General features: G+C 41.9%; 41 protein-coding genes and 1 tRNA gene. 19 read left to right on the top strand and 23 right to left on the bottom strand.

Features of this window, described 5'->3' with window-relative positions:
- Positions 1–98: 98 nt before the first annotated feature.
- The 4 genes from N780_RS18185 to N780_RS18170 all read right to left on the bottom strand — a co-directional run bounded on the left by N780_RS18185 (position 99) and on the right by N780_RS18170 (position 3,137).
- The gene (locus N780_RS18185) at positions 99–878 is read right to left on the bottom strand and encodes an SDR family NAD(P)-dependent oxidoreductase (protein WP_036787461.1); all 780 of its coding nucleotides are present in this window, start codon (positions 876–878) and stop codon (positions 99–101) included.
- Positions 879–1,237: 359 nt separating this feature from the next.
- Complete coding sequence (locus N780_RS18180; RefSeq protein WP_036787458.1) at positions 1,238–2,014, bottom strand: ABC transporter permease; 777 nt, start codon at positions 2,012–2,014, stop codon at positions 1,238–1,240.
- Positions 2,014–2,922, bottom strand: coding sequence for an ABC transporter ATP-binding protein (locus N780_RS18175; RefSeq protein WP_036787455.1), 909 nt, complete (start codon positions 2,920–2,922; stop codon positions 2,014–2,016). Before N780_RS18175 ends, N780_RS18180 begins: the two co-directional genes overlap by 1 nt.
- Positions 2,919–3,137: a PLD nuclease N-terminal domain-containing protein gene (locus N780_RS18170; RefSeq protein WP_036787475.1), complete on the bottom strand. Its 219-nt coding sequence runs from the start codon at positions 3,135–3,137 to the stop codon at positions 2,919–2,921. The genes N780_RS18175 and N780_RS18170 overlap by 4 nt, the downstream gene beginning before the upstream one ends.
- Positions 3,138–3,283: 146 nt before the next feature.
- Here N780_RS18170 and N780_RS18165 point away from each other — a divergent pair.
- The 3 genes from N780_RS18165 (at position 3,284) to hpaB (ending at position 6,703) form a co-directional block, all read left to right on the top strand.
- Positions 3,284–3,356 (top strand) — tRNA-Ala (locus N780_RS18165).
- 398 nt (positions 3,357–3,754) lie between these two features.
- Positions 3,755–5,116 (top strand): sodium/glutamate symporter, encoded by a 1,362-nt coding sequence (locus N780_RS18160; RefSeq protein ID WP_036787452.1) that lies wholly within the window; start codon positions 3,755–3,757, stop codon positions 5,114–5,116.
- 111 nt (positions 5,117–5,227) lie between these two features.
- The gene (hpaB, locus tag N780_RS18155; protein WP_332307823.1) at positions 5,228–6,703 is read left to right on the top strand and encodes a 4-hydroxyphenylacetate 3-monooxygenase, oxygenase component; all 1,476 of its coding nucleotides are present in this window, start codon (positions 5,228–5,230) and stop codon (positions 6,701–6,703) included.
- Between the two features lie 77 nt (positions 6,704–6,780).
- Here hpaB and N780_RS19355 read toward each other — a convergent pair whose 3' ends face one another.
- The 8 genes from N780_RS19355 to N780_RS18115 all read right to left on the bottom strand — a co-directional run bounded on the left by N780_RS19355 (position 6,781) and on the right by N780_RS18115 (position 16,911).
- Positions 6,781–9,111, bottom strand: a complete 2,331-nt coding sequence (locus tag N780_RS19355) for a sensor domain-containing phosphodiesterase (protein WP_052115163.1) — start codon at positions 9,109–9,111, stop codon at positions 6,781–6,783.
- Between the two features lie 1,181 nt (positions 9,112–10,292).
- Entirely contained in the window at positions 10,293–10,415 is a 123-nt protein-coding gene (locus tag N780_RS19995; RefSeq protein ID WP_156969235.1) for a YfhE family protein, read from the bottom strand.
- Between the two features lie 103 nt (positions 10,416–10,518).
- Complete coding sequence (locus tag N780_RS18140) at positions 10,519–11,070, bottom strand: GNAT family N-acetyltransferase (protein ID WP_036787446.1); 552 nt, start codon at positions 11,068–11,070, stop codon at positions 10,519–10,521.
- 334 nt (positions 11,071–11,404) lie between these two features.
- On the bottom strand, positions 11,405–12,037 hold the full coding sequence (locus N780_RS18135) for a class F sortase (RefSeq protein ID WP_198135887.1): 633 nt from the start codon (positions 12,035–12,037) through the stop codon (positions 11,405–11,407).
- 10 nt (positions 12,038–12,047) lie between these two features.
- Positions 12,048–12,845: a DUF4397 domain-containing protein gene (locus N780_RS18130; RefSeq protein ID WP_036787440.1), complete on the bottom strand. Its 798-nt coding sequence runs from the start codon at positions 12,843–12,845 to the stop codon at positions 12,048–12,050.
- A gap of 176 nt (positions 12,846–13,021) precedes the next feature.
- On the bottom strand, positions 13,022–14,440 hold the full coding sequence (locus N780_RS18125) for an MBL fold metallo-hydrolase (protein ID WP_036787436.1): 1,419 nt from the start codon (positions 14,438–14,440) through the stop codon (positions 13,022–13,024).
- Positions 14,441–14,871: 431 nt separating this feature from the next.
- Positions 14,872–15,984: an amidohydrolase gene (locus tag N780_RS18120; protein WP_036787433.1), complete on the bottom strand. Its 1,113-nt coding sequence runs from the start codon at positions 15,982–15,984 to the stop codon at positions 14,872–14,874.
- A 21-nt stretch (positions 15,985–16,005) separates the two neighbouring features.
- Entirely contained in the window at positions 16,006–16,911 is a 906-nt protein-coding gene (locus N780_RS18115; protein ID WP_036787430.1) for a TIGR01777 family oxidoreductase, read from the bottom strand.
- A gap of 119 nt (positions 16,912–17,030) precedes the next feature.
- On the opposite strand from N780_RS18115, the gene recX reads away from it, so the two are divergent.
- The gene (gene recX / locus N780_RS18110) at positions 17,031–17,846 is read left to right on the top strand and encodes a recombination regulator RecX (protein WP_036787427.1); all 816 of its coding nucleotides are present in this window, start codon (positions 17,031–17,033) and stop codon (positions 17,844–17,846) included.
- A gap of 262 nt (positions 17,847–18,108) precedes the next feature.
- Here recX and N780_RS18105 read toward each other — a convergent pair whose 3' ends face one another.
- Positions 18,109–18,768 (bottom strand): SDR family NAD(P)-dependent oxidoreductase, encoded by a 660-nt coding sequence (locus tag N780_RS18105; RefSeq protein ID WP_036787424.1) that lies wholly within the window; start codon positions 18,766–18,768, stop codon positions 18,109–18,111.
- An 82-nt stretch (positions 18,769–18,850) separates the two neighbouring features.
- On the opposite strand from N780_RS18105, the gene N780_RS18100 reads away from it, so the two are divergent.
- Positions 18,851–19,201, top strand: a complete 351-nt coding sequence (locus N780_RS18100) for a YfhH family protein (protein ID WP_036787422.1) — start codon at positions 18,851–18,853, stop codon at positions 19,199–19,201.
- A 58-nt stretch (positions 19,202–19,259) separates the two neighbouring features.
- Here the strand turns inward: N780_RS18100 and N780_RS18095 are convergent, their stop codons facing one another.
- Positions 19,260–20,057, bottom strand: coding sequence for a Cof-type HAD-IIB family hydrolase (locus N780_RS18095; RefSeq protein WP_036787419.1), 798 nt, complete (start codon positions 20,055–20,057; stop codon positions 19,260–19,262).
- 157 nt (positions 20,058–20,214) lie between these two features.
- Between N780_RS18095 and glcT the strand changes: the two genes are divergently transcribed.
- The 3 genes from glcT to N780_RS18080 all read left to right on the top strand — a co-directional run bounded on the left by glcT (position 20,215) and on the right by N780_RS18080 (position 23,566).
- Positions 20,215–21,054, top strand: coding sequence for a glucose PTS transporter transcription antiterminator GlcT (gene glcT / locus N780_RS18090; protein WP_036787417.1), 840 nt, complete (start codon positions 20,215–20,217; stop codon positions 21,052–21,054).
- A gap of 199 nt (positions 21,055–21,253) precedes the next feature.
- A complete protein-coding gene (gene ptsG, locus N780_RS18085; RefSeq protein ID WP_036787414.1) occupies positions 21,254–23,281 on the top strand; it encodes a glucose-specific PTS transporter subunit IIBC in 2,028 nt (675 codons plus the stop codon).
- An 18-nt stretch (positions 23,282–23,299) separates the two neighbouring features.
- Positions 23,300–23,566, top strand: coding sequence for a phosphocarrier protein HPr (locus N780_RS18080; RefSeq protein ID WP_036787411.1), 267 nt, complete (start codon positions 23,300–23,302; stop codon positions 23,564–23,566).
- 218 nt (positions 23,567–23,784) lie between these two features.
- Here N780_RS18080 and N780_RS19635 read toward each other — a convergent pair whose 3' ends face one another.
- Both N780_RS19635 and sspK read right to left on the bottom strand, forming a co-directional pair.
- The gene (locus tag N780_RS19635; RefSeq protein ID WP_084599750.1) at positions 23,785–23,958 is read right to left on the bottom strand and encodes a YpzG family protein; all 174 of its coding nucleotides are present in this window, start codon (positions 23,956–23,958) and stop codon (positions 23,785–23,787) included.
- 12 nt (positions 23,959–23,970) lie between these two features.
- Complete coding sequence (gene sspK, locus N780_RS18075; protein WP_036787409.1) at positions 23,971–24,129, bottom strand: small acid-soluble spore protein K; 159 nt, start codon at positions 24,127–24,129, stop codon at positions 23,971–23,973.
- Between the two features lie 140 nt (positions 24,130–24,269).
- Here sspK and N780_RS18070 point away from each other — a divergent pair, with 140 nt between their 5' ends.
- Positions 24,270–24,536, top strand: a complete 267-nt coding sequence (locus N780_RS18070; protein ID WP_036787406.1) for a YfhJ family protein — start codon at positions 24,270–24,272, stop codon at positions 24,534–24,536.
- A 78-nt stretch (positions 24,537–24,614) separates the two neighbouring features.
- Here N780_RS18070 and N780_RS18065 read toward each other — a convergent pair whose 3' ends face one another.
- A complete protein-coding gene (locus tag N780_RS18065) occupies positions 24,615–25,595 on the bottom strand; it encodes a metal-dependent hydrolase (protein WP_036787403.1) in 981 nt (326 codons plus the stop codon).
- 92 nt (positions 25,596–25,687) lie between these two features.
- Between N780_RS18065 and mutY the strand changes: the two genes are divergently transcribed.
- On the top strand, positions 25,688–26,740 hold the full coding sequence (gene mutY, locus N780_RS18060) for an A/G-specific adenine glycosylase (RefSeq protein ID WP_036787467.1): 1,053 nt from the start codon (positions 25,688–25,690) through the stop codon (positions 26,738–26,740).
- 409 nt (positions 26,741–27,149) lie between these two features.
- Here mutY and yfhS read toward each other — a convergent pair whose 3' ends face one another.
- On the bottom strand, positions 27,150–27,374 hold the full coding sequence (gene yfhS / locus N780_RS18055) for a mother cell protein YfhS (protein ID WP_036787400.1): 225 nt from the start codon (positions 27,372–27,374) through the stop codon (positions 27,150–27,152).
- Between the two features lie 151 nt (positions 27,375–27,525).
- Here yfhS and N780_RS18050 point away from each other — a divergent pair, with 151 nt between their 5' ends.
- The 3 genes from N780_RS18050 (at position 27,526) to N780_RS18040 (ending at position 30,494) form a co-directional block, all read left to right on the top strand.
- Complete coding sequence (locus N780_RS18050; RefSeq protein ID WP_036787397.1) at positions 27,526–27,723, top strand: gamma-type small acid-soluble spore protein; 198 nt, start codon at positions 27,526–27,528, stop codon at positions 27,721–27,723.
- Positions 27,724–28,020: 297 nt separating this feature from the next.
- Positions 28,021–28,551: a nucleoside tri-diphosphate phosphatase gene (ntdP, locus tag N780_RS18045; protein WP_036787395.1), complete on the top strand. Its 531-nt coding sequence runs from the start codon at positions 28,021–28,023 to the stop codon at positions 28,549–28,551.
- Positions 28,552–28,715: 164 nt separating this feature from the next.
- Positions 28,716–30,494 carry an ABC transporter ATP-binding protein gene (locus N780_RS18040; RefSeq protein WP_036787393.1) on the top strand — a complete coding sequence of 593 codons (1,779 nt, stop codon included), beginning with the start codon at positions 28,716–28,718 and terminating at the stop codon, positions 30,492–30,494.
- A 386-nt stretch (positions 30,495–30,880) separates the two neighbouring features.
- Here the strand turns inward: N780_RS18040 and N780_RS18035 are convergent, their stop codons facing one another.
- The 3 genes from N780_RS18035 to N780_RS18025 all read right to left on the bottom strand — a co-directional run bounded on the left by N780_RS18035 (position 30,881) and on the right by N780_RS18025 (position 38,355).
- Positions 30,881–31,954 (bottom strand): FUSC family protein, encoded by a 1,074-nt coding sequence (locus N780_RS18035; RefSeq protein ID WP_036787392.1) that lies wholly within the window; start codon positions 31,952–31,954, stop codon positions 30,881–30,883.
- Between the two features lie 192 nt (positions 31,955–32,146).
- Positions 32,147–36,673: a glutamate synthase-related protein gene (locus tag N780_RS18030; RefSeq protein WP_052115161.1), complete on the bottom strand. Its 4,527-nt coding sequence runs from the start codon at positions 36,671–36,673 to the stop codon at positions 32,147–32,149.
- 371 nt (positions 36,674–37,044) lie between these two features.
- Positions 37,045–38,355, bottom strand: coding sequence for a glutamate-1-semialdehyde 2,1-aminomutase (locus tag N780_RS18025; protein ID WP_052115160.1), 1,311 nt, complete (start codon positions 38,353–38,355; stop codon positions 37,045–37,047).
- Between the two features lie 194 nt (positions 38,356–38,549).
- Here N780_RS18025 and N780_RS18020 point away from each other — a divergent pair, with 194 nt between their 5' ends.
- Entirely contained in the window at positions 38,550–38,966 is a 417-nt protein-coding gene (locus tag N780_RS18020) for a potassium channel family protein (protein ID WP_036787387.1), read from the top strand.
- A gap of 53 nt (positions 38,967–39,019) precedes the next feature.
- The gene (gene bcp / locus N780_RS18015) at positions 39,020–39,490 is read left to right on the top strand and encodes a thioredoxin-dependent thiol peroxidase (RefSeq protein ID WP_036787385.1); all 471 of its coding nucleotides are present in this window, start codon (positions 39,020–39,022) and stop codon (positions 39,488–39,490) included.
- A gap of 96 nt (positions 39,491–39,586) precedes the next feature.
- Here bcp and abc-f read toward each other — a convergent pair whose 3' ends face one another.
- Complete coding sequence (gene abc-f / locus N780_RS18010) at positions 39,587–41,179, bottom strand: ribosomal protection-like ABC-F family protein (protein WP_036787383.1); 1,593 nt, start codon at positions 41,177–41,179, stop codon at positions 39,587–39,589.
- Between the two features lie 615 nt (positions 41,180–41,794).
- Here abc-f and N780_RS18005 point away from each other — a divergent pair.
- From N780_RS18005 to perR, 3 genes are all read left to right on the top strand, one after another.
- Entirely contained in the window at positions 41,795–42,745 is a 951-nt protein-coding gene (locus N780_RS18005) for a D-2-hydroxyacid dehydrogenase (protein WP_036787380.1), read from the top strand.
- A 2-nt stretch (positions 42,746–42,747) separates the two neighbouring features.
- Positions 42,748–43,305: a cob(I)yrinic acid a,c-diamide adenosyltransferase gene (locus tag N780_RS18000; RefSeq protein WP_036787377.1), complete on the top strand. Its 558-nt coding sequence runs from the start codon at positions 42,748–42,750 to the stop codon at positions 43,303–43,305.
- A 125-nt stretch (positions 43,306–43,430) separates the two neighbouring features.
- Complete coding sequence (gene perR / locus N780_RS17995; RefSeq protein ID WP_084599748.1) at positions 43,431–43,868, top strand: peroxide-responsive transcriptional repressor PerR; 438 nt, start codon at positions 43,431–43,433, stop codon at positions 43,866–43,868.
- 97 nt (positions 43,869–43,965) lie between these two features.
- Here the strand turns inward: perR and N780_RS17990 are convergent, their stop codons facing one another.
- Positions 43,966–44,340 (bottom strand): YgzB family protein, encoded by a 375-nt coding sequence (locus N780_RS17990; protein WP_036787372.1) that lies wholly within the window; start codon positions 44,338–44,340, stop codon positions 43,966–43,968.
- A gap of 128 nt (positions 44,341–44,468) precedes the next feature.
- Here N780_RS17990 and N780_RS17985 point away from each other — a divergent pair, with 128 nt between their 5' ends.
- A complete protein-coding gene (locus tag N780_RS17985; protein WP_036787369.1) occupies positions 44,469–45,344 on the top strand; it encodes a nucleotidyltransferase-like protein in 876 nt (291 codons plus the stop codon).
- Positions 45,345–45,689 lie beyond the last annotated feature (345 nt).

The raw sequence follows: 45,689 nt of genomic DNA, 5'->3' as shown, positions 1-45,689 counted from the left end.
GTATCAAAAGAGGAAGCTGAGCGGTATGCATCGGTACTAGAGGAGGAGTTTGGGTGGACGGTTTATGTAATTGATGCATAAAAATAGTGCCAACTCCTTTAGGAATTGGCACTATTCATGTTCTGTGCAATGCGAGCAGCGACAGAACGAGGCACAAATTTAGCAGCAAGGGCACTCACGCGGTTTACACGGCCAGGTACAATAACGCGCTGCTTCTTCATATATCCTTCAAAACCCGCTTTAGCAACCATCTGTGGAGACATCGTGCTCGAAGTTAGCTTAGAATTTTCTGCTTTTGCCGTTTTAAAGAAGTTCGTTTCCGTTGCACCAGGACATAGCGTCGTGACATGAACATTCGAGCCTTTTAACTCTTCAGCCATGGCTTCTGAGAAGGAAAGAACGTAAGATTTAGAAGCGTAATAAACAGCCATTTTCGGACCGGGTTGGAATGCAGCAGTACTGGCTACGTTTAAGATTCCAGCGGACAAGCCTTGTTTTGCTGCCTTTTTCAATGAAGGCAGGAAGTAATGTGTAAGTTCAGTCAGCGCTGTAATATTTACTTGAAGCATATCCTGTTGTTCTTGAAGGGAAAGTTCATCAAAATACCCATTTAGTCCAAACCCAGCGTTGTTGACGAGCGCACTGACTTGAAGATCCTTGTCCACAACATATTGGTACAGTTCCTTTGAAGCTCCGGGTTGAGAGAGGTCTTTAGGTATGATCGTAACCTCTATGTGATTCAATTCGTCTTTCAGCTTCTGAAGTTTCTCTTCGTTTCGGGCAGTTATAATCAAGTTATAGCCGTTTGCTGCGTATAGTTTTGCGAATTCGTATCCTAAACCACTAGATGCTCCTGTAATAAGGGCAGTTGGATTCATAGCAAAAAGAACCTCCTACAATGTTTGTTAGTTCGTATGTTTAAGTATTTAAACCATACATAAATTTATACTTAAAGTCAACTTAGATTGTTTAAGCACGGAAGCGTCCAAAAACAAGAAAAATAATAACGGCAAGAACGATGATAATGGAAGATACTATAGCAAACATGGACAATCTCCTTTTTCTTATAATGTACCCGTTTCTGTTGAGTTCTAAATCCAGAGAAGGAGATTTGTGCATTAAATGGAATGAAAGAACCGTTCCGCATACAACATAAAGGGAGGCTCTACATGAGCCTCCCTTTCTTTATTATCATCTGGTTGAGTTCATTTAAAGAGAAACGGTTCTTACGCTTTTACTATGCAGCGAGTTCCTTTTTCCGGAATACCAAAACGGAGCTTATTAACATTACAATAATAAGTAAAAGAGTGATGATGATAGTAAGCAATAGGTCTCCATTAGTTGTGCCGTTTATGACATATGTGCGTATATACGTATTGATTTGAGATGGATACCAGTCAATAAACCTTGAGACAAGTCCGTTAAGGCTGTTAATAAGAATGATAAGGGCTATTGATAGAAATCCCACAAGCCCAGGTGTTTTAAAGAATACGTTCATAAAAATCGATATGGTAAGGACAAACGTCATCCATACACTATAAAGGAAAAAAGAACCGAGCATAATAGTGAATGCTAAGTCTCCGTAAAGGATGTTGACGTAATACCAGCTAGTCAGTAAACCTAAGAATAAGCTTACAAGTATGAGGACAAGCGTGCTTGCCCATTTAGCCGTAATGTAGGCTGTATAACGCACGGGTTTTACTAGAATTAATTCTGTAACCCCGCTTTTACGCTCCGAAGCAATGATCCCCATCGTCATAAGAAGCACAACGGCAACGCCCAGGAGGTTAAGCTGTCCGAAGCTTAATAAGAATGCTTCAGGCGGTGTGGGGGTTGGTAAGTCAAAGGTTGCTCCTTCAGGCAACTCACCAGACTTTTCAAGGATGACGGGTAAATAATGTGTCGTAACAGGATCGAGAGCAGCTAAAAGAATAAAGGTAATCGGCACCCACAACCATTTAAAATTTCGCCAATTTTCGAGTGTCTCTTTTTGAAATAGTGTCATCCACTGCATTACTTGTTCACCACCTTCATGAACAACTCTTCTAAGGAGAGGCGTCCGATTTCAAATGATGTGAGAGGCCATTGGTATTGGGCAGCCTGATGTAGGATAGCCGACCTGGCAGCCTCTATTTTGTTTGCTTCAATGTATAATGCCTCTCGGTTCTGCTCTATATGAATAACTTCTGGTAATGAATCGAGTTGTTCAATATACCTCTCTGGCTGTGAATCAAATCGTAAAATGATTCTATTTACAGCTTGAGTTGCTTGTAGCTCTTCTATCGTACCTGAATGATGCAGTGTTCCATTATGAAGAAGCAATAGTCTATCGCTTACCTCTTCCGCATCGCTTAAAATATGAGTTGAAAATAAGATCGTCGTCTCTTTTTTTAATTCATCAATTAAATTCAATACCTCACGCCGTCCGTTTGGATCAAGGGAGGACACAGGCTCATCGAGCATGATTAACTTGGGACGGTGAATCATGGCCTGTGCAATCCCAAGTCGTTGCTTCATTCCACCAGAATATTTTCCGATCCTGCGGTTTTTAGCATCGTGTAATCCTACCTTTTGTAAAAGTTGATCCGCACGGCTTGCGGCTTCTTTCTTAGATAAATAAGCTAAGCGAGCAACATAGATGAGGAATTCACGTCCTGACATCCAGTTATGGAAGACAGGATATTGAGGTAAATATCCAATCCAAGAACGAATGTCTTCTTTATTGGATTTGCCTTCAAACGTAATAATTCCAGACGTTGGCTTCATTAACCCGGAGAGAATCCTCAGGGTGGTTGTTTTGCCAGCTCCGTTTGGGCCGAGTAAAGATACACACATACCTTTCTCTAATTGAAAGGAAACATCCTCAATCACAGCAGTCCCATCAAATTGTTTGTTTAAATGTTGTACGTGTATAAAACTCATCCATTATTTCTCCTTCCTATAAGGAAGTAAAGAATGGGGCCGAGTATATTGAAGAATAGTATGATGATTAACCAGACCCACTTAGGGCCGTTTGTGCGCTCAATTCTGAACCAATCCACTAAGGCGACTATTAATAAAATGGCTTGTATAACTAGGAGTGGAGCTACAATCCCCCATGGAATGCTACTAATCACTTCAGAAAATGTTTGTTCCATTTCCATCATCCCTTCTACGTTTTCACTTATATAACGTATGGGGGAGGGGAAAGGTTCATGAGAAATAAGAAATTAGATTTTTTTGAAAAAGGATTGATTAAAGGTAGCGTTGTACAGTATAATTATCGATGACTCACATTCCATACGGGGCATTAGCTCAGCTGGGAGAGCGCTACACTGGCAGTGTAGAGGTCAGCGGTTCGAGCCCGCTATGCTCCATCGAGAAAGCCTTCTTGTATATTTGCAAGAGGGTTTTTGTATGTTCTAATAGGTATATTAAATGTAAGCTAATCGGACTAAGAATCACTGTACCGCCAACATAAACTTATAAAAATGGAACGAACATCCTGAAAATTTTCCTTGCCAAAACCGAAAAAATGCTTATAATTAAATAAGTCGGAAGTCGAGATATTTTGTCGATTTCCCTGCACACTAGGCTGCCAACACAAGAGGATCCCTCTACCTGAAGCGGCTTTTTTTCTGCCTAAAAAAGTCGTTTTTAATGAATTACCTTTCCATATTTTTGAAGTTTAACTTCCGCGAGAACTCTACCCTACATTTACAGAGTTACCCTATACGAGAGAAAGACAATAACCATATAAAAGGAGCGTGGGTAAATGACAGTTTGGGATTTAGCAATTGATTTAGGTGTCATTTCCGTATTATTACTAATTGGCGTGGTGTTACGTGCCAAAGTTACATTTATGCAAAAATTATTTATTCCAGCAAGTATTACAGCAGGGGTTTTAGGACTGACCTTTGGACCAAATGGGTTTGACCTTCTGCCGTTTAGCGATATGGTTTCTTCTTATCCAACGGTTTTAATTGCCGTCATTTTTGGTGCGATTCCGATTGGAGCTGCTAAAGTTCAGTGGAAGAAAACCTTTGGACGAGTTCGCAATATGTGGGTCTACTCCATGCTACTTACCCTACTTATGTGGGGCGGGGGAGCATTTATTACGTACCTTCTGATTGCCCGGGTGTCGGATGTTCCAGATGGTTTTGGTTTAATTTTAGGTGCTGGTTTCCTTGGAGGCCATGGCACAGCAGCGGCAATTGGAGAGGCGTTTAGTGGACTAGGCTGGGAAGAGGCGACAGACCTCGGGTATACCTCAGCAACGATAGGACTTGTTGCTTCTATATTAGGCGGACTCTTGTTAATTAAGACGAATACAAAGAAGAAGCAAACAAACTTTATTTCAGATTTTAGTGACCTGCCTCAGGAGTTGCGTACAGGACTTGTGAAGAAGGACAAGCGTGTAGCCTCAGGTGAGGATACGGTTTCTAGCAATACAGTTGATCCGTTATTTTTCCACATAGCGATCTTAGGTGTTGTGGTGTTAGGAAGTTTTTATTTAAAAACGGGTATTGAAGCCTTGTTCCCGCAAGTGAGTATTCCCTTATTGAGTCTATCCTTTGTGGTTGGTCTTATTATCCAGATGGTGTTGAATGGCACCCGTACAAATGAATATGTGGATAAGCGTATTATTGACCGTTTAAGCGGGACAGCTACAGATTTAATTGTCATCTTTGGTATGACCTCTATTAATCTAGCGGTAGTAGCTTCATATTTATGGCCGCTATTAGCGTTAATGGTGTTTGGTGTCATATGGGCATACTGCATTTTCCGGTTTATCGCACCACGCGTGTTCCATCAGCATTGGTTTGAGAATGGGATCTTCGGCTGGGGTTGGAGTACGGGTACTGTAGCGATGGGAATTGCTTTACTGCGCATCGTTGATCCGAAATCTGAGAGTACAACGCTTGATGATTATGCTCTAGGTTATGTAGGCATGATTCCGATTGAAATCTTAATTATTGCGCTTGGGCCTGTTATGGCGATGAGTGGACTTGGGCCGGTGTTCTCGCTGATTTTATTAGGTGGGAGTCTTGTGCTCATAGCTGTTGCTGGTAGAGTGGGATGGCTTGTACCAAACTCAAAAGCGTATGTTCCAAGTCAGAATTCTAAAGTTTCATAATATAAATGATTAAAATGGTCGCTTCTATAAATCAGGGGTGCTATCTAGGTCTGACGTGTCAGACGAACCATTTTTCTATTCCCTCGTTCTCTTTGGAACGAGGGTTTTCTTATGCTCACGTTTAGTGGATTCCCTAATAATATAGGATATGAACTTTCTAAAATGGGATGTGAGGATATGCCGGCTATAACAGGCGATGAGTACCTCAGAAGAGTCAATGCACTTAAGAGCGATGTGTGGTATGACGGGCAGAAGATAACGGGAAAGATCTCGGAGCACCCTGCTTTTGCTGGAATGATTAAAAGCCAAGCAGCTTTATATGATTTGCAACACCAGAAGAAAAATATGACTTTTAAATGTGAGAAAACAGGGGAGGATGTTGGTGTCTCTTACCTTATCCCTCGTTCAAAAGAGGATTTACAGAAGAGAAGAGACATGATTCAGGAGTGGGCGTCATTTAATGGAGGACTTATGGGGAGAAGTCCGGATTATATGAATACGGTATTAGCTTCATTTGCTGCTTCTCTTGAAGTCCTTAAAGGAGAGAAGAAAACATTCCCAAAGAAATTGAAGAGTTTTTACGAATACGCTCGAGAGAATGATTTATCTTTTACTCATACGTTTATTAGTCCTCAATCAAACCGATCGAAGCTTTCTGTTCTTGATGAAGAGGTTACAAATGCACGCATCATAGATAAAAGGGACGAAGGTTTGGTGATCAGAGGGGCGAAATTACTTGCAACACAAGGAGGGATCACAGACGAGATTATTGTGTATTCCACCCCGGGGACAGCAGAAGACGATCAATCATACTTATTTTCGATACCAAGTGATACAAACGGATTGAAATTTGTATGCAGGCGCTCTTTCGCCCATTGTAATACACCTCTTTCTTCGCGGTTTGATGAAATGGATACAGTCGTTTTGTTCGATGATGTCATCGTCCCTTGGGAGCGGGTGTTTATTTATGAAAATATAAGGGCAGTAGCGAGTCTGTATCAAGATGGGAAGTTTATCCCGTTTACTCTCCATCAAATTGTTTCGAGGCAAGTGATAAAGGCTGAATTTGCCCTTGGGGTGGCTCAATCTATTATTGAGATGATTAATATCGATGAGTATGAGCATGTGCAGGGGAAGATGGCGGAAATGATTCGGGGCGTTGAGTCCATAAAAGCCCTTTTGTTCAAGGCAGAAGGAACAGGGAAGTTAGATCAAAGTGGGGTTTATATCCCCGATCCTATACCTCTTTATGTAGCAGTGAATGAATTCCAGAGTTTCTATCCTCGTTGTATGGAAATTCTTCAACAACTCGGTGCTAGCGGGATGGTGACCCTCCCTTCTGAACGTGACTTTTCCTCTGAATTAGGTGAAGATCTTACCTTCTATTTAAAAGGGTATGAAAAGGGCGGGAAGGAAAAAGTCGAGCTATTCCGCCTTGCTTGGGATTTGTCGATGAGTGAATTTGGTTCAAGACAAACTCTTTATGAACGTTTCTTTTTCGGGGATCCTGTTAGACTTGCCCACGCTGTGTATAGGGCGTATTCAACTGATAGTGCGGTCCGTCGGGTGAAGCGTTTCTTAAAGTGACAGCCATTAAGTGGGCATTGCGCTAATATAACCTATATTGAGAACCAGCATCTCATAGTAGAGATGCTGTTTTTTGCTTATAAAGAGTACTGTTCCATCCATGTTGTAATATCTTGAACAGGAAGCGGTCTTGAAATGAAGTAGCCTTGTACCTGGTGACAGTTCATTTTTCTTAAGGTTTTAAGTTGTTCCATTTCTTCTATACCCTCTGCAACCACAGTCAATTCCAAGCTTTTGCCTAGGTTAATCATTGTGCTCGCAATAGCTGCATCCTTTTGGTTTGAATGTATATTCTCTACGAAGCGACGATCAATTTTCAACGATTGGATAGGGAAGTGTTGAAGGTAGCGTAATGACGAATACCCAGAGCCAAAGTCATCAATGGCAATGCAACATCCTAGATTTCGGATGGCATCCATTTGTTTCATGATTCGTTCCTGATTTTCCATAGCTAAGCTCTCAGTGATTTCGATAATAAGAGATGAGGGCTCGATGTCTGTTTGAGTGATGGCCTCTTGGATGACTTCAGGAAGATTTCCTTGTTGGAACTGACGCGGCGATATATTCACAGAAACAGTGAGACCTCTAAATCCCATTGCATTCCACTCTTTCAATTGATGAGCAGCTTCTTGTATAACCCATTCTCCAAGCGGGACAATGTGTCCTGTGATTTCAGCTAATGGAATAAAATCAGCTGGAGAAATAAGGCCATGCTCATGGTGATGCCAGCGAATTAAGGCTTCCATTCCGACAACTTTCTTCGTGTGAAGGTCAATTTGAGGTTGATAATATAGTTGAAATTGGCCTTCATGTAACCCTTGCATAAGATTCATTTCAAAGATCAGGCGTTCTTTTGATTGGTGTTCCATTGAATCTTGATAGACTTGAAGTCCATTTCGCCCTGAGTGCTTTGCTTCATAAGTAGCTCGATGTGCATTTTGGATTAAAACCCCAGAATAATCTCCATGCTCGGGATAAAATGCAATCCCAAAACTACACGTTAAGAATAAGCACTGTTCGCTCACGGTAAAAGCTTCCTTAAACGCGTCCTTAAAGGTCTGAATACGACGGTAAAGAGCGTGTTGGTCAGAAGTAACTTGGGTTAGCAAGAGAAAGCTATCCCCATTTAAACGCCCCAAATGTTCCCCGTCTTCAAGTAAGTGATGGATACGTTTCGTAATGGCGAGAATCAGTTGATCTCCGACTTTATACCCTAGCGCTTCGTTAACTTTCCAGAACTGATCTAAATCAATATAGATTGCGGCAAATTTGTCTATCTCTTCATCTACCTGTTCGATCTTTTCTTCCATATAAGCTTCCATTTGATTGCGGTTAGGTAACTGGGTAAATGGATCAACGTAAGCAAGGTTGCGTATCTCATTCTCAGCTTTCTTACGTTCAATATGTTCTAGTACAAAAGCAGTCAGGTCTGCAATGGAGCTAACAAAAGCTTCTTCTTCAAATGTCCAGTGCCTTGGGTGTGTATGTTCGACACATAAAACTCCAATTGATTCCCCGTTACAAAGAATCGGTGCATCTAGTAATGCGTGTATGTTGTTTTTGTGAAAGTAAATGTCTTGTAACTCATTAACACGATGATCAAGAATTATGTTGTCTATTGAAACGGTACGCTCTTCCTCGATTGTTTCAAAGTACGTGGGGTGTTCATCTTTTCTCAAAGGATCTGCTTTTGAATGGGACCTTGTTTCACTCGAGTACGTTGTAATATTCTCAAAGTATGATGAGTATTGATCCTTTTCTTTCAGCCAGATGCTAGTACGGCTAGCTCCGAGCGTATGGGCTGTGGATTCACAAAGCATTCTCATAGCAGGAACTAAATCTACAGAGTTGAGTCGTTCGTCTTTAGCGAGTCGCATAAACTCGGCTTGTTGACGTCGAACTTGGTCTGTTCTGTATAACACGCCTTCTTCCTGGACTTTGGAAGCTGGTTGTTTCTGAGCTAACATGACCCCAATTAATGTAATGAGTGGCGTAATATAATGATGATGCTTAAAGGGTTTGTCTGAAAATACTACAAGAGCTCCATTTAATTGCAGGTCTTTATACTCTAAAGGAACGACAATGTGATGAGCTGCGGGCATGTTTTTAAATGGTTCGATAATAGGGGAAGAAAGAGGATTGGTATGGATATACTTGTCCGAGGCATGTACTTCGTTTAACCACTGAGGAGATAACAAAGGAAGGGGATATAGACTTGTATTTAAAATCGCTTCGTATTCCGGGAACATACGACCGTTATGAGTTGTATATACGACGGCGCCATCACTTTGGAAAAAATGATTCATCTGCTCAAGAGCATAATAGATCGCCTCAGGAACACTGCGTTTATCCATTTCACGGTAAATAAGCTGGAGTACTTCAAATAGTTCTGGCTCAGATTGTAGCATAATCGACATGCTCCTCCTTCAGTCTTCAAGATAAAAGTATTATAACAAAACAAAAGCCTAAAAGGGAGCAATAACTTTTACGTTAGCCTAGTAGAGCAATAAAGTGTGTCAGACACCCTTTAGTTTGTTAAAGGGTGCCTGACATGCTTTATTGTCGGGAGTGCGTGGCTGAGTGTCTGGTCAGGGTCGTAAAGCGTCGAGACGCCGGCTCTGGTTGTCTGGACGGAGGTGCCGAGTGTCGGGACGCCGGCTCTGGGTGTCTGGCCGGAGGTGCTAAGTGTCGAGACGCCGGCTCTGGGAGTCCGGACGGAGGCGCTAAGTGTCGAGACGCCGCCGCTGGGTGTCTGGACGGAAGCGCTAAGTGTCGAGACGCCGGCTCTGGGAGTCCGGACGGAGGTGCTAAGTGTCGAGACGCCGGCTCTGGGAGTCTGGACGGAGGCGCTAAGTGTCGAGACGCCGGCTCTGGGAGTCTGGACGGAGGTGCTAAGTGTCGAGAAGCCGGCGCAGGGAGTCTGGACGGAGGCACTAAGTGTCGAGAAGCCGGCTCTGGGAGTCTGGACGGAAGCGCTAAGTGTGGAGACGCCGGCTCTGGGTGTCCGGTCAAGGCCGCCAAGCGTCGAGAAGCCGCCCCGTAGTGTCTGGACGGAGGCGCTAAGTGTCGAGACGCCGCCCCGTAGTGTCCAGACAAAACCGCCAAGCGTCGGGAAGCCGCCCCGTAGTGTCCGGACAAGGCCGCCAAGCGTCGGGAAGCCGCCCCGTAGTGTCCGGACAAGGCCGCCAAGAGTCAGGACGCCGCCCCAGAGCGCCCGGACCAAGCCACAAAGCACCAGGACGCCCTCCTGAAGCGTCCGGAAATAAAAAAAACGGCTACTAGTTAGGTAGCCGTACAGAGTGATTGCTCCATTCTATATGTGCACGAAAAGGGGAGGAATCGGTGCATGTGATTGCGATATAGTTCGCTTGAATGGAACAATCTGTTATACACAGTTATATCCACAAGTGAAGTGTAATATACATGTGTTTTCCAGATGTTATCAACATAATCCACAAAATTCTGAAAAGTTATACACATTTTATTATACACAAAATGGGGGACGGATATGAAAGCTTTTTCCAAGGTTGTTAACAGTGTGCACAACTGTGTGGATAACTTTTTTCAACAGGGTTAATTTTCAAAAAAATCAACTCTTCTTTGCATGATCGAGAGCTGTGTTTGCTCGTTTAAATTCTTTACGATACATCACTTCTTGAGCTTTACTTAATTTGCTGCGTCGTTCTTTGGCTTGTTGGGCTTTTGATTTCATTAGAGATGCCTCCTTTTTAGTTATAGGATAGGCGGAAAAGAGGAAAATTATACAAAAAGAGCTACTCGCCTTATTGGGTACGAGTAGCTCTTTAAGCTGGTTTTCATGCTTCTTGCGCTTGTTCTTCACCTTCGTCTGTACGGTAGTAATGAAAGACAAATTGATCTTTAGAAATCGCAAAGAGATCAAATACCTCATCTTCTTTATTGATCCAATGGTAAACTTCTGGATAACTTTTGTTTGCTATAGAGCAGTACGGGAGTTTTAGAGCAGCTTTCTGAGATCTTGGATTGCTTTTTCGAATTTTCATGAAAATGGTTTGCACATCTAACTCAAAAAACAACTCTTCGAAGAAAGCTTCTTTAGCTAAACGGTTATACCCTTTTCCGTGGAACGGTTTACCTAACCACGTTGCCAGGAAACCAGTGTTGTTGTCCATATCAAACAAGTTGATTGTACCAATCGGCTGGTGCCATTCGTCTACAATGGTTCTTGAAATTAATTCGCCGCGTTCTTCAGCCTCGAGGGTTTGTTTTGTTAGAAAGTAATATTCATCTGAGGAATAAGCTTTGTGGCGGACATAAGGGAAAACTTCAGGGTCAGACATCAAATCGAAAAGGTGCGGGGAATCGTGCAAATCGCGTTTTTTCAACATAAAAAATACCCTCCTGGTCAAGAGGGCAGAAATGTACCGTCGCTGGAATCCACACATTGGTTTCCTGGTCTCGAACCACCCTCGAATTTTTATCAAATGCTCACAAAAATCCGGGGTGGGAATCGAACCCACTAGGACCAGTCGTAACTGGTGGCTCACCATTTGCCTTCCCTGCGAAATTGTCTATTAATAATTTATGATTTCGCATCATATCTCTAACCTTATAGTACTCGATGCAAGTGAAAAAGGGAATCATTATTTTGCTCATTTTTAAAAAATATTTCAAAAAAACCAGTCCATCTTTAGAATTTTAAAGATGGACTGAGGCTTTCTGTTAGGGCTTTAGTGAAGTATAAACAACCAGGCGCTCTTCGTGATCTTGGATTGAATGATCAAATGTACCTGTACAGGTTAAGAGATTAAGATTTCTTTGGTTAGATGGCCCGAAAATCTTATGAAGAGGAGCATTGTCTTTTGGGTAAGCAATGACTTTCTTGACTTCAAAAGTAAGTTCCTTACCATCTTTACCTGTTAAATAGATTAAATCTCCTTGTTCCAATTCTTTGAGGTCAAAGAAAACTGCTGGGCCATTGCGATCATCAACATGACCGGCAAGGATCGCGTTACCGCTATTACCTGGCATGGTACCTGGTTCAAACCAACCAACATCCTCGCCGTTATCAGGAACCTCCATCTCGCGCTCTTCGTTCAACCTTTTTTGAACGATGGGTGCATCAACATTGATGGCGGGGATTCGGATACGAGTAGGGGAGATTCCGTTTTGCTCAGGTTCTTGGAGCATGGTTGGTTGCCCGCTTTCAGAGCCATTTCTTGTTGCATTAACACTCGTAGAAGACAGAGGCTGGATCGTAGCCTGTTCTGGTTCTACTAATGAAGTCTCGTTAGCTGTGTTAACCATCTCTCCATTACAAGCAGTTAACAAGAGAAGAGTAAACACGATGGTCATGCGTTTCATGTTATTGCTGAGTACGACGACGGAATAACAGAAGTGCACCTGCGCCTAGTACTGCAACACCAGCAAGCATTGGTAGGTAAGATGTAGCGTTAGTAGATGCTCCACCCATACCCGTCTGTGGCATATCGTTAGGCATTAGCGTGTAATCTTTAAGCATAAGTACGTCAAGATTATCAGCCATACCTACAGCGAATACGCTGTAAACAGTGTTCTCTTCAAGTGATGTTCCTGAAAGGTCCATAACTTGTGTTCCGTCTTCTGTACGGATTTCCAAATCATATGTGCCAGCATCAAGTTCTTTATAATCCGTTACCATAGGGAATGTAGCGCCACTAAATAGAGCATCTCCACCAACAACACCAACATCTACTGTCGGAGCGTCAGGAGAAAGGTGTCCAACGCGTACTTTAGTCATTCCTTCTGTTATGTTCATAGAATCTTCTACAACTTTAAGCTCGAGATTTTCGAGTGTGTTAATCGCAGCTACTGTATAAGCCATTCCAGCTTTTACAGTTAAGTTTTGTGAGATTACGGGTTCTTTCTCACCTTTAGTGCCAGCCGCGTAAATTTCAACAGTATGTTCACCAGCAGGTAGTTCTAAGTAGTCAGTTGAAGCTTTGAAAGAAGCGCCTTCTACAACTGCATTTCCATTTACATAAACATCAACTTCAGGAGCATCAGGGGAAGCGTGAAGCACACGAACCATTGCCATATCACTGTGGTTATCGGCAAAAACAGATGAAGCCATCGAACCTACAATAAGCATCGTGACAAAAAGTGCTGATAAGATCTTTTTCATTTAAGAATCTCTCCTTTTAATGTTTTGTACAACATTTGTAACGATGTTGTACATTTATTGTATTACCCTATATTGAATAAAAACAACCTTTAAACTCTCTTCAATGTGTTCGCTCTAGAACTTCCCTTTTAAAACTATAAAAAAAGAACGCCATGAAGGCGTTCTTTTTTTTAGCTTTATTTAGTTTGTGGTAGGTCTTCCTTAGACCAAGCACCAAAGCCACCGGCCATATTTGTTACGTTTTTAATGCCGTTTGCCTGAAGGATACTTGTAGCCATTGCAGAGCGGCCTCCAGATTGACATTGAAGGACAACAGGCTTATCTGTAGGTACTTCGTCAATGCGCTCTTGAAGATAACCAAGCATAATGTGCTGAGCTTGTGGAATGTGTCCATCGTTCCATTCACCTTCGTTACGCACATCGATTAGGGTAACTTCTTCGTTAGCGATTTTGTCTTTCAGCTGATCAGGTGTGGCTACTTCATAAGATTCAGTTGCAATGCCTTCTCCTTTTAAGCCGGCAATTGCAGCTGTTTCCATGTAACCTGCAACCTCGTCAGCTCCGATAGAACGAAGAGATTTCGTTAAATCTTCAATGTTACGTTCGTCAGCAATTAGATAAACAGGCTTGTTGTAATCAACTAACCAACCTGCCCAGTTTGCAAAGGACTTGTTGTTTGGAATGTTAATAGTTCCGGCAATGTGTTCTTTCGCAAATTCACTTGCAGGGCGGGTGTCAATTAGTTGCATACCGTTTTCAAGTTCTTTTGTTAGTTCATCTGCTGAAAGAATTGTGTTCTTAGGTTCGCCTAATTCGCGAATAAGAGCTGGGCCAACTTTGTTGACTTTCTTCATAACAGCAAAGTATTTCGGTGGTTCTGGTTGCTCACTGATTAATTCGTTAATGAATGCTTCCTCTTCGTCATGGCGTAGTGCCCAGTTGGTTACTTTTTCATATCCAACTGTACTAGAAGGGATTGCACCAAGTGCTTTACCACAAGCACTTCCAGCTCCGTGGCCAGGCCATACTTGCATGTGATCTGGAAGTTGTTTGAAACGTTTAAGTGATTCAAACATCTGTTTAGCTCCTACACGAGATGTGTCTTTTTGACCGGCTGCTTTCTCAAGAAGGTCAGGACGCCCAACGTCACCAACGAATACGAAGTCGCCTGTGAATACACCCATTGGCGTATCTTGGCCGCGATCGTAAAGAACGAATGAGATTGACTCAGGTGTGTGACCTGGAGTGTGCATGACTTCGATCTTAACGTTACCGACCATAAATTCATCGCCATCACGTACAATTTCGTGATTGATTTGATCTAGGAATTGGTACGTCCAATCATTACCGCCTTCTCCAGATAACATCGCTGTTGCGCCTGTTTCTGTTGCTAGCTCTTTAGCACCTGAAACGAAGTCAGCATGAATGTGTGTTTCTGTAACACGTGTAATCGTTAAGTTTTCTTTCTTTGCAGTATCTAAATAAGCTTGAATGTCACGGGAAGGGTCTACAACGAGTGCTTCACCAGTTGCCTGGCAACCAACCATGTAAGAAGCCTGTGCTAGTTTTTCATCATAAAAATACTTTAATAACATGAAAATCCCTCGCTTTTAATAAGTTTTTATATCAATCTTTTATACCAGTGGAGGTATATAAATAACTAAAAAATTTTTGTCTTGCTTGCTACATTTTTTATAGTACCACATATACCCTCGGGGGTAAAGGGGTTTGTTTTTTGGTAATTAATGTTTGCGGTTTAAGATCTTGTCCTAACTAGGTTTCTTCTAAGAAAAGCCTAGGATTTCCTTCAAGATTACCGTTTCTTCACAAAACGTTAACAAATATAAAGAAGTAGGGTGTGTACAGTGTAACGTATGTACCCACCTAGGTAAAAAAGTATGTCTTAAAGAATTTTCTTTTGAGGCATGTGTATTTGGAAGATATGAATTTAGTGGGGCATAAGTTCCCATCAATTAATAGTAGTTGAACAAAAAAACCCTCTCTGACTAATCAAAGAGGGGAGGGATTATACGATTTTACCGTCAATCATTGTCCAAACAGGCTTGGACATAAAATCAAATGGGTGACCATTCCACAATACAAGATCCGCATCTTTACCCACTTCTATACTACCAACGCGGTCGGCTACACCTAAGTTTCGCGCAGGGAGAATGGTGATGGCTTCAAGTGCTTTTTGTGGTGAAAGACCTTCGCGGGCCGCAAGCGCTGCACATACATTTAAATACTGAATAGGAGTGTAGGGGTGGTCGGTAGTTATGCTTACGTGAATGCCCTGTTCTGTAAGAGCACGAGACGTTTCCCAGGATTTATTCTTTAACTCTACTTTTGAACGGCGGGTAAATGTAGGGCCCACAGCTACTTGGAGGTTGCGTCCTGCTAATTCCTCTGCAATGAGGTGTCCTTCTGTACAATGTTCTATGCGAAGATCTAACTGAAATTCCTCAGCAAAACGGACGGCGCTCATAATATCATCTGCTCTATGTGCGTGAATCCGTACAGGGATTTCACGCTTTAGGGCTTGGATAATTGGTTTGTTACGAGGGTCTTCAGGATATTCGCACCACTGTGCACGTATAAATGTTTCCCGAAGCATTCCCATAATGCCCATGCGGGTAATGGAATCATCGCGAGACTGAGAATGAATTCGTTTTGGATTCTCACCTAAAGCAAGTTTAAGTCCGGCCGTTTCTTTCAATAACATGTTAGAGATATTCTTTCCCACCGTCTTAATGACAGAAGTAGTACCTCCGATTACGTTTGCGCTACCTGGCATGATATGAGCTGCAGTAATACCAAATTGTCGTGCATCTTGAAAAGCGCTATCAAGAGGATGTGCGCTGTCTAAAGCACGAATGTGCGGTGTCATGGGTTCAATCGTTTCGTTCGCATCGTTACCTGCCCATCCTGTCCCTTCATCATATAAACCTAAATGGGTATGAACGTCAATAAAACCCGGGAATAAGTGGAGGCCTTGTCCGTCAATGACCTTATCATCTGAATTTCCATCGACAGTCTGCCCAATCGCTTTAATTTTCCCGTCTTCAATAAGAACTTCTCCATACTCTAGAGCAGGAGATGTAATGGGGTTGATCGAAACATTTGTAATACGAGTTTTCATGGGTTGCCTATTTCCCTTTCTTTAATCGCACAAAATATCGCGTAAGGCTGGTTCAAGAGTTGCATATTTGAATTCATAGCCTAGGTCTAGCGCTTTTTGTGGATATACGTATTGTCCTTGTAGAAGGAGAATGCTCATTTCGCCAAGTGCTCCTTTTAATGCGAGAGAAGGGACTGGTAGCCAGTGAGGGCGGTTTAGTACCTTCCCGATTGTTTGACCAAGCTCTTTGTTCCGTTTTGGCTCAGGAGCTGTTGCATTCATTGGTCCTGACACATTTTCATTATTTAAAGAAAAGTCGACCATCCCAACGATGTCTTGAATGTGGATCCACGACATCCATTGTTCCCCGTCACCAACGGGGCCCCCAGCCATCATTTTGTAAGGGAGCGCCATTTTCGGAAGGGCTCCTTCATCACCGAGAATCACCCCAAAGCGTAAGTAAACAGTACGGACGTTATAATCTGTCGCTTGTTCCGCACGCTTTTCCCACTCTGTTACGACTTTTGCAAGAAAATCATCACCTGGAGTGGTTGTCTCTTCTGTAAATGTTTCGCTTCTTGATGTGCCATAAAAGCCTACGGCGGATGCGTTGACAAGTACTCCCGGTGGTTGTTCCATTGTTTTGATCAGGTCCAATACTGCTTCCGTTGCTTGAATACGACTGTTCATGATGCTTTGTTTTGTCTCTTCTGTCCAGCGACTACTGTTCAAATTCTCCCCAGCAAGATTCACAATCCCGTCTAAGGGTGGAAGTTCTTCTTCTGGTTTAAATTCATCCTTTAACCAACCTACATATTTTACTTGATCAGTATTAGGATGTTTGTCTGGATTTCTTGTTAAAACGTAAACTTCATGACCTTGGTGAACAAAATGTCTCGTGATGTGTGTTCCTACAAAACCTGTTCCTCCGGTAATGGCTATTCGCATTGGAAACCCTCCTACAAATATAGGTAATTTTAGTTTATATCAGTTCTTAGGAAAAAGCGATATAGGAATGTACGAATCATTCCTATATTCATGATAAGATGAAACAGAGGTGAATATGGTTGCCAAAAATCACTAAAATAACTACGCAAAAGAAAAATACGCAGCGCTATAACATTTTCCTTGATCGAGGCGAAGGGGAAGCCTACGCCTTTAGTGTTGACGAAGAAATATTGATTGAATATATGCTTCGAAAAGGGAAAGAGATTGATGAACCGACGATTGAAGTACTTGTTGAGAAAGACGGCTATCACAAAGCGTATTCCCTTGCCCTCAATTACTTAAGCTATCGAATGCGCTCTGTGAAGGAGATGCGGACATATATGAGAGAGAAAGAATACGAAGAGGATAAAATTGATTATGTGGTAGACCGTTTAGTAAAAGAGGGGCTCCTTAATGATCAGGAATTTGCGGTCGCTCTCGTTCGTACACGACTTCATACGTCGAGTAAAGGTCCAATGCTTGTGAAGAAAGAGCTGATTGAAAAAGGGTTAACAGCTAATGAAGCGGAAGATGCGCTTCAACACTATCCCTATGAAGAACAGGTGGAAAAGGCAAGTAAATGGGTGGAGAAGAAGCTTCGTTTAGATGGAAAAAAGTCATTCAAACAGCAGGTTCAAAAAGTTCAACAAACCCTTATGCAAAAAGGATTTACTCAAGATGTGATTAAAGTTGCGATGGAAGATGTGAAAGAGGAAAAAGACAATGATGCCGAATGGGAGGCTGTTGTTCATCAGGGAGAAAAAGCTCTCAGGAAGTATTCTTCAAAGGCAGAGGGGTATGAATTAAAGCATAAAATCAAAGGGGCTTTATACCGCAAAGGGTTTCCTTTTGAGTTAATTGAACAATTCCTAGAAGAATATGTGACGGAAGAATAAAGGAAGAGCTGCCATCTGTGAGAACAGAGTGAGGCAGCTCTTTCTTGATCTCTACTTTGGTTCAGTCCAGTCTATACGTTGCAAAACGGGCGCTTCCGCTTTTGTATACATCCAGCTCCAGCGCCCAGCAACTAGTAGACTTCCCTCACCTCCGGTCGATCAGTCATCATCAATTCGCCTATGGCTCATTGTGATTCCTTGATCTCTACTTTGGTTCAGTCCAGCCTATACGTTGCTAACCGGGCGCTTCCGCTTTTGTATATCACTGATCTACTTTAATTTCTTGACGTCCGTCATCTTGGTCAAAGATGATTTGAGCTACTGCGGCAGGGTCTTTTAGTTTTGATGGGTTACTCACGTGCTCACTTCCGTCCCAGAATGGGGTGTTCATGCCACCCATATATACAGCTGTTACTGATGCGGACGTTTCGGCTAATTCTTTTTGTAAACTTTCGGTGAATCCTCGTTGTGCGAACTTGCTAGCGCAATAGACGGATTCGTTTACTTTTCCTCTAAGACCGGCTGTGGAAATTATGTTTAAAATTCGGCCGCCTGATTCAGTTAAACGAGGTAGAGCAGTCTGGGTCATATAAATGGTGCCTTTCACATTTGTATTGAGCATTTGGTTGATATCTGTTGTGGTTAACTCTTGAACGGGGCCGAAAATACCAAGTCCTGCGTTGTTAATTAAAACATCTAACTTAGGCATCTGTGCCATCGCTTCTTCAACTGAAGATGGATCAGTTACATCGCAAACGACAACGCTTGCCATTCCTCCTTGTTCTTCAATTTCTCGCTTTACGGAGAGTAATCGGTCTTCTGTTCTGCCAAGTAAATAAATCGTATTGTCATTGGCAGCATACTGTTTGGCGAGAGCTGCTCCTAACCCTGTTCCGGCGCCTGTTATGGCTATGTAACTCATGTGATGACTCCCTTTCTTTAAATAGAATCTAGTTTCTATTGTGTCCAATCGTTGCTAAAATGTAAATGAAAGGGGTGTCAACATGGAGAAACGTTTTAGTGATATGACGATTGAAGAGTTACGAGACCGTGTGGCTGAGCTTACTGAACAAGCTAGGAAAGCTGAGCAAATGGGAATGGTAAATGAATATGCGGTCCATCAGCGAAAAATTATTATGGCAAAATCATATATGATGAACCCAGCCGAGTATCAGGTTGGGGAGGTTTATGAGATCGAGGGAGACCCGGGGATTTTCTTTGAGATTGTATATATGAACGGTGTTTTTGCCTGGGGATATCGCTTGAGTTCACAAGCTGAGCGCTTAGAAGTTCAAGGTTCTGAGGAGCAAGAAGCGATGCCTATTTCGATGTTTGGTGAAAAAGTTCAATTATAGAAAAAGTCCCGCACAAGGAATTCATCCTTAAGGCGGGACTTTTTTAATTCTCGATCATTTAGACTAATCTTTGATCATACATGGATTCAATCGCTTTGGCTACAGAAGGAACCACGTGACTTGCTTGGTCTTTTACAGCCTGTTCAGCCTGAGACATCGCAAAGCTATGCTCCGTTAAGTTGAACATTGATAAATCGTTAAAGGAGTCTCCGACACATGCAATTTCTTCTGGTTGTATATCAAATGATTCAAGAAGGTGCTTAATTCCTTCTCCTTTGCTGATATTCTTTGGCATTAAGTCAAGACAGGCAGGATCCGAAATGAATGTGTCCAGAAGATCACCGAACTGTTCTTCAATTCTTTGCTGCATTCTCTTAAGAGTTATGTTGGCTCCGTGAAGAGAGATCTTAGATGGTTCTACATTTGTTCCGAGCTCGTCAGCTAAGTTAGGCTCAATAATTACTGGACGGAACATTCGCTTTTTCATAGCCTCAAGACCTTCGCTTTCTTCTTTTACATATACGTCTTTTTCTGTAGAGACTGTTGTAATTAACTCATCATGTACAGCTGCTTGGAAGATCTCTTTGACATGAGTAGGATCAAACGTGTGACTGTGAATGTGGAGACCGTCTTTGTCGTAACCAAAAGCACCGTTTTGACTAATACGATTGGCTTTTCCATTTAGGTCCATCATCTCTAGGACAGCTTCTATCTCGTGATCGAGGCGGCCTGTGGCAATGGTTAATTGAACACCGTCATCCATGATTCTTTTAATGGCTTCGATATCACGGGGGCTCACCTCTCTCTCAAAGTTTAAAATCGTTCCATCTAAATCAAGAACAAGCATTTTTATCATATGTAACACACCTTCTATTATATGGTTTAGGGTCAAAGATTGATTTTAACATAAAATTATTTTATAATTTGCAAGCGTTTTTATACAAATAGTAAAGACTGTTATGATAAAGATAAAGAGACATAACTGGTTAAAAGAGTGGAAATGGGGTGAGGGAATGCCTGCTTCAGCTAGGGTCAAAAGAGTCCTCAACAATAATGTTGTCATAGCCATCCATCCTGTTCATGAAGAAGTTATCTTAATAGGAAAAGGGATTGGGTTCGGCAAGAAAAATGGAGAGGCTTTGGATGTGAGTGAAGTAGAGAAGACGTTTTTATTAGAAGATAAGGTGATGCAAGAAAATTATAAACAGCTCTTACCCTATGTGGGGGAAGAATTTATTGGGTTTATGGACGATCTCTTATCACATATTGAAAAGCGGATGGACAGTACCTTGAATGAGCATATTCACATTGCGTTAACCGATCACTTATCATTTGCGATTAAGCGGATGAAGGAAGGGTTAGAATTTAACAATCCTTTCTTAATTGAGGTACAGTCGTTGTACCCTAAAGAACATGAGGTCGCTTTAGAAGTTGTTGATATGATTGAAAGCCAGCTTGGCTTTAAGTTTCCAATAGGGGAAGTTGGGTTCATAGCGATGCACATTCACAGTGCCATCACTGATAAAGAAATCTCCCAAATTAGCCGGGATTCAGAATTAATCAGGCAATTAACGCACCTGATTGAACAGGAGCTTGCAATTGATTTGGATCGCCAGAGTATTGACTTTCACCGACTTGTTCAGCACTTAAGACGTGCGATTGACCGCGTTTACAAAGGTGAAGAAGTGGGAGAAAGAACAAAACTAGACAACCTATTGAAAAATGAGTATCCTGTATGCTATAATTTAGCTTGGAAGTTGATTAAGATTATGCAACAAAAGCTTAAACAGCCTATCGACGACGCTGAAATTGTTTATTTAACGATTCATTTACAGCGTTTGCAATCATCATAAATGTTATTCTTTACGTGTTACTGACACGATCAGGCATGAGTAAGGAAAGACAATACAAATCATACTAAGGGTAACGTGTACCTTTAAGGAGATTTGTGAGTCTTTTTTTACTCATGCCTTTTTTAATGCTTTAAATGAAAGCGTTTGTGAATGGGCTTGCAGCTTTTGTTCCAAAACTCATGAAGGGGAGGAAACAAAAATGTTTAAACAAGCATTTGGTACATTACAAAAAGTTGGTAAGGCTCTAATGCTTCCGGTTGCGTTATTGCCTGCTGCCGGTTTGCTACTTGGGGTTGGTACAGCGTTTCAAAATGATACATTATTAGAGCGTCTTCCTGCTCTTAAAGCCGATTGGTTCCAGCTTCTTGCTGAAGTAATGGCGAGTGCAGGGGATATTGTCTTTGCAAACTTAGCCTTGCTCTTCGCAGTCGGAGTTGCGATTGGTTTAGCAGGTGGTGAAGGTGCAGCAGGACTAGCTGCCATCATCGGTTATCTTATTATGAATGTTACGATGGGTACGATTGAACAAGTAACACCTAAAATGGCAGAAAACAGTGCCGCCTACGGTCAGGTCCTAGGAATACCGACCTTACAAACGGGGGTATTTGGAGGTATTATAATAGGTGTCATAGCGGCCCTCTTATACAAGCGTTTCTTTAATATCGAACTCCCACAATATTTAGGGTTCTTTGCAGGGAAGCGTTTCGTTCCAATTGTAACTGCTTTTACATCTTTATTCGTAGGTATTGCAATGGTCTTCGTTTGGCCACCAATTCAAGATGGACTTAATGCGTTCTCGCACTTAATGTTGAATCAAAACCGAGTGATTTCAGCGTTTGTGTTCGGACTTATTGAACGTTCACTTATTCCGTTTGGATTGCACCATATTTTCTATTCACCGTTTTGGTTTGAGTTTGGAACATATACAACTCAAGCGGGGGAAATTGTTCGTGGTGACCAACAGATTTTCTTTGCACAGTTAAAAGACAACGTAGAATTAACGGCTGGTACCTTTATGACAGGTAAGTTCCCGTTCATGATGTTTGGTCTACCAGCAGCAGCATTAGCCATTTATCATACAGCAAAACCTGAACGAAAAGCAGTTGTTGGGGGAATTATGGCCTCTGCAGCTTTAACATCTTTCTTAACAGGTATTACAGAGCCACTTGAATTCTCATTCCTATTTGTGGCACCATTATTATTCGCGGTGCACGCGGTCTTCGCTGGTTTGTCATTTATGGTAATGGAGATCTTGCAAGTTAAGATCGGGATGACGTTCTCTGGTGGTTTAATTGACTTCTTACTATTTGGAGTTCTTCAAAATAAAACCGACTGGTGGCTTGTACTACCGGTAGGGGCAGTGTTTGCGGTTATTTATTACTTTGGTTTCCGTTGGGCTATTCTGAAATTTAACCTGGCAACACCGGGTCGTGAAGATGAATCCGAAGATGACGGAGATGAAATTGAAGTAAGTGAAAAACCTTATAACATTCTTGAAGCTTTAGGTGGAGAAGATAATATCACATATTTAGATGCTTGTATCACTCGTTTACGAGTATCTGTTGAAGATAAAGGGAAAGTTGATAAAGATCGCTTGAAAAAAAATGGCGCATCAGGTGTAATGGAAGTTGGTAATAATATTCAAGCCATTTACGGCCCTGCTTCTGACTCAATAAGAGGACAGATTCAAGATATTATTGATGGCAAAGTGCCTCGGAAAGCGGAAGCCAAGCCTGAAGAACCGACTACAGAAGAAGCTTGTGATACCCCAGCAGGTGAATTTAGCTTTGTTAGTCCTCTAAAAGGTGAAATTATGCCGATTTCAGACGTGCCAGATGACGTATTTTCGGGTAAAATGATGGGGGACGGCTTTGCAATTCTTCCATCTGATGGTGAGATTGTTTCACCGATCAACGGTAAAGTACTAAATGTCTTCCCAACGAAACATGCTCTTGGCTTACAAGCTGAAGATGGAACAGAAGTACTGATCCACTTTGGAATCGATACCGTTACTCTTAAAGGTGAAGGATTCGAAGCATTTGTTTCAGAAGGTGATGAGATTAAGCAAGGTCAAACTTTATTGAAAGTTGATATTGCATCTGTTCAAGAGAAAGTACCATCCATTGTCACTCCAATCGTATTTACAAACCTTGGAGAAGGACAAGCTGTGAAGATCAACGCAGAAGGCACTGTCTCACATGGACAAGAGGATATTATTTCAATTTAATAAAAGGAGAGATTTTTCATGGCAGAACAAACAGTGAAGATTACAGCTAAAGACGGTGTGCACGCACGCCCAGCAACAGTACTTGTTCAAGAAGCAGGTAAATACGAAGCAGACGTTACCCTTGACTACAATGGTAAAAGCGTAAACCTTAAATCAATCATGGGTATCATGTCTCTAGGAATCCCTTCAGGCGCAGAAGTAACATTCAAAGCTGAAGGTAGCGACGAAGATGCAGCACTTAAAGCAATCATCGACGTTGTTAAAAACCAAGAACTAGGCGAATAATAACCAAACGAAAAACCAGCATCCTTAAGGATGCTGGTTTTCTTTTGCGCTCACCCTTTATCGAGGTAGAGGGTTACAGCGTGCCAGACACCCTTTAGTTCGTTAAAGAGATGCTACATAAAAGAAGACGAGCCGGCTAAGGGCTCGTCTTCTTTCTTTTTAGGAATAACACTCTTTGCTTTTGTGAAGCGTTATAGTGTTTTACTTCCTAGCCAGCGTTAGTTACGTTTGCGCATCTGGACTTTGGTGATGATTTCGGATTGAGATTGCTGGGTCTCTCCGTTTACTTGATCGAAAGCGTGTTTCGCACTAGCTCTCGGAGATTGGAAAGGGTCACTGTATAAATTCTTGAAAAAACGTTTATCTTCACGTTTCTCTGATTTATTGGCCACGACAGGTCCCTCCTAGAAATTTGTGTGATCGCGTTGGGAAGATTTGCGCGCTCGTTCTTGTGGGCGCGTGTTTATGGTGCCGTTTGCACGTTTAGCTCCGTATTCGGATTTAGCACGTGCTTCACCATTTGGCTTTTTCTCAGGAAATCCCACGGTTTTATTTCTTACCATTCTAATCCCTCCTGAGTCATCTCTTACACCTTTCTAAAGAACAAGGTCTTTAAAGTGGTGTAAGCATAGTATGTGCATCTAGACCTGAGCTATGTGATACAATGTAGGGTAGATTGTTGGAAGTAAAAGAGGTGAATACCATGGAAGATATTTTTGATCGATTAGCGAATCGTCTTTGTGAAGAAAATGATAAGCTAAGCATGTATCAAGCACGGATTTGGGTAGAGTACTTGTGGGAAGATTTTGAAACAACAAGAGCCAAAGCTGGGCGTGAATATGAGGGGAAACAGATGACAGAGCAGATTGTTATGCAATGGATTAACAGCTATGGTTCCCGTCTTCATGACTTTATGAGTCAAAACCCCCGTTACCAGCACTTATTCAATGATGATCAACAATTGCACTAATGAAGGATATAGGACATACATTGTTTTTCGGAGGCGTAAAAAGACACGGAATAGCTATTCCGTGTCTTTTTCATCCTTTCATGTCGGTAAGATGTCTAACTTCTTCTGCAACTTTTCTTCTGAGAAGATCCATCCGGTATAGGAAGATAAAATATTTAGATCATCATCTAATGTTACGACAGCCACGAACGGGTAGCGTTCATTGGACCGATAACGCAAGTCAATCAACCTTACCTCCGTATAATCATCGTATTCATCAATCTCCCAGCGATAGACCGGTGAGAATGAAAGGAAGGCGTCCATATTTTCGTCTTCGATGGCCTTTTGCATAACGGGTAAATCAGGTAGTGGTTTACGCTTGAATTCATCAAGTATTTCAATTTCGCCGTTTTCGGCACGACCAACGTAAAACTTATCCATCGTTGTAATGGCTAGCCGCCACTTATTATATCGAATGGTCGGAGAAGTCACGATTTGCTCAACATGATCATAATGGTTCTTGATTTTATTTACCATTTCACGTTTAGTGAAATATCGTTTAAGATAATAAAGGACGAGTACAAACCAGACGATAAGGAAGGTTATTCCAGGATTAGCACCAAGCGCCCAAGCGATGATGCCAACAATATGAAGACCGAAAATGTACGGATCAAACGTGTTAATAATCCCGTAGGCAACCCATCTATTTGAGAATGGTCTGTATGCTTGAGTGCCGTATGCATTAAATACATCGACAAATACATGCAGAATCACGGCGAAGAAAGTCCATAACCATAAATGAAGGAAATCCACCTGAGGGAAGAATGCGTAGATCAATCCTGCGATTGAAATCCCCCATAAAGCAACAGCTGGCATTGAATGGGTAATTCCCCGATGGTGACGAATATAGACTGCGTTATTGCGAAGTTTGTTAACGGTATCGAGGTCAGGAGCTTGAGAGCCAGCCATTACGCCAATGAAAACGGCGTTGAATAAGGCTGGATCGCTTTGTACAGCAGGGTCTAGAGTAGCTAGTCCTCCTAAAGCAACTCCCATAACAACATGGGTACCAGTGTCCATCTTAAGCCTCCTTGTAGACTCTCTTCGATTTTTTAGATAATTTTATTGTAACAAAAGGGTGAACAATTGTGAAAAATGAACCAACTTACAATATGCTCGAAGGCTTTGATATAGAAGCCTTTCGCAATGATTTAATCGAGTGGTTCCGAGCTGAACAACGAATACTCCCTTGGCGTGAGAATCAGGACCCTTATCGTGTTTGGGTATCTGAAATTATGCTTCAACAAACAAGGGTTGATACGGTAATTCCATACTTTCAAAACTTTTTAGAGAAATTTCCGACTCCACAAGCTCTCGCTTATGCTGAAGAGCAAGAAGTATTAAAAGCGTGGGAGGGCTTAGGTTACTATTCCCGTGCACGCAATTTGCAAACAGCCGTCCGTGAGGTAGTAGAATCCTACGACGGCAAGGTGCCAAATAATGAAAAAGAACTTGGTTCCTTAAAAGGTGTAGGGCCTTATACTCGTGGGGCGATCTTAAGTATCGCCTATGACCTTCCATCTCCTGCTGTGGATGGAAATGTCATGCGTGTGTTGTCCCGTATTTTGATGATTGAAGAAGATATTGCCAAGCCAGCCACAAGAAAGATCTTTGAATCGCTTATACGAGAGTTAATATCAAAAGAAGATCCATCTGCTTTCAATCAAGGTTTAATGGAGTTAGGCGCTCTTGTGTGCACACCTAAGAGCCCATCTTGTCTTCTGTGTCCGGTACGCTCTCACTGTCGAGCTTTCCATCAGGGGAAAGAAACCGAGCTTCCTATTAAGTCTTCTAAAAAGAAGCAGAAACGCCTGTCCTATATGACGCTGGTCCTAAAAGATCAAGAAGGACGATATGTAGTCGAACAACGTCCTGATACCGGGTTACTCGCTAATCTTTGGCAGTTTCCAATGGTGCCGATGCAGCAAGTAGACCGAGAAAAAGTCCAAGATTGGGTAAAAGACCATTATGGTTTGGATATTGATCTATTGAATACAGTGGACCATATCAAACACACTTTCTCCCATGTTATTTGGGATATGGAAGTGGTGACCGCTTCAGCAAGTGGAGAGTTGCAATCTAAAGTTGCACGTTTTGCTGCAAAAGAAGAGCTAGAAGAGTTACCGTTCCCGGTTTCTCACCAAAAAGTTCATAAACATTTATAGAAAGAGAACTGCCCCTTGACTATGGGGCAGTTTTTTACTTAGTTTCCTTTACTCACTGCGGTGCAGTCCAGCCTGTACGTTGCTAAACGGGCGCTTTTGCTTTTGTATCATCCAGCTACAGCGCCCAGCAACTAGCAGACTTCCTTCACCTCCGGTCGATAAGTCAACATCAATTCGCTGTCGCTCACCGTGTTTCCTTTATCTCACTGCGGTGCAGTCCAGCCTGTACGTTGCTAAACGGGCGCTTTTGCTTTTGTATCATCCAGCTACAGCGCCCAGCAACTAGCAGACTTCCTTCACCTCCGGTCGATAAGTCAACATCGATTCGCTGTCGCTCACCGTGTTTCCTTTATCTCACTGCGGTGCAGTCCAGTCTGTACGTTGCTAAACGGGCGCTTTTGCTTTTGTATTAGTCCACCACTGGTTTTGTTCCGGATGTCCATGTGGCTTCTCGTCTTTGGAAGCCCCCGCGGTTTTGGATTTCTTGGTTAATTTCTCTGAGGATGGTGGTTCCTTCAGAGTTAAGGTAAGGAACCATCTGACTTAAAGCATGTTGAAAATAAACGAGTTCATCTTCACGCCAATCGTCTTTTTTTGTCATTGTGAGTTCGGTCATATCTCTACCGATATACATATTTGATCCCTCCCATATATATATAGGATGAGCATTTTGAACGTCACCTATACCGATAGGCTGTTGTGATAAATGGATTTTAATGGAATATAAATTCGTGGAATAGCTTTAACGATTTCTGCACAATCTAGTTGTTGCGGAGGTGATTAAGTTGGCTAAAAAACAAAACCAACAGCAGCAAGCAAACAAAACAGCTTCAGGTACAAGTGTTGATCACGTGAAACAGCAAAACCAACAGTCTGCACAAGGACAAGGGCAATATGGTACAGAATTTGCTCAAGGTCAAGGTAAAACAGACGTACAACACGTGAAACAACAAAACCAAAAGTCTGCTCAAAAGAAACAATAACAGTAACACTATACTTGGCGGTCGTAACCCCCGAATTCTAACGACTTCCTAAGAAGAAGAGTATCCCTGAAAAGTTCTCTCCCCCTAGTATTCCTTAGCCTAATCGGCCAGGAACCTACGGAAGAGTAGCTTAGGGGGTACTCTTTTTATACATATTATACATAAAAATCCCTTTCTCGCTCTTTAATCTGGTTTTATTATTTCCAATCGTCCCTTGTTATCGTTATAATAATATGAAGGAAAGATATAGAATTTTATAAATAAAGGTCGTGCGAATAGAGGAGAAAGGGAGATTTCATGTCAGTCCCAAAGCCGGGTCAACATATTCAAATTCATAGCTACAAGCATAATGGTCAGTTGCACCGAGTGTGGGATAGCACCACCATCTTGAAGGGTACGAATAATGTGGTAATCGGTGCCAATGATAAAACTAGGGTAACCGAAAGTGATGGTCGTACCTGGGTAACAAGGGAACCAGCCATATGTTACTTCCATTCGAAGTATTGGTTTAACATTATTGGCATGCTTCGAAACGACGGGGTTTATTATTATTGCAATATTAGCTCTCCCTTCGTTTATGATGAAGGAGCAATTAAGTACATTGATTATGACCTTGACGTTAAAGTGTTTCCGGATTATACACATATCCTGTTAGATGAGGATGAGTATGAAATCCATCGTGAAGATATGAACTATCCCGGTGTTTTAGACCACATTCTAAAAAATAATGTGAATCATTTGCTTCGTTGGGTAAGGCAAAGAAAAGGGCCATTCTCACCGGAATTTATAGATCAATGGTATGAACGTTATTTAACCTACTTATCGTAAGTACAAGAAATGTCCTAAAAGGGGACGGATCCCAGCAAGTTTTGGGATTGTCCCCTTTTATGTTCGTTGAATGGTTTTGCACGATCAGAATGACTACTTTGTTGATATCTTGTTCTTGAGGTGGGAGAACGTTTTTTCAACAACATAGAGAAAGAGGTGACACCATGGGTAGCGTGAAGCGCTATATGAACTTTGTGAAGCCATATAAATGGAAGATTGTATTAACGGTGTCAATCGGGATATTGAAATTTGGTATTCCGTTGTTGATTCCACTGCTTTCTAAATATGTAATTGATTCAATTCTTAACAACCCTGACATGACCCAGGCAGAACAAATCGATCAACTGCTCTGGCTCATGGGAGGAGCCTTTATTGTATTTGCTGTAATTCGACCGCCTGTTGAGTATTTCAGGCAATATCTTGCTCAATGGGTTGGAAACAGTATTCTATTTGATATTCGAGAGAAATTATTTGATCATATTCAACGACTTAGCTTACGCTTTTATTCTAAAACAAAGACTGGGGAAGTTATATCTCGTGTCATTCACGATGTGGAACAAACGAAAAACTTCGTTATGACAGGACTTATGAATATATGGCTAGATATGATTACCATTGTCATTGCCATTGGTATCATGCTTTATATGGATGTTTGGTTAACACTCGTTTCAATTTCTCTGTTTCCACTTTACGGATTTGCTATTAAATTCTTTTATTCTAAATTACGGAGATTAACAAGAGATCGTTCTCAAGCTTTGGCTCAAGTACAAGGACATTTGCATGAAAGAGTCCAGGGGATGCCTGTTGTGAGAAGTTTCGCTCTTGAAGATTACGAACAGGAGCAATTTACTGTTCAGAATAGAAACTTCTTGAATAAAGCACTTAGTCATACAAGCTGGAATGCGAAGACGTTCAGCGTAACATCCACGATTACCGATATCGCACCACTTATCGTAATTGGGTTTGCGGGTTACTTTGTCATCCAAGGTAATATTCAAATTGGTACGATGGTCGCGTTTATTGGTTACATGGAGAGGGTTTATAGTCCGCTTCGTAGGCTTGTAAGCTCTTCAACGGTTCTAACTCAATCGTTAGCATCGATGGACCGAGTATTCGAATTCATGGATGAGACGTATGACATAAAAGATAAGGAAGGCGCAGAGAAGCTCGACCGCGTTCACGGTGATGTGGAATTTGACCATATCTCTTTCCGTTACGATGAGGATGAAAGTCTTGTGCTTAAGGATCTTTCTCTGAACGTTAAGAAAGGCGAAACGATTGCGCTTGTAGGAATGAGTGGTGGAGGAAAATCGACCCTCATTAGCCTTCTGCCTCGATTTTACGACGTAGAATCAGGAAGTATTAAGATTGATGGAAAAGATATACGAGATGTAGAAGCTCGCACGCTTCGTGATAAGATTGGTATGGTTCTGCAGGATAACATCTTGTTTAGTGAATCGATTGCGATGAACATTAAGATGGGGAACCCTGACGCTTCAGATGATGAAATGATTGCAGCAGCCAAAGCGGCTAATGCTCATGATTTCATTATGAGTCTGCCTTATGGGTATGACACCACTGTAGGGGAAAGAGGCGTCAAATTATCAGGAGGGCAGAAGCAGCGTGTAGCCATTGCGCGCGTATTCTTAAAGAATCCACCTCTGTTAATCTTAGACGAAGCAACCTCCGCACTAGACCTTGAAAGTGAGCATTTAATACAAGAGGCCTTAGAAAAACTTGCTGCAGACAGAACGACCTTTATCGTTGCTCACCGTTTATCAACAATCACTCATGCGAATCGCATTGTGTTGTTAGCTGATGGTGAGATTAAGGAAGTTGGTAGTCATGAAGAGTTGATGAATAAAAAGGGTGCGTATTATGATCTTTATCAAGTACAGCAACTGGATGACGCCGAGCCTGAAACTGAATATTTAGGAACATAAAAAAGAAGGAGAGGGACCGCACCGCGCGGCTCCTCTTCTTTTTTTATGTAAAATGGGGTCCGTTACCGAGTGGGGCCTAGGGCTTGCTGTGGGACAACTCGCTTTCCTGCGGGGAGCTGGTAAGCCTCCTCCTTCGCTGACGCTCCGTCCGGGGTCTTACCTAGGCTCCTCACCCCGCGGGAGTCTCGTCGTCCCACAGCAAGCCCTGACGTTAATGGGTGAACGGACCGCTTATTACAGGTTGTCTTAATTCTCTTTCCTCCCATATTGTATAGGATCACGGAAAGCGAGTGATTCTCAGGCCCATCTTACACTCCATCGAAGCTGACGGAAATGTCATTTTAACGATCGTCAAATGAAAAGTAGACCCTATCCATGGACAGGGTCTACTTTTTAATCGTCTTAATATGCTCGCTCGTATGATAAAGCTGATAACTTGAGAGGAGTTTTTTCAAGTGTGCCATTTTTTGATGGTAATCCATTAATTTTGTGGCAAGGGGGAGAAACATTAATTTTTCTTCTTCTGTTTCTTTCTCCTCGTATATATCAATTAGATGTTCAACGAGCTTTGGAATGTTGGGTTCGCCTGCTTCTTCTATGGGATCTGATTCGTGAAAACGGATTCTGCCTTTAATAGAGAGAATGAGCTTCTCGTGGACATGAATAACCTTATCAATTTCGTTAACAAGTGTCGTTCGAAACTCAGCTGGAACCTTATCCATTTCGTTTTCTAGACTGCTAAATGTTTTTAATACCTCGAAAGCTTTACGTGTAGTTGAGATTAAGTGTTTGAACAAAATGAGTTTGCGGGCCTTTTCGAAACGACGTTTTTTGAAATACGTTCGTTCTTCTTTAAATAAGCTATACGTATGATCTAAGTTGACCATTGCACCTTCTAGTCTTTCGATCTCCTCACGAAGAGCAGGGCGATCGGATAAGTGACGTGTGGTAATACGCAGCCACTGAAGGATGTCACTTGTATGCTGGTCCACTTGATTAAAAAGCTTTGTTTCATATTTTGGCGGTAAAAAGACTAAGTTTACGACAAAGGACGCGAAGATTCCAATCATTAAAGATGAGAAGCGTAGCATTGTAAATGGAAGCAGATCCATCTCGGTTGATTCCATAATGGCAATTACAGCAACAAGGGCAAGGAGGATCGTATTCTCCTTCATGCCAAACTTCACACAAACTCCAATAACGAGGACAATGGTGAATCCCATAATGAACGGGTCGTTACCAAGGGAGATCAAAATGATATAGGCTACAATAGCACCTATAATATTTGCTTCTACCTGTTCAACAATGGATTGATACGACCGGTAAATTGACGGCTGTATTGAGAATAAGGCAGCCATCCCGGCGAAAACTGTGCTGGTCTGAAAGGGGAGCGCAGCCGCTATATACATCGCAATGGCTACGGCTAACCCTGTCTTCAGCATGCGTGCACCTAACTTCATTTCATAACCTTCCTTCAGAAGAAAATCCAATAAGCGAGATTGATTATACAATTGTTTTCGTTAAAAGAATAGATCTTCTTTGTAAATCTTTACTAATCTATGTGGACAGTGTCACATACTATTCACAGTGAGTCTAGTATAGAGGGAAATGAAAGGCAAAAAAATACCCTGCACCTGGCAGGGTATCGCTTATTATTCGGTTGATACGGATGGATCTGCTTGAATTTTTTCAGGAACGACTTGAAGGAAGTGTTCTTCAAGATTTTCAAGAAGAAGTTCAAGAGATTCAGCTTCCGCATGCTGGTCATGCTCCTTTAAGACTTCAATGTAGCCAGTAAGCATTTCAGTCACGTCGTCTTTTCCGCCTTCGTTCAGGGGTTCAATTTCAACTTTAGCTCCTTTAGCAATTCGCTTATAAAGGGCTTCTTTTGTTAGTCCCATTTCGGGTTGATGACGAAGGTAAACGGCTCCACCAGTCATCCCAGCACACATCCAAGGTCCCGGATCACCAAGTACGAGACCACGCCCGTTCGTCATATATTCAAAGGCGAACCCTTTAATACTTGAGTAGCACCCGAAATTGCCATCGTGTTCAGCAGGAAGAGGGGACTGTAATTGCTGGCCAATAATGATATCAGCGCCGGATAGTCGAATGCCTGCTCTTGAGTCAGCTGTGCCCTGAACAATGAGTCGCCCTTTTTGAGCGCCGTATCCAAATCCTTTTCCAACTGCTCCGTTAATATATCCACCGTGAGCTCCAGGGGATTTTAAGATAGCAAGGGTTCCACCGAACGCCGTTTTTCCGACACCGTCCTGACCACCACCGATAACAGATGTATCCATACCATCAGTCAGGTAAGCCCCGAATCCATTACCGACTATAGAACCTTCTTTATAGTGAAGTCGAATTGGATCAAGATCACGATAGGATCCATCAAGACGATCACGGACGCGGTGACAAGAAACGCGACTGCTAAGGTTTCGTTGTTCACTTGTTACATTTGAGAATTCCCTGGAATCAAGAAGCTGTTCTTGGTTCCCGTCTAAATATTCTGCTCCTACTGCCATAAGGAGACGTTCTTCCATTCGTTCATATTTCTTCTGATAAGCTTGGATTTCTTCAACTTCGAGTTTTTCTAGTAGAGGGGTTAAATCCATCCAATCTTCACCTCGGTACTGTTCTAGTAAATCAGAACGGCCGACCAGGTCTTGCGTATTGGAGAAGCCTAGCTCAGCTGTTAGGCGTTTAAGTTCTTCACCAAATGTGGTAAATAGATTCATAATCCCTGTAACAGAAGGTTGGTACTCCCTTGGAACGAAGCGGCGGAGTCCGTGCTCTTTTGCTTGTGCTTCTGTTTCAATTTGAGTGGCAATTCCTACGTGACACGTATCAAGGTGACAGCCGCGACAAGCGGTACAACCTACAGCAATCATAGAAAGCGTGCCAAATCCAACTCGATTAGCTCCTAAAAGCATAACTTTCATTACATCAAGTGGACTACGCAGCCCGCCATCTGCCCAAATCTCAACAGAATGACGAAGACCGGCTTCAAGTAGTGCATTATGAGCAGCTTTTACACCGATTTCAACCGGAAGTCCCACGTGTTGAAGAGCGTGAATTCTTGCTGCACCTGTACCGCCATCAAAGCCGCTGAGCGTAATGAAATCAGCCCCCGCTTTAGCGACACCGACGGCGATTGTTCCGATGTTTGGAACAATCGGGACTTTTACGGTAACTTTCGCCTGGTCATTGGCGGTTTTTAGCTCTGAAATCATTTGTGCTAAATCTTCGATAGAATAGATATCGTGATTGTTCGATGGGGAAATTAGATCAGAACCAATTGTCGCATTACGTGCTTCTGCAATTTTAGCGGTTACTTTAGAGCCTGGCAGGTGACCGCCTTCACCAGGTTTTGCGCCCTGACCAATTTTGATTTCTAGTAGATTAGAAGAATTCAATAACTCTGCATTCACACCAAATCGACCAGAAGCGATTTGTTGACCGCGAGTGTTTGGATATTTTCCAAGCATATCTTTAATCTCTCCGCCTTCACCGTTAAAGGAAATCATATTCAATTGGTCGGCAGCTTCAGCATAGGCACGGAAAGCTGTCTCGTTTTGAGAACCAAATGACATGGAAGAGATCATAAATGGCAAATCATGTGTGCCGACACCAAGGTCTACTTTAGATGCGTCTTCTTTATGTTCGTTTGATTTTGGTTGAACTAAGTGACGAATACTGAGCGGATTTTTCTCCTCTAGTCCGTCAATTTTCTCGCGAAGATCATCTATAGGATTTCCTTTCGCTACATCTCCGATTGATTTCCAAAGGCGAGGCCAAGCATGGAAGCTCTTGCCCGGACGAGCTTTTTCGTTTAGGAAATCTTCTCGACGAGCGATTGAATCTTCTTTTAGTGCATTCCAGTTATAGGACAACCCGTCACCGCCAAAGAAGTTTACGATGCGTAGCAATCTTGAGAAATCGTTGTGTAAACCGATACTTGAGAAGAGGCGAGCATATCCTCTTAGTTCGTGAATACCGATCGTTGAAATAACTTTTTCAAGACCTTTATTCAACGCATGATATAAGTTAAGAGTTGGTGTTAATTCTTCCTCAGCTACAGTCGCGAAAAGTAGATAAGGGTTGATTGCATCTGCTCCTAAACCAAATACGGTGATGAGATCATGTAAAGAGCGAATAGAAGCCGAACGTAAAATGATCGATGTGTTTCTCCGTTTATGACTCTCTACGAGTCGTTTATCAATGGCTGAAACGACAAGATGAGGGTCTAGCCAAAGGTGGTCTTCCTGGTGGGTATCCCCATCATTTAAGACAAGAAGTTCAGCACCTTTATCTACGAGTGATTCTGCTTCGTTTGATAAGCGGATGACGGCTTCTTCAATGGATTCATCATCTCTAGCTGTTATAGTGAGAGTTTGAGTAAGTCCATCTTGGTCAAAGCGGTGAAGAATTTGTTCATAAGAAGGTTGCTGTTCTTGAGATGAAATGGTCTGAGCGTGTACACCTTCTACGAGAATCGGCGATAGAAGTTCTAAGTTAAAGGGAGCTTCGTCTTTTGTTACTACATTAGGACGACGCCCTAAAATTGTTCTTGTAGAGAAGTGTTCGGCTTCACGGTCACGGTCAATTGCTGGATTTGTAACAACTGCCACACTCTCTTTAAAATAATCGGCTATGTTTTTACGACCCTGGTGTAAAGAAGCGAGAGGAACATCATGCCCAAGAGAGCGAATTGGTTCTGCTCCTTTTTCAGCCATTTGCTCAAGAAGTTGAATATGTTCCCTGTCCCAACCATATGCAGCATACCACCCATTATGGACATTTGTTACGGTTGGATGGGGTTTAACTGTGTCTGCCTTGCCAGGTTGGATGCGAGAATGGAACCCTTCGAAGTCAAAGCGTGCGCCCATACGGCGGTATACTTCTTCTTGGTAAGCAAAGTGGTCGAATACTTGTAATGTACCTTCTTCATCATATTTGACCCCTACCTTTTCTCCTGGGGAGAGAGGTTTAGGATCATTAACGTACTCGCTATTTGCCCGAATACCAGGTTCTGAACAGAATAGATGAGCATCCATTGTTTCAAGCTGCCATAGTGGACGGAGCCCTAGGGAATCCAAGCTGAAGGCGGCTTCATTTTTGTGTCTTGAAATAATTCCAGCTGGTCCTTGCGCGAAATGACCCCAAGCTTCACGCATGTAGGCATACATGTCTTGGAGGTGAGATGGGTACCGCTTTAATTCGTTTAAAATCGGTGGGAACATTAAATCGAGTGCTTCAAACAAACCATAACCTTCTCGTTTGACGAACGTTTCAATTGTTCGATTAAGGTCCTGTGAATCACTACCGTTACCGGTTAAAGGGACATTGATCATTTCAGCTTCATCTCGAAGTTTAGCGATCGTGTTAATTTCACCATTATGCCCTAGCATGCTAAATGGTTGCACACGAAAAAAGCTTGTAAGCGTATTTGTAGAGTAACGGTTGTGCCCGAGCGTCATGGCAGAAGCGATCTTAGGGTGGTCTAAGTCAGCGAAGTACTGAGGAAGCTGATCTCCTGCACCCATTACTTTATAGACTACGTGATAAGAAGATAAAGACGCGACATGCACATTCTCATCTTCTTCAATCGCAAGGGAAACATCAAATAAAGCACGCTCTAAATTAACGTCTTCATTGTTTGGTAAAAGGGCAATCTGCCAGAAAATTGGCTCTTGTTTTTGCGCAAGAGGGCCTAGTGCTTCTGTGCGTGTTGATTGTTCGTCTTGGTAGATTAATTGAAAACCGTGTTGATTTAAAATGTCTTGGATGTTTGTTTTTATGGTGGTGGTTTGGGCCTGTTTATTGATGAAAAGGTGTCCTACAGTAAATTGAGAGTGGTGGGCAAGGTTTTTGTCTTGTTGTTTAGAAGTTAGTTTCTCTTCCCAAAGGGCTTTTGGTATATCCATATGAATACCAACGCCGTCTCCTTCTTGCTTAGTGAAGCCTGCACGGTGGTTCATGGTCACAAGTGCATTAATAACAGTGTTAATGTTTTCTTTTGTGGGCTTGTTTTCTTTCTGAACACAAGCAACAATTCCGCATGCATCATGTTCATGTTTGTGATAATCACGAAATTCATTAGGATCCCAGTTTACGCGTCTCGATTTGGTCAAGATGACCGCACCTCCTTGAAGATTTACAAATAGAATCGACATTAGGAAGTGAAGAACTTCCTGTAGTCGTTAATGGAGAAAAAGAAGGGCTTTCGCAATAGATTGCAAAAGCCTTGAAAAGTGTTCTGTTCAGAACAAAATCTTTCGGAGCGAAGTGAAAGATTTTTTTGAAAAGGGTAAGAAATGAAAAGTGCACAAACAGATGTACAAATTTTCTGAATTATTTATTATAGTATCATAAGGGGGTAGGCTTTGCAATTAAATATACAGTGATTTGTATGATGGGGCAGAGGGATCTCGGTGTGTGCGAAGTGCTAAAATCGTTGAGAGACCTATGGGTAAGCGTTTTCATAAAAGAGGTAAAAAATCTCCGCAAATATTGTGTCTGCGGAGATGTATAAAAGGCTGTATATTTATTCGCCTGCTAATGCTTTGAATGAAGATTCTACGGCACGTAGCGTTTCTTTAATGTCAGCCTCTGTGTGTTCAGTTGTTAAGAACCATGCCTCAAATTTGGATGGAGCTAAGTTGATTCCTTCTTGCAACATTAGGTGGAAGAATTTCGCGAACATTTCCCCGTCTGTCGCTTCTGCTTGGTCATAGTTTTCAATCTCTACATCTGTGAAGTATACGGTGAGGGCTCCTTTTAAGCGATTGATCTTAACAGGTAGCTTATATGTCTCTGCGTGATGTAAGATGCCTTCTTCCAACATGGCTCCGAGCTGGTCCATTTTTTCGTAGACGCCTTCTTGTTGCAGCACTTCAAGACAAGCAATTCCCGCTGAAATGGATGCAGGGTTACCAGCCATTGTTCCAGCTTGATATGCTGGCCCAAGTGGAGCAATTTGTTCCATGATGTCTACACGGCCTCCGTAGGCTCCGATTGGAAGACCTCCGCCAATAATTTTGCCCATTGCTGTCATATCTGGTTCAACACCGACAATATCCTGAGCGCTACCGTAGTGGAAGCGGAAAGCTGTGATGACTTCGTCGTAAATGACAAGGGCGCCAGCTTCATGAGCAAGGTCGTTTACTTCTTGGAGAAAACCAGGCTTTGGTTCAACGATGCCGAAGTTCCCAACGATTGGCTCTACTAGTACACCTGCAACATCGTCCCCGTATTTCTCAAGTGCCTCTTTGTATGTGTCGATATCATTGAATGGGACCGTAATCACTTCTTGTGCTATGGAAGTTGGGATCCCTGCTGAGTCAGGTGTACCGAGTGTTGCGGGTCCAGACCCTGCTGCAACTAGGACAAGATCAGAGTGTCCGTGGTAACAGCCAGCGAACTTAATGATCTTAGTTCTATTCGTATAAGCGCGGGCTACACGAATCGTTGTCATAACGGCTTCAGTACCAGAGTTCACAAAGCGAACCTTTTCAATAGAAGGAATCGCTTCTTTAATCATCTTTGCGAACTTGTTCTCAAGCTTTGTAGGTGTGCCGTATAACACACCATTGTATGCTGCTTTTGATATCGCCTCAGCAATATGTGGGTGCGCATGGCCTGTGATAATTGGTCCGTACGCGGCTAGATAATCGATGTATTTGTTTCCGTCCACGTCAAAGAAGTAAGCCCCTTCTGCTTTATCCATAAAGATAGGCGTTCCGCCACCAACCCCTTTATAAGCGCGAGAAGGCGAGTTCACCCCTCCGACTATATGGTCCTCTGCTTCTCTATATAACTCTTTCGATCTATTAATATTCAACAAGAAAACCTCCATAAAAAATACTCAACCCCATTTTAACATACACCGTCCCTTTAATGCTTTGCAGAAGAGAAGGGTGTCTGGCACGCTTTTGTGCTGTGCAGAGCTAGAGGGTGTCTGGCACGCTTTAATATGGTGAAGGGAATTCATATTCGGTAGGGCTTGTTTATATGATAGTGATAGGTGGAGGTTTGGGGGAGTGATGGGATATGGTTTGGGTGTTGTTGAGTCTCGTTGTGTTGAGCGTGTGTGGGAGTCTGGCAGGTTTTTTTCGGCGTGATCAAGAAGTTCGTCAGTTATTTTCCTTTCATCACTTTTATACGCTTATTACGGTTTATGGAATCGTTATGATAGGGTTTGGTTTGATCTATTTTATTCTGGCTTCTGAAGGTCTGGTTATATTGCAAGATGAGCTCCTGCAACAAGATTCATTGCTTGACCGTTTTGCTCATTCTGTATATTTTAGCGGGGTAACCCTCATGACGGTAGGGTACGGTGATATTACTCCGATAGGATTAGGAAAGGCGATTGCTTTAATTGAGGCAATGATTGGTTATATCGTGCCGGCTGCTTTTGTTGTTCAATATATGCATCATCACCAGGATGATCCATCAGATAAGTTGTAAGTTCTCCTGAATTTGGTTACCCTTAAAGTAGATTATGTTCAGGAGGGATAGGAATGACTATGGAAATTGGTAAACCAGCTCCAGATTTTGAATTGCCAGCTAACAATGGGGAAAAGGTAAAGCTTTCTGATTATAAAGGAAAAAATGTCGTGTTGTATTTTTATCCAAAAGATATGACGCCAGGGTGTACAACTGAAGCTTGTGACTTCCGCGATCATCATGAGAGCTTCAAAGACTTAGATGCTGTTATTCTTGGTGTTAGCCCAGATCCTGTTGACCGCCATCAGAAGTTTATCGATAAACATGAACTTCCTTTTTTATTATTAGCAGACGAGGAGCATGCTGTCGCTGAAGAATATGGGGTATGGAAGTTAAAGAAGAATTTCGGTAAAGAGTACATGGGGATTGAACGCTCGACCTTTGTTGTTGATAAGGAAGGTAACTTAGTGAACGAATGGCGTAAAGTGCGCGTTAAGGGGCATGTTGAAGAAGCCCTACAATATATAAGAGAAAACCTAAACTAAAAAAACCCTCCATCAAGGAGGGTTTTTTTGTGATAATTACTTTACTGTAATGAAGGGTGCCTGGCACACTTTCATGCGTTAGTGTGTCACTGTGACCTAATTTTGTTTGATGTATTGTATTTTGCGTAATGTGTTCTGATACTCTTGTTCAAGTTCGTCTTTGTCCTCTCTGGTGTCTGGTGTACTGAGTCGGCTTATAATTTCGGATAACTTTGTTTCAAGTTTCATAAGATCGTATTGTTCTTCTTCAGTTGCAGTCGCTCTGGAGTTTCTTTCTGTCCATTGATTATAGGTGCCCTCAAAAACGTTTATGGTATGGTTCTGTAGTAACCACAAGTTGGTGGCTGTTTGTTCTACGAAGCGTCGATCATGGCTTACGTAAAGTACTGTACCGGGAAAATCGTTGATCAATTGCTCTAATGCTGTAATAGCTTCAATATCAAGGTGGTTGGTCGGTTCGTCAAGGATGAGAACATTAAACTGACCGCTCAACAATTTGGCAATAGCCGTTTTAGCTCGTTCCCCTCCGCTAAGAACACGGATGGGTTTATTTACATCTTCCCTCAGAAAGCGAAGGCGTCCAAGAATCGTTCGGATGATGTACTCGGGTAATGGGCTATCTTGTTTCACATATTGAAGAATGGTTTGCTCTTGCGGAAGCTCCTCAATCACTTGAGCAAAATATCCAATACGTGCTTGCTTAGACATGGTTACGGAATCTGTGACAGCCATTAATTGTTTAAGCAACGTGGTCTTTCCGCTACCATTAGAGCCTATAAGGGCTGTTTTTGAACCCGTTTTTAACGATAGTCGATCTATTCGGTATAAAAGAGTGGAAGCTGTACTGGCTGATAATTTTTGTGCAGATAAGACAAATTTGTTGCTTATGGGCTCCATTGAATGAGTTGTCATTTTTAAGTCAGCCCATTCAAACGGCTTCTCTACATGTTCTAACCGCTCCAGGCGTTCTTGCATTACTTTTGTAACGCGCTGGATTTTTTGTTGTTGCCCTTTGGCTTTTCCTTTGTGGAGCTGCCATTCAGAATTTCCCATCCGTGAAGGAGGCTTATTCATTCCTTTTGACTGTTGTTCTTTTTGTTGAATTCGCTTTGTAAGGCGCTTTTTTTCTTCTGTATACTTCTCATAAGCTTCTTGTTGCTGATTGATTTCGACCTTTTTAGCCTTTTCATAAGTGCTGAAATTTCCTTTGTATATAGATATCTCGCCTTCATCAAGTTCCCAAATGGTCGAACAAACCCGATTAAGGAGCTTTCGGTCATGCGAAACAATGACGTAGGAGCTCTTGCATGACAAAAGCCTGTGCTCAAGCTTTTCAATATGTTGCCAATCCAAGTTGTTGGTCGGCTCATCCAAGAAAAGAAGATCAGCCTCCTTCTGAAACAACTCCTCTAATTTCTGAAGTGTTTTCTCTCCGCCACTTAATTGATCCCAGCTCAAATCTTCTTGATCAAGGTCTAACTGATCAAATATAGCAATTTCACCAGATAACTTTACTCTCGTAGTTGCTTCGGTTTTCCCTAGCAAATAGTGTAGTAAAAGTGTCTTCCCTTGGCCGTTTCTCCCGATTAACCCAATGCGGTCTCCTTTATATATGGAAAGTTCGTTGATGCGAAGCAGAGTGCGGTCTGCTATTGAATAATGAATATGGTTAGCGTGTAATAATCTCATAAAAAAAACCTCCCTGGACGCTCCAGAGAGGAAGGTATGTAGACGTACTTGGGCTTATGGCACACCAAATAAATCTTACCGTTCTAGGTGAAAAGTGTGCGTTTGCGCAATTGGCCTGTAAGAAGACATACCTATCCTGTCTGGAACGAGTCGTTTCCAATAAAATGTGCTATTGAATTCGCCTCTCAAACTAGGATTAGTACTTCATTGCGCTAACGTTCACCCTTTCCATAATATTACTATTATTATACTCATGTTTTATATTGAAAATCAACTTAAAAATGGAAAATAAGTATTAGCCTATTTTCAAAACGCTGGGTGAAGGTCCATACCAATTGATAAAGATCAGCGTATAGTACATTAAGAAACCAACCTCCCCTTATTATATAGAGCAACATGTTAAGCGCGGATTTCATCCGCGCTTCCTTTTATGTCTCTAGCACTTTAACGCAGCCCAGGGTGCCAGACACCCTTTACTGCTGTGCAGGGCTGCAGGGTGTCTGGCACGTTTTATTGCGCTAGTGTACGAAAATGTTGTGGAGCATTGATTTCTATGATTTTTTTGGAATAGGTTATAGTATAGATAGTAGGAGTTATAGATAGGGAGGGAATCGTTTGTTTATTTTATCGTCATGTAAGATCAGGAGGGATTTAAGGGAACGTTTAGTGGAGGCCTATCCTTCAGTTACGTTTCAGTTTACAGAGTCGATGGGGGAAGCTGCTTCTTTTTTGTCGGAAGCGGATGTATTACTTACATATGGGGAAGATCTGACGGAAGAACTCGTGGGGGAAGCTGCCCGATTGAAGTGGATTATGGTTTTGTCGGCAGGGTTAGAGAAAATGCCATTTAAGAAGATAGAAGAAAGAGGGATCCTCGTTACTAATTCGAAGGGAATCCACAAAGTCCCAATGGCAGAGTATGCAATAGCAATGCTTCTCCAAACAGCAAGGAATACTCGTTTATTGCTAGAAAACGAAAAGGCCCACGAATGGGACCGTAACGTGAAGCCTGTTGAAATTACAGGCAAGACGATGCTCATCGCAGGGACAGGGGCGATAGGTCAGGAAGTCGCTCGTCTTGCTCAGGCGTTTAGAATGTACACAATCGGTATATCGAATAGTGGCAGGGCTAAGGAACACTTTGATAATGTATATACGAAAGATGAACTAGAGGCGCATCTGCCAGAAGCTGACTTTGTCGTTTCAGTGCTTCCTAGTACAGAAGAAACTAAGAACTTTCTTAAGAGAAAGCACTTTGAAATAATGAAAGACGAAGCGGTCTTTCTTAATATGGGCCGAGGTGATGTAGTGGATGGGGATACTTTACTGCATGTAATGGAAGAAAAGTTAATTCACCATGCAATATTAGATGTATTTGAAGTAGAGCCTTTACCTGCTGCTCACCCATTCTGGGAGATGGGGAATGTGACCGTAACACCTCATTCTTCAGGGATGTCTCCTCATTATCAACCAAGGGCTATGTCAATCTTTGAAGAAAACCTACGTACTTTCCAAGCTGGTGGGGAAGTATTTGTGAATCAAATTGATCCAAGAAAGGGGTATTAATAATGAAGATTTATACACGATCTGGTGACAAAGGTGATACATCGCTTATTTACGGGGACCGGGTGCCGAAAAGTGATGCACGAGTCGATGCTTATGGTACTTGTGATGAGGCCAACTCCATGATTGGGTTATCATTAAGTTATTTAAGAAGAGAAGACTGGCCGGAAAAACAAGCCTTCTGTGACACGATGCAACGTGTGCAAACCATTCTCTTCCATGTAGGTGCTGAACTTGCGACCCCTCAAGGGAAAGAAGTGAAGTGGCAACTCACTCAAGGGCATATTGACGAGCTAGAAAAGCAAATCGACAGTTGGGATCAAGAACTAGAAGCTCTTCAGAACTTTATTCTCCCATCAGGTCATGAAGCCTCTGCTGCTTTACACACTGCCCGTACCATTGTAAGGAGAGCAGAACGTAGTGCCGTAGTCGTGAAAGATGAGTTAAATAACCCACTTGTTCTGACATATTTAAATCGATTATCTGATTTCTTATTCGTAGCAGCTCGATTTGTTAATAAGATGACAGGTGGTAAAGAAATGCCCCTACGAGCTGATGTGTAATATATGTAAATAGCCTTGGTATCAAGCGAGTTACGTTGACAAAAAGAGTCACAAGGGTATACACTATTTATAAAGATTTTAATGTAATAATATTGTTTATATGAAAATATGTGAAAGCGAGGTGCATGACGGTGTCTGATCATCGACTTCGTGAGGCTTTGGACACATTAAAAGATTCTGGCGTCCGTATTACACCCCAACGTCATGCGGTGCTTGAGTTTCTCATTGATTCCATGTCTCATCCAACCGCAGATGACATTTATAAAGCATTAGAAAACAAATTTCCAAATATGAGCGTTGCTACGGTATACAACAATCTTCGTGTATTCCGTGAAATTGGATTGGTTCGTGAATTGACTTATGGCGATTCATCAAGCCGATTTGATTGTAACACCTCAGAGCACTACCATGCGATTTGCAATAATTGTGGAAAGATCGTCGATTTCCATTACCCATCACTTGATGAGGTAGAATCGCTAGCGGAGCAGGTTACAGGATTTGATGTTAGTAACCACCGAATGGAAGTGTACGGAATTTGTGAAGAGTGTAAATCAAAGCACTAAGGTGAGAGTTCTTTTTAAAGAACTCTCATTTTTTATGGATATGCAAAAGACCTTGAAGAGTGTATACTCTGCAAGGTCTTTTCAATTAACTGTGAATTTACTTTTGATTTTCTGTATTTTTTTGATATCTTTTAGAATTGTACCGTTCATCGAATTCTTTTCCTTCAAGATCTTTATCTAAAGTTAAGGGCTCATTACAGTGCATGCACGCGTCAACGCGTCCTAATAGTTTTGTTGGCTTGCCGCAATTAGGGCAGACAACTTTTATTGTTTTGGTGGATAACATCCCGATCCAAAAGTACACAACTGTGCTCAGGGTGACTGAAAGAAGCCCAAGGATCATAAAGATACTCATTAGCCACATTTTATCTTTAAATAAGAGGCCAACATACATGATGCCAAAACCGATAAATACTAAACTTAGCGCAAACGTGCGTATCTTGTTTATTTTGTTCGAGTACTTAACGCCCAACCTTTTCCCTCCTAACATTTTCAATTGGTAGTATAGCATATTTCTAGGAGAGAAAGCGTCGTCGAAAAAAGGATTTTCTGTGAATGTGTCGAAATTAATCACTATCTTAGTATTTGGGGGAAAGTAGTATGGAAGATGTGTTACGTCCGATCTACCAAGAACGCGCTAGTCAGAAAAACACATTAGGAATTTTGATTATAGAAAAGAAAAAGCCCATTAGCCCTGTAACAGATAACTTTGATGTTATTTTATTAATTATTGTACGAGGAGCTACTCAGCCTTGGTACGTTAAACATTATGAATTTGAGAACAAAAATGCCGCCATGCACATTGTGGATGAGGACCAACTTACCAATTGGATCGATACGAGCTCATTCCGCAGAGCTGTAGAGTGGGTAATAGAGGGTCGTGTTGTATTCGATCGAAACGAGTATGTAACTTCTTTAAAAGAAAACTTACGTAACTTCCCGCAGGAAAAGCGTGATTTGAAAAAGGCAATCGAATTCGCTAAGCTCATTCGAACGTATGGAGAATGTAAAGATCTATATGAAACGGAACAATACATGGATGCTTTTAGTAAAATGATTCATTCATTACATTACTTAGCTCGTCTCTCTGTTATAGAAAAAGGCTTCCACCCAGAAGTGACAGTATGGAACCAAGTGAAAAGAATAGAGCCAGAAGTTTACAAGCTCCATCAAGAATTGAGTAAAAGTAATGAAACGCTAGATAAACGAGTTCAGCTTATGCTTTTAGCTACTGAGTTTGCAATTAATTCAAGAACGATTAATTGTGCAAAACATTTAATAGAAGTAATGGGCAGTAAAGAAGAGCCTTGGGCATATGGGGAGTTGATGGTTCATCCAGATATTCAACCATACGCGCTTGATCTTGGAGCACTTTTAGATTACCTAGTTGATAAGGAAATTATTGAAGCTGTTCAAATCGAAACAAAAGGCAAGAACTTATATCACAGAACGTATCGGTTAAGAAGGAATGACTAAAATTAAACAAGCCTCCAACAATTCTTAAAAAAGGGTTGCGTAGGAGGCTTTTTTCTTTTATTATAGTTAAGCGGCTTTAAGAGAGCCCGACAAGCTTCGAGAAAATATCAAAAGAAATTAACAAAAGTTATTGACGATGTTTTCTCAAGGTGATATAGTATTACTTGTCGCTGAAACGGCACACACATTTTCGGACAGCCAACAAAACGGCATCGAAAAAAATCAAAAAAACATTGTTGACAAACAAAACAACGAAATGTTAAGATGATTAAGTCGCTGTTAAACAGCAGGCAAACAAAAGAAACATTTGATCTTTGAAAACTGAACGAAACAACATGTAACGTC

This window comes from Pontibacillus chungwhensis BH030062, assembly GCF_000770675.1.
Classification (GTDB): Bacteria; Bacillota; Bacilli; order Bacillales; family BH030062; genus Pontibacillus; species Pontibacillus chungwhensis.
This window is presented reverse-complemented; position numbering and strand designations above follow the sequence as displayed.

Bases quoted from the DNA above. Each gene is read 5' to 3' on its own strand.
- N780_RS18185 (WP_036787461.1), bottom strand. From the start codon at position 878: ATGAATCCAACTGCCCTTATTACAGGAGCATCTAGTGGTTTAGGATAC.
- N780_RS18180 (WP_036787458.1), bottom strand. From the start codon at position 2,014: ATGCAGTGGATGACACTATTTCAAAAAGAGACACTCGAAAATTGGCGA.
- N780_RS18175 (WP_036787455.1), bottom strand. From the start codon at position 2,922: ATGAGTTTTATACACGTACAACATTTAAACAAACAATTTGATGGGACT.
- N780_RS18170 (WP_036787475.1), bottom strand. From the start codon at position 3,137: ATGGAACAAACATTTTCTGAAGTGATTAGTAGCATTCCATGGGGGATT.
- N780_RS18160 (WP_036787452.1), top strand. From the start codon at position 3,755: ATGACAGTTTGGGATTTAGCAATTGATTTAGGTGTCATTTCCGTATTA.
- hpaB (WP_332307823.1), top strand. From the start codon at position 5,228: ATGCTCACGTTTAGTGGATTCCCTAATAATATAGGATATGAACTTTCT.
- N780_RS19355 (WP_052115163.1), bottom strand. From the start codon at position 9,111: ATGCTACAATCTGAGCCAGAACTATTTGAAGTACTCCAGCTTATTTAC.
- N780_RS19995 (WP_156969235.1), bottom strand. From the start codon at position 10,415: ATGAAATCAAAAGCCCAACAAGCCAAAGAACGACGCAGCAAATTAAGT.
- N780_RS18140 (WP_036787446.1), bottom strand. From the start codon at position 11,070: ATGTTGAAAAAACGCGATTTGCACGATTCCCCGCACCTTTTCGATTTG.
- N780_RS18135 (WP_198135887.1), bottom strand. From the start codon at position 12,037: ATGACCATCGTGTTTACTCTTCTCTTGTTAACTGCTTGTAATGGAGAG.
- N780_RS18130 (WP_036787440.1), bottom strand. From the start codon at position 12,845: ATGAAAAAGATCTTATCAGCACTTTTTGTCACGATGCTTATTGTAGGT.
- N780_RS18125 (WP_036787436.1), bottom strand. From the start codon at position 14,440: ATGTTATTAAAGTATTTTTATGATGAAAAACTAGCACAGGCTTCTTAC.
- N780_RS18120 (WP_036787433.1), bottom strand. From the start codon at position 15,984: ATGAAAACTCGTATTACAAATGTTTCGATCAACCCCATTACATCTCCT.
- N780_RS18115 (WP_036787430.1), bottom strand. From the start codon at position 16,911: ATGCGAATAGCCATTACCGGAGGAACAGGTTTTGTAGGAACACACATC.
- N780_RS18105 (WP_036787424.1), bottom strand. From the start codon at position 18,768: ATGAGTTACATAGCCATAACAGGCGCCGGAACAGGGTTAGGAGCAGCT.
- N780_RS18100 (WP_036787422.1), top strand. From the start codon at position 18,851: ATGGAGAAACGTTTTAGTGATATGACGATTGAAGAGTTACGAGACCGT.
- N780_RS18095 (WP_036787419.1), bottom strand. From the start codon at position 20,057: ATGATAAAAATGCTTGTTCTTGATTTAGATGGAACGATTTTAAACTTT.
- glcT (WP_036787417.1), top strand. From the start codon at position 20,215: ATGCCTGCTTCAGCTAGGGTCAAAAGAGTCCTCAACAATAATGTTGTC.
- ptsG (WP_036787414.1), top strand. From the start codon at position 21,254: ATGTTTAAACAAGCATTTGGTACATTACAAAAAGTTGGTAAGGCTCTA.
- N780_RS18080 (WP_036787411.1), top strand. From the start codon at position 23,300: ATGGCAGAACAAACAGTGAAGATTACAGCTAAAGACGGTGTGCACGCA.
- sspK (WP_036787409.1), bottom strand. From the start codon at position 24,129: ATGGTAAGAAATAAAACCGTGGGATTTCCTGAGAAAAAGCCAAATGGT.
- N780_RS18070 (WP_036787406.1), top strand. From the start codon at position 24,270: ATGGAAGATATTTTTGATCGATTAGCGAATCGTCTTTGTGAAGAAAAT.
- N780_RS18065 (WP_036787403.1), bottom strand. From the start codon at position 25,595: ATGGACACTGGTACCCATGTTGTTATGGGAGTTGCTTTAGGAGGACTA.
- mutY (WP_036787467.1), top strand. From the start codon at position 25,688: ATGCTCGAAGGCTTTGATATAGAAGCCTTTCGCAATGATTTAATCGAG.
- yfhS (WP_036787400.1), bottom strand. From the start codon at position 27,374: ATGTATATCGGTAGAGATATGACCGAACTCACAATGACAAAAAAAGAC.
- ntdP (WP_036787395.1), top strand. From the start codon at position 28,021: ATGTCAGTCCCAAAGCCGGGTCAACATATTCAAATTCATAGCTACAAG.
- N780_RS18040 (WP_036787393.1), top strand. From the start codon at position 28,716: ATGGGTAGCGTGAAGCGCTATATGAACTTTGTGAAGCCATATAAATGG.
- N780_RS18035 (WP_036787392.1), bottom strand. From the start codon at position 31,954: ATGAAGTTAGGTGCACGCATGCTGAAGACAGGGTTAGCCGTAGCCATT.
- N780_RS18030 (WP_052115161.1), bottom strand. From the start codon at position 36,673: ATGTCGATTCTATTTGTAAATCTTCAAGGAGGTGCGGTCATCTTGACC.
- N780_RS18025 (WP_052115160.1), bottom strand. From the start codon at position 38,355: ATGGAGGTTTTCTTGTTGAATATTAATAGATCGAAAGAGTTATATAGA.
- N780_RS18020 (WP_036787387.1), top strand. From the start codon at position 38,550: ATGGTTTGGGTGTTGTTGAGTCTCGTTGTGTTGAGCGTGTGTGGGAGT.
- bcp (WP_036787385.1), top strand. From the start codon at position 39,020: ATGACTATGGAAATTGGTAAACCAGCTCCAGATTTTGAATTGCCAGCT.
- abc-f (WP_036787383.1), bottom strand. From the start codon at position 41,179: ATGAGATTATTACACGCTAACCATATTCATTATTCAATAGCAGACCGC.
- N780_RS18000 (WP_036787377.1), top strand. From the start codon at position 42,748: ATGAAGATTTATACACGATCTGGTGACAAAGGTGATACATCGCTTATT.
- perR (WP_084599748.1), top strand. From the start codon at position 43,431: ATGACGGTGTCTGATCATCGACTTCGTGAGGCTTTGGACACATTAAAA.
- N780_RS17985 (WP_036787369.1), top strand. From the start codon at position 44,469: ATGGAAGATGTGTTACGTCCGATCTACCAAGAACGCGCTAGTCAGAAA.